At 61.6% G+C, this 51,543-nt stretch carries 39 protein-coding genes and 1 pseudogene (1 of these 40 only partly in view); 19 read left to right on the top strand and 21 right to left on the bottom strand.

Translation table 11 applies throughout. The features are described 5' to 3' along the window. Nucleotides 1–175 precede the first annotated feature (175 nt). On the top strand, nt 176–688 hold the full coding sequence (locus HNO79_RS01950; RefSeq protein WP_010516060.1) for a hypothetical protein: 513 nt from the start codon (nt 176–178) through the stop codon (nt 686–688). Nucleotides 689–693: 5 nt separating this feature from the next. Here HNO79_RS01950 and HNO79_RS01945 read toward each other — a convergent pair whose 3' ends face one another. Then, the gene (locus HNO79_RS01945; RefSeq protein WP_244987392.1) at nt 694–1,401 is read right to left on the bottom strand and encodes a TetR/AcrR family transcriptional regulator; all 708 of its coding nucleotides are present in this window, start codon (nt 1,399–1,401) and stop codon (nt 694–696) included. 193 nt (nt 1,402–1,594) lie between these two features. Between HNO79_RS01945 and HNO79_RS01940 the strand changes: the two genes are divergently transcribed. The 4 genes from HNO79_RS01940 to HNO79_RS01925 all read left to right on the top strand — a co-directional run bounded on the left by HNO79_RS01940 (nt 1,595) and on the right by HNO79_RS01925 (nt 8,523). Beyond that, entirely contained in the window at nt 1,595–2,737 is a 1,143-nt protein-coding gene (locus tag HNO79_RS01940) for an efflux RND transporter periplasmic adaptor subunit (protein WP_048857114.1), read from the top strand. Between the two features lie 6 nt (nt 2,738–2,743). Beyond that, nucleotides 2,744–5,869, top strand: coding sequence for an efflux RND transporter permease subunit (locus HNO79_RS01935; protein ID WP_010516064.1), 3,126 nt, complete (start codon nt 2,744–2,746; stop codon nt 5,867–5,869). Further along, nucleotides 5,869–7,371 (top strand): efflux transporter outer membrane subunit, encoded by a 1,503-nt coding sequence (locus HNO79_RS01930; protein WP_010516065.1) that lies wholly within the window; start codon nt 5,869–5,871, stop codon nt 7,369–7,371. The genes HNO79_RS01935 and HNO79_RS01930 overlap by 1 nt, the downstream gene beginning before the upstream one ends. Nucleotides 7,372–7,857: 486 nt before the next feature. Next, nucleotides 7,858–8,523: an HAD family hydrolase gene (locus HNO79_RS01925; protein WP_010516066.1), complete on the top strand. Its 666-nt coding sequence runs from the start codon at nt 7,858–7,860 to the stop codon at nt 8,521–8,523. Nucleotides 8,524–8,556: 33 nt separating this feature from the next. Here the strand turns inward: HNO79_RS01925 and arfB are convergent, their stop codons facing one another. Continuing rightward, the gene (arfB, locus tag HNO79_RS01920) at nt 8,557–8,964 is read right to left on the bottom strand and encodes an alternative ribosome rescue aminoacyl-tRNA hydrolase ArfB (RefSeq protein ID WP_048857104.1); all 408 of its coding nucleotides are present in this window, start codon (nt 8,962–8,964) and stop codon (nt 8,557–8,559) included. Nucleotides 8,965–9,097: 133 nt separating this feature from the next. Between arfB and HNO79_RS01915 the strand changes: the two genes are divergently transcribed. Genes HNO79_RS01915 through HNO79_RS01905 form a run of 3 tightly spaced genes read left to right on the top strand, consistent with a single transcriptional unit; the run spans nt 9,098 to nt 9,847 of the window. Next, on the top strand, nt 9,098–9,382 hold the full coding sequence (locus tag HNO79_RS01915) for a hypothetical protein (protein WP_010516068.1): 285 nt from the start codon (nt 9,098–9,100) through the stop codon (nt 9,380–9,382). A gap of 20 nt (nt 9,383–9,402) precedes the next feature. Continuing rightward, nucleotides 9,403–9,558, top strand: a complete 156-nt coding sequence (locus HNO79_RS01910; RefSeq protein WP_167335758.1) for a hypothetical protein — start codon at nt 9,403–9,405, stop codon at nt 9,556–9,558. Nucleotides 9,559–9,586: 28 nt separating this feature from the next. Further along, entirely contained in the window at nt 9,587–9,847 is a 261-nt protein-coding gene (locus tag HNO79_RS01905; RefSeq protein ID WP_029329703.1) for a hypothetical protein, read from the top strand. Here the strand turns inward: HNO79_RS01905 and HNO79_RS01900 are convergent. From HNO79_RS01900 to HNO79_RS01885, 4 genes are all read right to left on the bottom strand, one after another. Further along, nucleotides 9,824–10,780 carry a glycosyltransferase family protein gene (locus HNO79_RS01900; RefSeq protein ID WP_214164247.1) on the bottom strand — a complete coding sequence of 319 codons (957 nt, stop codon included), beginning with the start codon at nt 10,778–10,780 and terminating at the stop codon, nt 9,824–9,826. The two genes, HNO79_RS01905 and HNO79_RS01900, sit on opposite strands and share 24 nt — an antisense overlap. A gap of 34 nt (nt 10,781–10,814) precedes the next feature. Continuing rightward, entirely contained in the window at nt 10,815–11,618 is an 804-nt protein-coding gene (locus HNO79_RS01895) for a glycosyltransferase family 2 protein (RefSeq protein ID WP_214164248.1), read from the bottom strand. Further along, nucleotides 11,615–13,183: a hypothetical protein gene (locus HNO79_RS01890; RefSeq protein ID WP_010516074.1), complete on the bottom strand. Its 1,569-nt coding sequence runs from the start codon at nt 13,181–13,183 to the stop codon at nt 11,615–11,617. Before HNO79_RS01890 ends, HNO79_RS01895 begins: the two co-directional genes overlap by 4 nt. Before the next feature lie 280 nt (nt 13,184–13,463). Further along, nucleotides 13,464–14,183 (bottom strand): helix-turn-helix transcriptional regulator, encoded by a 720-nt coding sequence (locus HNO79_RS01885; protein ID WP_214164249.1) that lies wholly within the window; start codon nt 14,181–14,183, stop codon nt 13,464–13,466. A gap of 1,240 nt (nt 14,184–15,423) precedes the next feature. On the opposite strand from HNO79_RS01885, the gene HNO79_RS01880 reads away from it, so the two are divergent. Beyond that, the gene (locus HNO79_RS01880; RefSeq protein WP_214164250.1) at nt 15,424–16,803 is read left to right on the top strand and encodes a site-specific DNA-methyltransferase; all 1,380 of its coding nucleotides are present in this window, start codon (nt 15,424–15,426) and stop codon (nt 16,801–16,803) included. A 123-nt stretch (nt 16,804–16,926) separates the two neighbouring features. Here HNO79_RS01880 and HNO79_RS01875 read toward each other — a convergent pair whose 3' ends face one another. Continuing rightward, nucleotides 16,927–18,204: a histidine-type phosphatase gene (locus HNO79_RS01875; protein WP_214164251.1), complete on the bottom strand. Its 1,278-nt coding sequence runs from the start codon at nt 18,202–18,204 to the stop codon at nt 16,927–16,929. A gap of 169 nt (nt 18,205–18,373) precedes the next feature. On the opposite strand from HNO79_RS01875, the gene HNO79_RS01870 reads away from it, so the two are divergent. The 5 genes and pseudogenes from HNO79_RS01870 (at nt 18,374) to HNO79_RS01850 (ending at nt 25,993) form a co-directional block, all read left to right on the top strand. Next, nucleotides 18,374–19,048, top strand: a complete 675-nt coding sequence (locus HNO79_RS01870; protein ID WP_048857110.1) for a hypothetical protein — start codon at nt 18,374–18,376, stop codon at nt 19,046–19,048. A 50-nt stretch (nt 19,049–19,098) separates the two neighbouring features. Next, nucleotides 19,099–20,556, top strand: a complete 1,458-nt coding sequence (locus HNO79_RS01865; protein WP_214164252.1) for a mannose-1-phosphate guanylyltransferase/mannose-6-phosphate isomerase — start codon at nt 19,099–19,101, stop codon at nt 20,554–20,556. A gap of 259 nt (nt 20,557–20,815) precedes the next feature. Beyond that, nucleotides 20,816–21,808: a phosphate ABC transporter substrate-binding protein PstS gene (gene pstS, locus HNO79_RS01860; protein ID WP_214164253.1), complete on the top strand. Its 993-nt coding sequence runs from the start codon at nt 20,816–20,818 to the stop codon at nt 21,806–21,808. Nucleotides 21,809–21,975: 167 nt separating this feature from the next. Further along, nucleotides 21,976–23,703 (top strand): annotated as a pseudogene (locus HNO79_RS01855) (OprO/OprP family phosphate-selective porin). A gap of 433 nt (nt 23,704–24,136) precedes the next feature. Beyond that, entirely contained in the window at nt 24,137–25,993 is a 1,857-nt protein-coding gene (locus HNO79_RS01850) for a putative bifunctional diguanylate cyclase/phosphodiesterase (RefSeq protein WP_242405481.1), read from the top strand. A gap of 113 nt (nt 25,994–26,106) precedes the next feature. Here HNO79_RS01850 and HNO79_RS01845 read toward each other — a convergent pair whose 3' ends face one another. The 6 genes from HNO79_RS01845 to HNO79_RS01820 all read right to left on the bottom strand — a co-directional run bounded on the left by HNO79_RS01845 (nt 26,107) and on the right by HNO79_RS01820 (nt 35,489). Next, on the bottom strand, nt 26,107–27,435 hold the full coding sequence (locus HNO79_RS01845) for an ATP-grasp domain-containing protein (protein ID WP_214164254.1): 1,329 nt from the start codon (nt 27,433–27,435) through the stop codon (nt 26,107–26,109). A 52-nt stretch (nt 27,436–27,487) separates the two neighbouring features. Beyond that, nucleotides 27,488–28,723, bottom strand: coding sequence for an NAD(P)-binding domain-containing protein (locus tag HNO79_RS01840; RefSeq protein ID WP_010517347.1), 1,236 nt, complete (start codon nt 28,721–28,723; stop codon nt 27,488–27,490). Between the two features lie 1,618 nt (nt 28,724–30,341). After that, the gene (holA, locus tag HNO79_RS01835) at nt 30,342–31,361 is read right to left on the bottom strand and encodes a DNA polymerase III subunit delta (RefSeq protein WP_214164255.1); all 1,020 of its coding nucleotides are present in this window, start codon (nt 31,359–31,361) and stop codon (nt 30,342–30,344) included. Further along, nucleotides 31,358–32,218: an LPS assembly lipoprotein LptE gene (locus HNO79_RS01830; protein WP_010515101.1), complete on the bottom strand. Its 861-nt coding sequence runs from the start codon at nt 32,216–32,218 to the stop codon at nt 31,358–31,360. Before HNO79_RS01830 ends, holA begins: the two co-directional genes overlap by 4 nt. 3 nt (nt 32,219–32,221) lie before the next feature. Then, nucleotides 32,222–34,855, bottom strand: coding sequence for a leucine--tRNA ligase (gene leuS, locus HNO79_RS01825; protein ID WP_110507000.1), 2,634 nt, complete (start codon nt 34,853–34,855; stop codon nt 32,222–32,224). A 100-nt stretch (nt 34,856–34,955) separates the two neighbouring features. Further along, a complete protein-coding gene (locus tag HNO79_RS01820; RefSeq protein ID WP_010515098.1) occupies nt 34,956–35,489 on the bottom strand; it encodes a DUF3576 domain-containing protein in 534 nt (177 codons plus the stop codon). Nucleotides 35,490–35,713: 224 nt separating this feature from the next. Between HNO79_RS01820 and HNO79_RS01815 the strand changes: the two genes are divergently transcribed. Continuing rightward, nucleotides 35,714–37,750: a glycoside hydrolase family 3 protein gene (locus HNO79_RS01815; protein ID WP_244987391.1), complete on the top strand. Its 2,037-nt coding sequence runs from the start codon at nt 35,714–35,716 to the stop codon at nt 37,748–37,750. Nucleotides 37,751–37,859: 109 nt separating this feature from the next. On the opposite strand, the gene HNO79_RS01810 is transcribed toward HNO79_RS01815, so the two are convergent. The 6 genes from HNO79_RS01810 to HNO79_RS01785 all read right to left on the bottom strand — a co-directional run bounded on the left by HNO79_RS01810 (nt 37,860) and on the right by HNO79_RS01785 (nt 44,710). Continuing rightward, a complete protein-coding gene (locus HNO79_RS01810; RefSeq protein WP_029329567.1) occupies nt 37,860–38,921 on the bottom strand; it encodes a lytic transglycosylase domain-containing protein in 1,062 nt (353 codons plus the stop codon). 32 nt (nt 38,922–38,953) lie between these two features. After that, complete coding sequence (locus HNO79_RS01805) at nt 38,954–39,397, bottom strand: DUF1489 family protein (protein WP_214164256.1); 444 nt, start codon at nt 39,395–39,397, stop codon at nt 38,954–38,956. A 17-nt stretch (nt 39,398–39,414) separates the two neighbouring features. After that, complete coding sequence (locus HNO79_RS01800) at nt 39,415–40,473, bottom strand: nucleoside hydrolase (protein ID WP_048855649.1); 1,059 nt, start codon at nt 40,471–40,473, stop codon at nt 39,415–39,417. 118 nt (nt 40,474–40,591) lie between these two features. Then, a complete protein-coding gene (hemW, locus tag HNO79_RS01795; protein ID WP_200410534.1) occupies nt 40,592–41,764 on the bottom strand; it encodes a radical SAM family heme chaperone HemW in 1,173 nt (390 codons plus the stop codon). A 135-nt stretch (nt 41,765–41,899) separates the two neighbouring features. Next, entirely contained in the window at nt 41,900–43,900 is a 2,001-nt protein-coding gene (locus HNO79_RS01790) for a potassium transporter Kup (RefSeq protein ID WP_010515092.1), read from the bottom strand. A 126-nt stretch (nt 43,901–44,026) separates the two neighbouring features. Next, nucleotides 44,027–44,710 (bottom strand): YggS family pyridoxal phosphate-dependent enzyme, encoded by a 684-nt coding sequence (locus HNO79_RS01785; RefSeq protein WP_010515091.1) that lies wholly within the window; start codon nt 44,708–44,710, stop codon nt 44,027–44,029. A gap of 70 nt (nt 44,711–44,780) precedes the next feature. On the opposite strand from HNO79_RS01785, the gene HNO79_RS01780 reads away from it, so the two are divergent. From HNO79_RS01780 to HNO79_RS01765, 4 genes are all read left to right on the top strand, one after another. After that, nucleotides 44,781–46,115, top strand: a complete 1,335-nt coding sequence (locus HNO79_RS01780; protein ID WP_214164257.1) for an RsmB/NOP family class I SAM-dependent RNA methyltransferase — start codon at nt 44,781–44,783, stop codon at nt 46,113–46,115. A 61-nt stretch (nt 46,116–46,176) separates the two neighbouring features. After that, a complete protein-coding gene (rpe, locus tag HNO79_RS01775) occupies nt 46,177–46,854 on the top strand; it encodes a ribulose-phosphate 3-epimerase (RefSeq protein ID WP_048855635.1) in 678 nt (225 codons plus the stop codon). 37 nt (nt 46,855–46,891) lie between these two features. Beyond that, nucleotides 46,892–48,565: a heparinase II/III family protein gene (locus tag HNO79_RS01770; RefSeq protein WP_048855634.1), complete on the top strand. Its 1,674-nt coding sequence runs from the start codon at nt 46,892–46,894 to the stop codon at nt 48,563–48,565. After that, nucleotides 48,562–49,692 (top strand): glycosyltransferase family 4 protein, encoded by a 1,131-nt coding sequence (locus HNO79_RS01765; RefSeq protein ID WP_214164258.1) that lies wholly within the window; start codon nt 48,562–48,564, stop codon nt 49,690–49,692. The genes HNO79_RS01770 and HNO79_RS01765 overlap by 4 nt, the downstream gene beginning before the upstream one ends. A 156-nt stretch (nt 49,693–49,848) precedes the next feature. Here HNO79_RS01765 and HNO79_RS01760 read toward each other — a convergent pair whose 3' ends face one another. Both HNO79_RS01760 and HNO79_RS01755 read right to left on the bottom strand, forming a co-directional pair. After that, nucleotides 49,849–50,394, bottom strand: a complete 546-nt coding sequence (locus HNO79_RS01760; protein ID WP_010515086.1) for a hypothetical protein — start codon at nt 50,392–50,394, stop codon at nt 49,849–49,851. Next, a protein-coding gene (locus HNO79_RS01755; protein WP_200410379.1) for an aminopeptidase crosses the window boundary here: on the bottom strand, nt 50,391–51,543 show its 3' portion. Its footprint extends 95 nt past the window's final position; 1,153 of the gene's 1,248 nt are visible here — the last part of the coding sequence; its start codon lies off the right edge, out of view — the gene reads right to left on this strand; the stop codon is at nt 50,391–50,393. Before HNO79_RS01755 ends, HNO79_RS01760 begins: the two co-directional genes overlap by 4 nt.

The raw sequence follows: 51,543 nt of genomic DNA, 5'->3' as shown, positions 1-51,543 counted from the left end.
TGCATTATCCATCTGATAAAGATCATTAAACCCGCCAAAAAGGCGGGTTTTCTGCGTTCAGGACAAGGTTGCCGCCATAGCCAAATGCAGCCCTGCCTAACGATTTTGCGATCTCCTGCTGTGCTTTTCCTTACAGTATCCTAACGGCAGGTATGTGTGGGAAAGGGGAAGCCACATGACGCAGACATGGGGGGACTTTCAGGCGGTTGTCCAGCTATCGGCAGGGCTGAATGTTGCTATTCTCAGTTTCGTGGACATCAGTCTGCCCGCCATAAAAGAGCGTCGGCGCGTATTCGCCAAGGCCCAGCAGGAACTGGACATGCATCGGTCCGCGCCGGGCAAGGTGACCAGTGCTGCGCAGCTTGAACATGACTGTCAGGTCGATGAAATGAACCAGAAGCTGTATATGCTGTGGAAGGAATCCTCAGCTTTCAGCAATGAAGAAGATTCCCTGATTCATTCAACAGGAATCCTTGGTTTTCTCGGGGCTGTGCTCAGTATGTTCCTGTTGTGGTATTCCGCAGAATATTACGATGCGATCATTGGCGTGACGGGAAAGGTTGTCATTTCCCTGTCGTTCTGCTCACTGGTCGGGGCCTTCATCATCAATTTCATGACGGCATCGCAGGCCAGCGTATTTACCAAGAAATGCAATGCGATCCGGCAGGAAATGCGTCAGAAACTCTGAAATCCTCAGCTTGTACCGGGGCTGGCAGTGTCGACGTGCTCCTGCTGGAAACCAGCCAGGAAGATCCGTGCGGCCTTGTGAAAACGCGGGCGCATGTTCTGTTCAATCCATGCAGTGCCGGATGCGCAGGCCAGACTCTGCAACATCATGTCGCCGATTGTCATGCCAAACAGCATGTTACTGTATATGTAGATATCGCTGACTTCATAATGGTGCTGACGGACATAACGGTCCAGCCAGCCGGTCAGTACGTTTTCCTTTCCCCCCGCACGCAGGCTGGTCAGGATCTGACGGATATCGGCGGATTCCTGTGATTCGGTAATCAGTGCGCGGATCAGGCTGATACGGTCCGGCCTGAGGATGATGCGGCCAAGGTTCATCAGCAGTTCCGTCAGTTCCTCCGCCGGGTTATCGCGGTAATGACATTCATCCGGCGTGACGTTGAACAGGCGGGTGTTGATCAGGGTATGGAACAGGTCCTGCTTGGAATTGAACATCTGGTAAAGCGTACGTTTGGACATGGCGGAATGCTGCGCCACCTTGTCCATCGACGCAGCATGGTAGCCGCATTGCTGCAGCACTTCGCTGGCGGCATCCAGAATGCGCTCCCGGCGTTCGCATTCCTCCATTTCTGGTGGTCTGCCGGGCCCCCGTCGCCGGTTGTCGCAATCGTGCGGCGCGGGCGTGGGGTCGCCATGTCCATTCTTGCTCATTCGTAATATGCTCCGCCCGCTTTTGTGTGGCCGTGCTGCTTGACCGGCTTATGGAGACGATATAGTTTTCTATTCATTGAAAACCAAATGGTTTCGTTATTTGGCTTTCTTATGGCGGCTATGTGCGGCAAACGACACAGCCGTGATTCAGAAACATTTTTATATATAACGGCCTGCAAGCCGGTTGGTGACCATGATGCATTATTCCCGTGTCGTAGCCCCGGCGGCTCTGATACTTGCTCTGGCAGCGTGTCAGCGGCATGCGCCTCCTCCCAAGCTGCCGCCGCAGCCGGTCAAGGTCGTAACACTCCGGGCCGAGCCGGTAGAAATCCATACGATGCTGCCCGGCCGTACCGAAGCCTTTGAAATCGCGCAGGTCCGTCCGCAGGTCAGCGGCGTCATCCAGCAGCGCTTGTTTGTCGAAGGCACCGACGTGCAGGCGGGACAGCAGCTGTACCAGATCGATCCCCGCGTCTATCAGGCGGCAGTGGACAGCGCGCAGGGCCAGCTGCTGCATGCACAGGGTAACGAGGTCACGACCCGGGCCAAGCTGAACCGCTACGGGCCATTGCTCAAGGCCCATGCCGTCAGCCAGCAGGAATATGATGACGCGCTGGCCGCTGAACGCGCGGCACAGGGCGATGTCCTGAGCGCGAAAGGCCAGCTGGAGCGCGCCACGGTCGATCTGGGTTATACCCATATGAATGCGCCGATTACCGGACGTATTGGCCGTTCCATCCTGACCGTTGGTGCGCTGGTGACCGCCAACCAGACCAACAATGTCGCCATCGTCACCCGGCTTGACCCGATTTACGTGGACGTGAACCTGCCGGCAACCGAACTGCTGCGCTTCAGGCGCGAACTGGCGCAGGGACGGCTGACGCGCGCAGGCGATAACGCCGCCGCCATCACCATCACGCTGGAGGACGGCACCACTTACGAACATTCCGGCCGGATGGAGTTTTCGGAAGTCAACGTTGATGAAGCCACCGCCACGGTTGTGGTGCGTGCCGTCATGCCCAATCCGGATCGGCTGCTGCTGCCGGGCATGTATGTCCATGCCCAGCTGGCCGAAGGCACGGACCCAAGGGCCCTGCTGGTGCCGCAGCAGGCGGTGCAGCGGAATTCCCATGGTGACCCGCAGGTCTGGGTGGTCGATGCCGATAACAAGGTGACGCTGCGTCCCATTACCGTTAGCCAGGCCATTGGGACAGACTGGCTGGTGACGGACGGGCTGAAGGGCGGCGACCGCGTGGTGGTTGAGGGCCTGCAGAAGATTCACTCCGGCGATACCGTGACCCCGGCGGATGTGTCCGCCCCGGCCAAGGCAGGATAAGCCCCCATGTCTCTGTCGCGCTTTTTTATCGACCGGCCCGTTTTCGCCTGGGTGATCGGACTGATCATCATGCTGGTGGGCGGGGTGTCGATCTTCCGCCTGCCCATCGCCCAGTATCCCAGCATCGCCCCGCCACAGATCGCGATTTCGGTCACCTATCCCGGCGCTTCGGCCGATACGGTGAACGATACGGTGGTGCGTCCCATCCTGCAGCAGATGTTCGGGCTGGATCATCTGGAATACATTTCCGCGCAGTCCTACGCATCGGGGCAGATGGAAATCGACCTGACCTTCGCGCAGGGAACCAACCCCGACATCGCGCAGGTGCAGGTGCAGAACAAGCTGCAGCTGGCGCAGCCCAAGCTGCCGCAGGAAGTGACGGCGCAGGGGCTGAGCATCACGAAGGCCGTCAAGAACTTCATGATGGTCATCGCCTTCATCTCGACCGACAACAGCATGAGCGGCGCTGACATCGCCGATTACGTGGCGTCCAACATCTCCGATCCGCTCAGCCGCGTGACGGGCGTGGGCGACCATACGCTGTTTGGTGCGGAATATGCCATGCGCATCTGGCTCGATCCGTCCAGGCTGTACAAATACGGCCTGACGGTGGGCGATGTGCAGACCGCAATCCAGACGCAGAACATACAGGTTTCGTCTGGTGAACTTGGCGGTGTACCCGCCGTGAAGGGCGCGCGCCTGGACGCCACCATCATCGGACCGACGCGCCTGCATTCACCCGAGGAATTCGAAAAGATCCTCCTCAAGGTGCAGCAGGATGGCTCGCAGGTGCGCATCCGTGACGTCGCCCATGTGGAGCTGGGGCCGCAGACCTACAACACCCATTCCTTCTACAACAACATGCCCGCATCCGGCATGGCGCTGAAACTCGCTCCCGGTGCCAACCAGCTCCAGACCGAAACGGCAGTGCGCGAGCAGATCAGGGAACTGGAACAGTTCTTCCCGCCAGGGCTGAAGACCGTCTATCCGCTGGATACCGCACCCTTCATCGTCCTGTCGATCAAGGACGTGATCATCACGCTGATCGAAGCGATCGCGCTGGTGTTCCTTGTGATGCTGGTGTTCCTGCAGAACTTCCGCGCCACCCTGATCCCGACGATTGCGGTGCCGGTGGTGCTGCTGGGCACGTTCGGCATCCTTGCCGCGCTTGGGTTCTCCATCAACACGCTGACCATGCTGGCCATGGTGCTGGCGGTTGGCCTGCTGGTGGATGACGCCATCGTGGTGGTGGAAAACGTCGAGCGCGTGATGACGGAAAAAAAGCTTTCCCCCAGGGAGGCCGCCCGTCAGTCCATGGACGAGATTTCGGGCGCGCTGGTCGGCATCGTGCTGGTGCTGACGGCGGTGTTCCTGCCCATGGCCGCCTTCAGCGGGTCAACCGGTGTGATCTACCGGCAGTTTTCCATCACCATTGTCGCGGCCATGTGGCTGTCGGTTCTGGTGGCCATGGTCATGACGCCGGCCCTGTGCGCCACCATGCTCAAGCCAGGCAGCCACGAAAAGACCGCAGGCTTCGCTGGCTGGTTCAACCGTCATTTCAGCCGCCTGACCAATGGGTACCAGAAGGGCGTGACCCGCGTGCTGGGGCATGCCGGCCTGTCCATGCTGGTGTTTGCCGTGATCACGGTGGGCGTGGGCTGGCTGTTCATGCGCCTGCCCGGTGGCTTCCTGCCCGATGAGGATCAGGCCCTGATCTTCGGGCAGGTCACCATGCCCGCGGGCGCCACGCTGGAGGAAACGGCAGCCGTCAACCGCAAGGTTGCCGACTATATCCTCAAGACCGAAGGTAGGAATGTCGAATCCGTCTATTCCATGAACGGATTCAACTTTGCAGGGCAGGGGCAGAGTGCCGGCGCCTTCTTCATCCGCCTGAAGGACTGGGATGAACGGCCTGCCGCGTCGCAGTCCTCGGCTGCGATCGCCATGCGCATCATGATGCATTTCTGGATGGATCCGGTGGCGCAGATCTTCGCCATCAACCCGCCCGCCGTGCTGGAACTGGGCAATGCCACCGGCTTCGACCTTGAACTGGAGGATCGCGGGCATCTTGGCCATGCCAAGCTGCTGGAAGCGCGGAACATGGTGCTGGGCCTGGCGGCAAAGGACCATCGCCTGACCGCCGTGCGCCCCAACGGCATGGAGGATGCGCCGCAGTTTCACCTGAACATCGACCGTGAAAAGGCGAATGCGCTGGGCATCACCATTGCGGACATCAATACCACCATCGAGGGCGCGCTGGGGTCGATCTACGTCAACCAGTTCCTGCGCGATGACCGTGTGAAGCAGGTCTATATCCAGGGCGAGCCGGATGCGCGCATGATCCCTGATGACCTGAACAAGTGGTATATCCGCAATATCACGGGGGGCATGGTGCCGTTCAACGCCTTCGTGTCCGGTGAATGGATCATGGGTCCGCAGAAGGTGGAGGATTATAACGGCCTCAATGCCTTCGAAATCCTTGGCCAGCCCGCAGCGGGTTACAGTTCGGGTGACTCGATCGCCGCGATGAAGGACATCCTGACCAAGTTGCCCAAGGGCATCGGCTATGAATGGACGGGCCTGTCCTTTGAACAGATGGCGTCGGGCGCTTCCACCGGGCCGCTTTATGCGCTGGCCATGATCGTCATCCTGTTCTGCCTTGCCGCCCTGTATGAAAGCTGGGCCATCCCCTTTGCCGTGCTGCTGGTCATTCCTCTGGGCGTGCTGGGCGCGATTGTCGCGACCCTGGGGCGTGGGCTTGCCAATGACGTGTATTTTCAGGTCGGCCTGCTGACCACGGTGGGGCTGGCGGTCAAGAACGCCATCCTGATCGTGGAATTCGCCAAGGCCTTCTTTGAAAATGGTGCAACGCTGGAGGAATCCGTGCTGGAAGCCGGGCGTGAACGCCTGCGGCCCATCCTCATGACATCCATTGCTTTCGTGGTGGGTGTGTTCCCGCTGGCGATCGCAACGGGGGCGGGGTCGGCCGCGCGTATCGCGATTGGCACGGCCGTGGTGGGGGGCATGGTGACGGCGACGTTGCTGGCTGTCTATTTCGTGCCGCTGTTCTTTGTGGTGGTGCTGCGCCTGTTCCGTGTGCAGCGCATGTCCGAACGGACAAAGGGAGAGTAATGCAGATGACCGTTCTCTCCACATTCAGGCGGGTGACAACGGCTGGCCTCGCGGCGACGCTGCTGGCAGGCTGTACCATGATCCCGCATTACAAGCGTCCTGCCCCGCCACTGGCCACGGCGTGGCCCGCCTATGCCACGACCGGGGACGCCGTGGTGGAAAATCCGCTGGCGGCGGATCTGGGGTGGTCGGAATTCTTTACCGATCCCCGGTTGAAGGCGTTGATCGCCATTGCGATTCGTGAAAATCGCGACCTGAGGGAGGCGGCCGCCGACATCCGCCGGGCGCAGGGGCAGTTTGATATCCAGCACGCCAGCCTGTTTCCCGCCATCAATGGCGGTGGCGAGGCAATATTCCAGGGACCATCGGACGCTGCTGGTCTGAGCTTCGCGCCGGGTCTGGATACCGGGCATCCGCCCATGTTCAAATATTACCAGATGGGCATTGGCGTCTCGTCGTACGAGATCGACCTGTTCGGGCGTATCCGCAGCATGTCGCGGGAGGCCGCGGAACATGCGCTCATGCAGCGTGAAAACGCCCGCGCGATGCTGATCAGCATCATCTCGCAGGTTGCCACAGCCTATATCTCGTGGCTGGGCGATCAGGCGCAACTGCATCTGTCGGACGAGACGATGGCGTCGCAGCAGCAGACGCTGGATATGGTCAAGGCCCGTTTTGCCCATGGTGAAACGGATGAGATGACCGTACGCCAGACCGAAACACAGGTCGCGCAGAGCGGCGCCTTCCGTGATGAATCACGCAGGCACGTGGCGCAGGACGAAAACCTGCTGACGATGCTGATTGGTCAGCCAATTCCCGCCAACCTGCCCCCGGCCCGCCCGCTGGGGCAGCAGACCATCATGCAGGATCTGCCGCCGGGCCTGCCGGCGGATGTGCTGGAACATCGGCCCGATATCATGGCGGCGGAACATGACCTGCTGGCGGCCAATGCGGATATCGGTGCAGCCAAGGCGGCGTTCTATCCCCGCATTACCCTGACGGCATCTGACGGGATCAGCAGCCTGCAGCCGCATAAGCTGTTTACTTCGGCTGCGACAACGTGGGGGGTGTCCCCGCAGTTGCAGGTGCCCCTGCTGAACTGGGGACAGAACAGCGGTAACCTGAAGGCATCGCGCGCCATGCGGGCGTACAAGGCGGCGGCATATGAAAAAACGGTGCAGTCCGCCTTCCGCGAGGTGGCGGATGCTCTGGCCGCACGCGATACCTACCGTGATGAAACCCGACAGATGGACAGCTATGTCTCGACAACGGGCGATGCCTACCGTCTGGCCATGCTGCGGTACAATGCGGGGACGGATTCCTATCTGACATCCCTTGTCTCGCAGCGGAATTATCTGCAGGCGCAGCAGTGGCAGATTTCCATTTCGGTGTCGCGGTACCAGAATCTGGTGACGCTGTACCGCGCCCTTGGCGGTGGCTGGACCGAACATACGCCAACGCCCCAGCCCGCGAAGGGGCAGAAGACCGTGCGCAAGGGCTAGGTGCCCAGTGATATGACCGGCGCATGATGGATTGCGGCCCGACATGCAGGAAGCATGATCGGGCCGTAATCGTGTTTAAGGGAATGAAAAATATAAAAGTTTTCGGGTATCGCGGTCTGGAAACAGCCCTGGGATCACGGGCATGTTCCATGCATGGAATCGCGCAGTAATTCATGAGTAAATTTAAAGAATAACAATAGAAAACCCGCCAGATTCAACACCAATATCAAATGTAAATATTAAATAAATTTAAAAATGCATTAAATAATAAATATATTTCATCATTTAATGGGTTACGAAAAAATGTAAATTTTGTTCTTTCAATATCAAAAATCATCCCATATCTATAATGCATGGCTTCTGGCGCAATATGTTTTTGTTTCGGCGTGCAAGAAGTGCATGAAAGGTAGGGTCTGAACTTTGAATTTACATAGCAAATCCGATAATCAACTGCCCGCTGCCGTGCGTCCCGATGGGAAGTTGCGTATGGTTATTTTCGATTGTGATGGCGTTCTGGTCGATGGGGAATATCTGTCCACCAGCATCATGGCGCAGGAAGCCCGGAAATACGGCTGGAACATTACGGACGAGCAGGCGAACAAACTGTTTACCGGCGGTGAACTGGCCAAGATCCGTGACCGGATCGCCAAGGAAAGCGGCAAGGAACTGCCCGCGGACTGGGACATGCAGGTCCAGAACCGTATCGTCACCATGATGAAAACCGACGCCCAGACCGTGGATGGCGCGGAAGACATGCTGAAAGCCACACTCGATCTTGGTCTGCCGGTGCGGATCGGATCCAATTCATCCATGGCTGAAATGGACGCGAAGTTCAGCAGCACGGGCCTGGACCAGATGCTGGATGAAGACCGCATCCATTCCGGGCGCGACCTGAACATGCCCAAGCCCCGGCCCGACCTGTACCTGTATGCGGCCGAGCAGGACAATGTCCCGCCAGGCAACTGTATCGTGCTGGAAGATTCCGATGCCGGTGCCGAAGCCGCCCGCCGTGCGGGCATGGCCTGCGTGCTGCTGCGTGACCTGTCGCGTCCCGCGCCGCAATGGCCGGGCCTGATCCGCATCGGGCACCTGTCTGAATTCGTGCCACTGCTGCAGCGGATCATGACGAAGCAGAAGCAGGCCGCTGCGTAGGCAGCCGCGACACGGGCGGGGTGGCAGTGCGTTTCAGTCGGTATACCGACCGCTGCGGCCCTGCTTGACGCGACTGCGATGCTGTTTGTTGTCCATCCGCTTCCTGCGCTGCGTGCGTGAGGGACGGGTGGGCACGCGATAGGCCTGTACCGCGCTGGCCTGCGCGATCATGTCATGCAGGCGGGCGACCGCGTCCTCGCGGTTGCGGATCTGGCTGCGAAAGCGCCGGGCCGTCAGCACGATCACGCCATCGCCGGTCATCCGGCTGCCCGCCACGTCGATCAGCCTGTGCTTGATCCGGCCCGACAGGGTGGGGGAATTGCGGGCGTCAAAACGAAGCTGGGCCGCAGTGGCGACCTTGTTGACGTTCTGCCCACCGGGGCCGGATGCCAGTATGTAGGTCACATGTAATTCATCATCGGGTATGATGGGCGGTGACATGGCGGTTTACGGTCCTGTCGGGCGGAAGGTATATCGTAGGCTTATGGGCCGCCCTGCATGGGCGGCATTGCTGTGCTGGCCGTTTGCTATCACCATGCCTGTCGCATGATGACAAGAGCGGAGTAGCACAATCATGAATGATGAGGTGGTCACGGAGCAGTTGCGCAAGGCCCTTGCGCAGGCAGCGGGCGATGCGGCGCAGGCCAAGGTGATGCCCGTGGTCAAGATGATTGCGGCCCAGCAGCTTGTGATCATGGACCTTATGCAGATGCTGGTGGATGCAAAGGTCCTGCATGCGGATGAAATCGCGGCGCACATGCGTCACCATATCGAACATACCGATGCAAAGGACATGGCGGCGCGAACCCTGTTTGACCAGGTGCGTGCCCGTTTCGATTCCGGTATCAAACCCTCCTGATATCATAAGGAAGTGTGCAGATGGCTGATCATCCCCCCGCCCTGCGGGCTGAAATCGCGGCGCTGAAGGCGGAACTGGCGCGTATGCGTGACGAACTGGCCGTGGCGCGCAAGACGATACAGGCGCTTAACCTGCAACTGCGGCGCGAGCAGACGCGCCCGCCCACGGCGCGCTAGCCCGGGCGCATGACAAGGTATGTCCATCATGAATGAAGAACGCGATGCAGCCGGTCGGGCTGTGGTCTATCCCACCGTCAGTTGCGGGGCGGAAGCCGTGCAGGATTCCATTGTGGTCATGGACCTGTTCATGGCGACCGCGCCCGAACACATGCCCAAGGGCAACAGGCGCGTGGTGACCGTGCTGCCACCCGAACTCGCCCTCAACCTTGCCGAACAGCTTCGCAGTGCTGCCGAGCGCGTGCAGGCGGCCCGAAAGACCGGGTCAGGGGCCGCTGGCCCTGCGTGACAGGCCGCGCATGCCGGCGTAACGCAGGTTGACCGCCGCCGTGCCGCCCTGAATGGTGGGAATGGCCATGGTATTGTCCAGTGCGCTGCGCATGGCCTTCTGTGATGCCATGTGGACGATGCCAATGGGTGCATGGGGAAAGAACAGATTGGCCAGTTGCCCCGTGCGTTCATCCAGCAACCACGGGCCAAGGTAATTGTGACTGTTGTCAAGGAACGTGACGGGCTGGTCATCCACATACACTGCCAGCGCCATGCAGAGCTGATCCTGGGTGAAAGCCATTCCGCGACGGGGCAGGATCCGGGCCTGCCACCGGCGCAGTACGGGCCAGATCGTAGCATTGCGGTGCAGGCAGAATACCCCGGCATTCAGCAGTGGCTTTGCACCAATGCGCGTGCGGATATGGAACGGCAGGCGGGCACGGCTGGCGTTCTTATATAGAAAGGACCGGATCTGCATCCACCCCGGACAGATCCAGCGCACCCCCAGCAGGTTGGCGATCTTGGCACCGATTTCCGGCACGATGGCCAGCGTGCCGCTTTCCCCCGCGGCGAACATCTGTTCAAGCGCCCGGCCATCCTGCACCCATGTATCGGCATCCAGCCACAGGATCAGGTCGAATTCCGGTAGCATCTGGTCCAGCCACAGCTTGCTTATGTTGATGGCAAGGCTGGGCCGTTTCCTGACAGCCCGTTTCGGGGCGTAGTCGGGAATATGGGGTGTGATGATCCGAATGCCCCGCGCCGTCAGTTGCGCGACCTGGTGTGGCGTCATCCCGCAGTCGATGACCCCGATGGGGGTATCGGCATGATCGCGTACGGACGCGATCAGTTCGGTTACCAGATGGAAATAGGCGTGATCGCATCCGGTTACGATAATCCGGCGGCTGGTCGCGGGTAGGGGAGCACTGGGCGGTGTCATGCCCGACATCATAGGGACAAGCCGGGAAGGCGGAAATATCCCTTTGTTATGCCTTTACGTCGGGGGTGGCCAAAAGGTAGCGCGCAGTCAGTTCAGGATGGCGGAACGCCATGATGCCGCGCAGGCTTTCATGGGCGGCCCATGCATCATTTGTGGTGCGTGAATTACCATGCATGCGGTAGCGGCACAGGATTTCGGGTACGTAGCCTGCTTCAAAGCCATGGTCGATGAATTTCAGCCAGAAATCATAATCTTCCCAGCCTTGGTCAATATGGCTGTAGCCGTCCACGTCAGCCCATGCCTGCCGGCGGATCAGGGCCATGACATCAACGTAGTTTTCCCGCGTCATCTGCGCGGGGTCCCATATGTCGGCCGACCCGATACGCTGCTCCCGGTCGAAATATTCCAGCTGACAGTACGTGGCATCAAACCCGCCATCGCGGGCTGCTTCATGCAGTCGGGCGATGGCGCGGGGGTAGATGGTGTTATCGGCGTCTATCACGAACACGAACGCACCCATGGCATGCCTGAAGGCTGTGTTCCGGGCGGCGGACGGTCCCTGGTTACGGGTATGCACGATCAGGGTGCAGCGCCAGAAACGCTGGTGGTTTTCTTCCATCCACGCAGTAATCAGGGCGACGGAGTCATCCCTGTCCGAATGGTCGTCCACCACGATCAGGTCAAGGGGTGCGTGGGTCTGTGCGGCGATGGCGTCCAGGGCATCGGTAATATAGTCGCCATAATTGAAATTCGTGACGCACACGCTGACCAGATCCAGCGGTTTCTTGCGACGGCTGCGGAAGGTGAACGCGGTCTGGCCCGTGGCCATCCATGGGGCGGTGATGCTCATGTTTCCGGCGTGCTCCATACATGCGAAATGAACCCGCGGATCCGCGCGCAGCGGGCCCGGTTATGGGCGGGGGTATCGATGGCCCGCATGGCGTTCAGGCGTACCTCTTCCGCCTTTGCCCGACCATCGGGCGTATGCAGCAGCCATTCGATCAGGTTGGGGATATGGCGGCCGCTTTCTTCCAGGAAGTGTTCATTGGGGCGAAAGACCGGATGCGGCAGGCAGGGTTCGGAGACGACCACACTGCCATTGGCCATCGCGCCCTTGACGATGCGGTGCCATTCAAAAAAACCGTAGTCGTCGCGGTGGATGTTCAGCGCGATGCGTGAATGTCCCGCCACGTGGGACGCCAGACGCGACAGCGGGTTATCGCGGGGGCTGCTGTCTATCGGCGTAGTGAACTTGCGATAGTAAAAGTAATTGCGGAACTGCGCGAAGAAGGCGGCATTGCGGGCAAAGAAGGCCTCCCGATGGGTCGAGGCGCCGCCAAAGAAACTGATGTCCAGCAGCCGGTCGGCAAACGGCGTGTTCCGGTCCGGGCGCCTGCGGCATGCAGGAGGCAGAATCCGCACCATGGCGTGCTGCATGTCGCTTTGGTGCAGGTACGTGGTTTCAGTGCCGATATTGGGCGTGAAATGGATGGCGGGCAGCCCGGCCTGCCGGAAGCTTTCCGCCATCTGGTGGCAGATGTCGATGACGCCCGCCGCCATGAGCAGGAAGGGAATGCCGCGTTCGAACCATAATGTCTGGGGCTGTTCGGTGTTGAACATGATCGCGTCACGGATAATCGCCCCCGTGGCCCAGTCCTGCCCCCGTCCCAGATGGAAGAATTCATGCGGGGCAACAAAAATGCACAGTTCAGGCCGGGTGTCGGGATCGCTGTTTTCATCCAGCAGGGCGCAGTTCAGTCCTGCATCGCACAGAGTTGCGTGCAGGTCGGATGCGATTTCATGAATGAAGACATTGCCGTTGGAATTGTAATAGATCCCGATACTGTCAGGTACCGCGCCGTCAGGGACGATATAGTCCGCATCATCCAGCCCTTTCGCTACGCACAACGCGCCAAGGGTGCGCGAGACATGCAGTGCGCCGAAAATGCGTCGGCCTTCCGGCACGCCATACAGCAGGGCATGTTCGGCCATGTCGGTTGTCGCGCGTTCAAGGTCGCGGTTGATGTCATGGTACAGGTCAGGTTCAAAAAACGGGAGCTGTTCCAGTGTCCGTGCGCCAACGCTCAGGTCTTCCAGGTGGAAGCGGGGCAGCAGCCCGTGATGGGCGATATGACACCCCCCATGCGTCCTGATGAAATGGATGAAGGGATTGCGGTTGTCCGCACCAGCATCGGGATACTGGCGCAGGTATGACGCGGGACGGAAATTGCGGTTGGGCTGGCGTCCTTCCCGAAAGCCATATTTGATGTAGTGGACTAGGGGATCGATTTTCGACCCGGCGACATCCCGATGGACCGAAAGGTAGAAATCAGCGTCGAACAGACCTGATTCCTTTACTGTTTCAAGGTCCTGTTGTTCGGTCGGGGTCAACGTCAGCAGCGGGTCCGCGGGCACTGTCTTTACCTTGGCTGAGGCGGGAAGGAATAACGGGCGGCAATGCCGCCTGTCGGGCGTGCACACACATTCTGCTAGGGGAGATCAATTAATAATTGATTATCCCGCAGGCTTATTTTCAGTCAGGAGTGCAGGTAAGGCAGGGGATGCAGGACGTATCCTGTACCAGCGTTACATAAATCACGCCGTGTCCTGCACAGGGCATGGGCGCGTTATCCTGCACATGGTGCGGATTGCCCCGTCTCGGCGCTGGCATGATCCGCGAGCAGGGCGAAGGCTGCTAGATGACAATCAGGCCAAGGGAGATGGCCTTGAGTACGGTGGTCACGCGGTTGGTGCAGTCCAGCTTGCGCTGTGCGTTCTTGAGATGGAATTTGACGGTGTTCTCGTTCAGCATCAGCCGGTCCGCGACCTCCACGGTGGTCCTGCCATTGGCTACCCATGACAGACATTCGCACTCGCGTTGTGTCAGTGCGGGTGGCTGGGGTTCGGGTGGCGTCGTCAGGCGGCAGTACTGCTGGTAATACTGCATGGCCAGCATTGTCAGCACGACCTGCATGCGTGGTGATACCATTTTGCGCGCAAGCTGTCCGAAATTGACCAGAAAGACCGAGCCATCCGGCCCATGGATTGGTACGACGAACCCGTCATGTATGCCAAAGTCATGCATGTCGGTCACCAGCGCCTTTTCCTGCTGTTTCACCGGGTCACATGCATGCCATCCAAACCCTGTGGCACTGGTCATGGCACGGCGCAGCACCGGGTCCACCCGCCCGTATTCGCTGCCCATGTAATGGCGGGTCCACGATGTAGGATAACTGGATGTCGTGGGGCGCAGGCCGCCGGGCTGGAACTTCTTTATGATGCCCGCGACACAGTAAAAATCCCCGATCAGGCTGACGGCTTTATGGAACCGGGCGGCCAGTTCATCCAAAGTGCGGGTGTTCAGCATGGCCTCAAGCGTATCCATGGCCATGCTGTCAAAGAGATCGCGATTCAAAAAAACGTATCCTGTATCAATGTCGTTATGAATTGCAGCGGGCGGAAAATATCATATTCACAGATAATGTACCATATATGGCAGAAAATGAACAATAATAATGACCAGTAACATGCCCATTCTGGCGACAGGTTACTTTGATAAATTATTAAAAATCACTATAATATCATTTAGTTAAATAAATGTTATTTATATAATAAATATAAATTAAATGTATATATTTGTGATCCTTCCGGAATGACCTATTTGACGCGGAGAATACCTGTGAAGTTGTCGATCTGGTCAGGATGGATGTCTGGACAAAAGATGGAAATGCTATCATAATTATATGTATTAAGTTTATATTTATTACCATCATTATTCATGATATTTTATAAATATTTATATTTTTATTATGATTTTCATTGTTAAATATTACCATGTCTATTCATGATGTTCACTGCACGACGCAATCCATAAATCCGGAAAACGTTTTTGGTGAAGCTTTTTCCAAAAAGCTTCGAAATAGATTGCTCCCTATGAAAAGCAATATCTGAAAACATTTCTCTTATTTATCGATGGATTGTTTTCAGGTTCTCTCTCATTCCAACGCTGCCCGATCAATGTGATGCTCAATACAGGCACAGGCGACGTTTCATCCGTGACCTGCGGCCTGATGGATAAGGGGAACTGTGTCTTTCGGTTCAGGTGGAACGGCGACAGGTACCTGACAATGCGGTTGCGATGCCACGAATGGCCCGGTTCATCATGAAGTGCCGCGCGTAAGGCGGAGGCAGCGCTTACAGCCGGTCCGTATGACGCACATCTGCTGCGTTTGCGGCGGCGGTTGGTACGGGATGGAATTGCTGCGTTGCAGGTGGCGATCGTGGTTTTCCTCGGTCTTGCTGGAGACTGCCCTGCCTATCATCTGTAGCGATGGGAATCCGTTGGCAGCCCATATGTCAGCAGGACCTTCCAGCAAGATAGTGTGCCTGCGTGAGGTCGTATCGGGCGCTGTGTATCGCAATTGGGGATAGCCGCATGATCCGATGGGGCGTCATGCGCCGCGGCGGGATTTCCGGGCGTATGAGCCGGATTTTCCTGCGTGCAGGTCTGTCCGGCTTCAGTCTGTCAAGGTATTATCAATCATAATGTATATGGAAAATGCCCTGTCCAGCACTGCCCTGACCTGCCGTCTTTCCCTGAAGGGGCGGATTGCGGGATAGTGGGGCGGCATTATGCAGGCAGGGACGGAGGGCACGTGGCCACGCTGGAATGGGAGGGCAAGCACGCCGTCACCGTTTATCTGGAACGGATGCGTCGGGGCGTGCTGCAGGTTGACCCCGCCCTGTCCCGTGGGGCGGCGCAGGGGGGCGACAGGATCATCCTGGGGGACAACCTTGCGGCGCTGGATGCGCTTGTGCCCGATCATGCGGGACGGGTGGACATGGTGCTGACCGATCCGCCCTATAATACGGGCCGGCGCGACTGGCTGTATGATGACAGCGCCAGCACGCCCGCGGGCCTGCACTGGCTGGATGCGGCGCTGGGTCCGGCGGTGGCCCGCGCCCTGTCCCGGCAGGACCGCTGGCTATGTCTCATGTATCCGCGGTTGCTGTACCTGCGGCGGCTTATGGCTGAACATGGCGTCATTGCCTGCTGCATCGATGACCGTGAATACCCTCGCCTGCGTCTGTTGATGGAGGAGGTGTTCGGGGCGGAGAATTTTCTGGCGACCTTTGTCTGGGTCAATACCGGCAATATCGATAACCACAGCCGCATCAAGACCAACCATGAATATGTGGTGGTGTTTGCGCGTGATGCCCGGCGTTTCGTTCCCGGGCGCGTGCTGGCCCCACAGGTCGGCGCCCGCAGCAAGCTGCGGCGGCCGGTCATTCGCAACACCATTGTCAAGAACGGGCCACGCAACCCGGTCCGTGATCTGGTGCTGCCGGCCGGTTTTCCCGCAAGCTTTGACCACGGCGTCATTCCCGTCCCGGTAGATCCCGCCTTCTGGCCACGCTTTACCGCGCCGATGGAAGTCCGCGCGGGACGGCTGGTGCATCCCGTTACCCTGCGCAGCGGATGGAGTTCGCGGCGGCAGTGCGCGGCGTTCATTGCGGCGGGATTTAAGGATATTACCGACCGGCAGGGACTGAAAACCCGGTTTTACCTGACCGCCAGCGGGGCGGTGTTCATGGAAAAGGACCGTCAGGACCAGCCCAGCCATATCCTGACCGTGCTGCAGGGCATGGGGACGGTGCAGCAGGCGTCGGCCGCGCTGGCGCGGTGCGGTGTCCGCTTTGACTATCCCAAGCCGCTTCCGCTGGTGACATACCTGCTGCGGGCGTTGTGTCCCGATCCGGGTGCCGTGGTGCTGGATGCCTTTGGCGGATCGGGCACGACAGCGCAGGCTGTCATGGACCTGAACGCGGCGGATGGGGGAACGCGCCGCTTTGTGGTTATGGAAATGGATGAACGGATTGCCACAACCGTAACCCAGCCCCGTCTGGCGCATGTGCTGGCGCGCCATGCGCGCGCGGGTACGGGGTTCCGGTTCTGCAGGGTGGTCATGCCGCCTTCGGCGCAGGATGCGGAGATGGCCATTCCGGTCGGGCACGAAGCAGCCCGCGAAAACTGAAATAGGGTCCGGGGATGCCTTTTTCCAGCAAGGTAACCTTTCCCAAGGCTTCACCAGAAACGTTCCCGGAACTCGTGGGCTGTTTCGTAAACCGGGTTGTTCAGGCAGTCGCCAGCAACGGTTTCAGTCCCGCCGGTATGCCGAAAGGCGGCTGGTAAAAACCCGTGTGAAATCGGCCAGCGTGCAGCTTCCATCTGTTTTGGACTGACAGGCGGGTAGGGGCAGGATGTCAGGCTGTGCCGTGATGGCGTGCTCCGTGCGGAGTGCATCAAGCCCCTGGTGGAAGATGACTGCGCGTACCCGCTGCTGCCCATCGGGCATGTGCCATGTCTCGAACCCCAGCGTGGTGTCGGGGCCGGTCGGGTCAGGCATGTCGGCAAAGGACCAGTCCAGGCCGAAGATCGCCGCCAGCATATCCAGCGTGCTGTCATGGCCTGCAAACAGGACAACCGGCGTGCCGGCCGCAATCATGTCGCCATCCGGTTCGCGCACGGCATTGCCCGCCACCAGTTCCGTTATCATGGCCGCCAGCACATGCCCGCGTGGAAAGGCCAGCGCCGGCAGGCGGCGCATCAGGCGGCTGGCATGGTCATGGGCGGGCATGAGGGTATCGATCGTATGACGGATGTCCGGCTGTCCCCACCCGATCGCGTCATCGGGCATGCCCTGCGCATATTCCAGCAGCATGTCTTCCGCCACGTCGGCGGATTGTGACAGGCCACCGGACAGCCTGGGTGCGTTTTTGTGCCACGTGGCCCTGTCCGGCCCGGTAAAGCAGGGCGTGCCCATGGCGCATCCGTTAGGCTGGACCACGGCCTGCGCTGTGGCCTGCGCCAACCGTACGTCGGCGGGACGGCCGTCACGGTCATGCGCCAGTGCGGTGGACAGCTCGGTCATGATCGTCTGCTGCAATGCAGGCGTATCGTATGCATGCAGGTCGTTGAAAACCGGATCATGCGAACCCGCGGGCAGGCTGTCCGTAACGACCGGGCAGCCGGGCGTCAGGGCGTGGCCCATGATGTCGCCGGTCTGCAGCGTGCGCTGGTCCGTCGCATCCGACCAGACCGCGACTGCCCCCGCCCTGCATCCCTGCGTGGGTAGCACGCCGGCCTGCCGGTAATACCGACCCAGTGCCCCCCCCATCAGGGCCAGGTCGCGTCTGCCGTGGTCCGTCAGGGCACCGGGGGCGACGGGCCAGGTCTGCCAGTGCCGGTGGGTATGTGCGTCCAGTTCCGCGATGGGGTGGGTGGGGCTGCGTATGCCGTGACGCGCGACCAGCACCACACGTTCAATGACTGGCCCGGCCGTAGGAACCGGTGGCAGGGGTGTCGCCGCCCGCGTGCCCGAGACCGGCAGCATGATGCATGACAGGATGGCAAGATGCAGGGGCAGGCGGGACATGCAGGCGCAACCTGTGCTGGGGGCAGGGAATATCTCCCTGCATGACAGGAACAGGCCTGTTCTGCTAGTATGACGGGCCAGAAAAACGGCCCTGCCCGCAGGGGGCAGGAAACCGCCTGACGCATGGTACATTCCTGTTGGACGGGCATACAGTCAGGGAGACCGGTGGATGATGTATCATCCGGCGCAGACGCTGGAGCATACGGGCGTGCTGGCATTTGCAAGGCGGCACTGGTGGATGTGCATGGCCCTGCCTGTCCTGCTGTGTGTGCTGGGCGGCTTTGCGGTGTACCTGAGCCGCGACAGCCAGAGCGACGCGAACTTCGCTAGGCATAACATCCTGATGAAGCATTCACAGGAAGAGGCGGCCTACGCCAAACAGCTTGCGGAATATGACGCGACAATCATACGCGACCGCCGTGTTTTCCTGGACATTACCCGCGCCGAATTCGCCCGTATCGCGCCACCGGCCCAGATGGCGTGGCTTTTGCAGGAATATCGCAAATTCGATATCAGCCGCGTCAAGGTCTATGACGGGCATGAAATACGTCCCTTTGTGCCCGCGCCCTGTTCGGTGCCGTTATGTTTCGTCCCGATCTTTGTCGAGGAACTGCATGACGATCCCGTGCACCACACCAAATACATACAGGTTGGTGCACTGGAGGACATGTCGCGCACGCTGATTGTCGATGCCGAGCAGTTCTGGCGCCTGCGCAAGCTGGTCATTCATGTGGACGCCATTCTGTTCGCGGACCGGCGCCAGCAGATCGCCGATTTTGAAAAGGCGATGCAGCTGCGCGCCTCGCTGGATGTCCTGCGTATGTCGGGGCAGCAGGTTCATTAAAGGTTTTTACCGGTTTTCTTCTGTACAGCGCCGGTTTTTCAGGAGTGAGAATGGTCGTTTCCGTCACGCATGCAACATCGCAGCATCCTACCACGCCAGTGATACCGGTTATCCTGTCTGGCGGCAGCGGCAGCCGGTTGTGGCCCGTCTCGCGCAGTTCGTATCCCAAGCAGTTCTGGCCGCTGGTCTCCCGGCGGACAATGGTGCAGGAAACCGCCCTGCGCAGCCAGGGGCCGGGATTTGCCAACCCGATTATCGTCTGCAACAACGAACATCGCTTCGCCATGGCCGAGCAGCTGAGGGAAGTCGGCATTACCGCGCCGCGCATCCTGCTGGAACCGGTTGGCCGCAATTCCGCCCCTGCCATTGCCGCGGCGGCCGTGCTGGCGGCGGAAACCGATCCCGATGCCGTGCTGTGGGTCATGGCGGCCGATGCCGCGATCCAGAAACCCGAAAATGTCGCGCCCGCGCTGGATATTGCGGTCAGGGTGGCGCGCGCGGGGCGCATCGTGACATTCGGCATGACGCCAACCCGGGCGGAAACGGGGTATGGCTATATCGAAAAGGGCGCCCCGCTGGCCGGGTATGATGGTGCCTACAGCGTTGCGCGCTTCGTGGAAAAACCCGATGCCGCGAATGCCACGCGCATGCTGCAGTCAGGGCAGTTCCTGTGGAATTCCGGCATGTTCGTGTTCACGGCCCGCACCATGCTGCAGGAAATGGAAAAGTGCGAACCCGCCATCCTGACCGCCGTGCGGCAGGCCGTGCAGGACCGTAAGTCGGATATCGATTTTGAACGGCTGGATGCGGCGGCGTTCGCCAGTTCGCCCGATATCTCCATCGATTACGCGGTGGCCGAGCGCACCGGCCTCATGACCGTCATACCCGGTGATTTCGGCTGGTCCGACGTGGGAAGCTGGGACGCATTGTGGGAACTGGGCCCCAGGGACGGCCACGGCAACGTGACCATTGGCGATGTCGCGGTGTTCAATACATCAAACAGCTATGTGCGTACCGATGGCATCCTGACTGCGGTAACCGGGGTGGAAGATCTGCTGGTGGTGGTCAGTGACGATGCGGTGCTGGTGACACACCGTGATCACGCGCAGGACGTAAAGGCCATTGTGTCGCAACTGAAGAAGGATGGCCGCAAGGAAGCGACTGCCCACAGCCGCTGTTACCGCCCATGGGGGTTCTACGAGACCCTGATTGTCGGCAACCGTTTCCAGGTCAAGCGGATCGTGGTGGAGCCGGGGGAAAAGCTGTCGTTGCAGAAACACTATCACCGTGCCGAACACTGGGTGGTGGTGGAAGGCACGGCGCAGGTCACGCGCAATGAGGAAACGATCCTCGTACGGGAAAACGAAAGTGTCTATCTGCCGCTCGGGGCCGTGCACCGGCTGGAAAATCCCGGTCGCATTCCCCTGACGCTGATCGAGGTCCAGTCCGGCCCCTATCTGGGGGAAGATGACATTGTCCGGCTGGAAGACGCCTACAGCCGTTCCTGATCCGCTTTCGCGTTACGGCACGATCATATGCAGGGCATGGAGTGGCTGCGGCCATTTCATGCCCTTTTTTATTTCATGGCGCAGGAAACACGACAGGACAGGCAGGGTAATTTCATAAATCCTTCATAAAACTGTCATGCACATATCATTGTTATTTGTTTCGGCAGTTTTCTAATGTCCGCCCATGTCTGAGACATAGCCAGACACGTCTGTCTTCTTCATGTCGGAGAACATGAGTATTATGTATTTTCCTGCTCGAATGCTTACATGTGCCCTGTTGACGACCGCGCTGCCGGTTATGGCGCATGCCGCGGATATTACAGGCGCCGGCTCCAGCTTCGCTGCGCCCATTTACGGGGCATGGGGTGCTGACGGGCGCAGTGCTGCTGGCGTCAGCCTGAATTACCAGACCGTAGGCTCCAGCGCCGGGCAGAACCAGATTCTGGCAGGCACGGTTGATTTTGGCGCATCCGACGTGCCCATGGATCGCCAGAAGCTGGAAAACGCCCACCTGTTCCAGTTTCCGACCGTCATGGGCGGCATTGTACCGGTTATCAACCTGCCGGGGGTTGCCGCCAACCAGATCCAGCTTGATGGTCCGACGCTGGCCGCCATTTACCGTGGCGAGATCGAGCAGTGGAATGATCCGAAGATCGCAGCCCTCAACCCCGGCATGAAGCTGCCCGATACCCCCATCGCTACCGTGCACCGTGCGGACGGGTCTGGCACGACGGCGGTTTTCACCGGCTATCTGGCCCGTGTTTCCCCTGAATGGCGCGAAGGGCAGGGTGCTGGTGCATCCATTTCATGGCCCGGCGGGATCGGCGCGCGCGGCAATGATGGCGTGGCCGCGTCCGTGCGGAATACCGAAGGGGCGATCGGTTATGTCGAATATGCCTTTGCCGCCAACGCGCACATGACGACCGTCAAGCTGAAGAACCACAGTGGCGCCTATGTCGCACCGGGCATGGACAGCTTCAGCCGCGCGGCGGAAGCGGCGGACTGGAAGGATGCATCGCATTTCGCTGTTGACCTGCTGGACACAACCGGGGCTGGCGCATGGCCGATTGTCTCCCCCACCTATGTACTGGTGCCGGTACCGACGGGTAAGACGGACCATGGCCCGGCAGTGCGCAAGTTCTTTGGCTATGCACTGAAAAACGGGGATGCCGCGGCCCTGCGCCTTGATTACGTGCCGGTGCCTGCGAATGTAAAAACCGATATCCTGCAGCAGTGGGATAGCGCGAAATAATATAGCCGACATATAATAACATATAAGTAATAACATTATGAAGCCGCCCGGTGTCCGGGCGGCTTCTTTGTATTCCGGACTGTCATAAATCCTTCATAAAACTGTATTCGAAACATAACACACAAGATTGTGCGCGCATTCTAAATGAACTCACCCTTCATTACGGAATGATTAATATGATCCGCCGGTCCGCTGTTTCTCTGTTGCTTGGTTCATCTGCCCTGTGGGGCGCATCCTCCTTCCATCAGGCCCATGCAGCATCCGCGTCGGATGCCCAGCAGATACAGGCCCTGCAGCGTGAGATGCAGGAAATGCGCCGGGAAATGTCCGGTCAGATCAGCGTGCTGCGCCAGCGCCTGGTCCGTGCCGAATCTCGCAACACCCCCGCCGCCAACGCGGCGCAGGCCCGTCGGGTTGCCGCAAGCAAGGGGCAGCCGCTGCCTGAAAGCTACGCACGCGATATCCATATCGGTGGCGATAGCGGCATGGGTGGCGGGATGGGCAGCAGCCTGGGCAGCGCCATGCAGAAGGCTGACCTGGGCACGCCGCCGTCCGACCGTGGTGTTTCCTCTTCCTGGGCGTCGTTCCGTGCGGCGACGGAAAAGGAAGAAGCCGTGCACATGGGCGGCATGATCGTGGGCTTCCCCGGTGGGCGTCCCACCATCTCGTCTGAAGACGGGATGTATGCCATGTCCATCGGCCTGGCCTTCCATGAGGATATCGGCGGATTCATGGGCATGTCCCCCCGTGCGGGTGAGGTGAAGGGTGACTTCGCCGGCCTGACCGAAAATGCCCGCCGCCTGCGTATTCCCATCTCGTTCCGTTACAAGAACTGGATTGCCAACATCACGCCTGATTTCGGCGCCTCCAGTTCCGATAGTGCGGCCACGCTGTATGAAGCGAACCTGAACTACGCCGGGTTCCACAATACGGTCATCACCGCCGGTTATTTCCAGCCGCGCGTGACGGAAGAAGATTCCGAAAGCTCGAACGAATTCGAGATGATGGAACGCCCCGCCATTACCGATATCGTGCGTAACATCGCGGCAGGTGATGCGCGCATGAGCGTCGGTGCCCTGCATTATGGCAAGCGCTGGTGGATTGCCGGTTATCTGACCGGACAGAGCTACGGCGCGCGTGGTGGTTCGAATGCGGCAGCGGTTTCCAGTTCTGGCGTGACGAGCGGTGTGACCGACAGCCAGAGTGGCGGCACCTTCCGTATCGCGGGTCGTCCCTACATGTCCAAGGATATTGACGTGCATGTGGGTGTGTCCGGTATCGCCGCGTTCAAGGTGGCGGAAAAGAATGGCGTGCGTAGCGCGAATTTCGCCGAAGGCCCCGAAGTTGACCTGACGACAACCAAGTTCCTGAACGAGACGGTGGGGAATGTGGGCAGCGTCTGGTCCGCCGGCCCCGAACTTGGCTTCCGCTGGAAGCGGCTGGTGCTGAAAGGTGAATACTACCACATTGGCGTGACGCGCGGCGACAACTATGCCGCAGGTGCAAGCAGCCGGGGTTCGGTTGGCTTCCAGGGTTTCTACGGTGCGGCCAACTATACCATCTTTGGCAAGGCGCGTTCCTACAACATCAAGGAAGGCGCATTTGCCGCCCCCGGCGTGGATCACGCATTCGATCCGGCCCATGGTCACTGGGGCGCGCTGGAAGTTTCGGCCCGTTACAGTGTGGCGGATCTGAACAGCGGGCTTGGCACGGCCAATGCAATCCGTGGTGGGTAGCAGACGGTCTGGTCCGCGGGTCTGAACTGGTATCCCAACCGGCATTTCCGTTTCATGCTGGATTACAACCACATCATCGTCAGCAGGGACAGCTTCCTGTATGACGCGGTCGGTCGTGACGGCAACTCCGTCGCCGGTCGTATCCAGGCGGCTTTCTAAGGCGCGGACTTTTTATCTGATGATGTCATGCCTGCCGGTATCGCAGGAATACCGGCAGGCTTTCCCATCCTGATTTTCATAATTCAATACAGTAACAGGTCATTTAATAAACAGGCACGACAGGCGGTGCGTGCGCTATGTGGAACATTGAATGATGCAAGATAGTCCTGCACAGGCTGGCCAGTCGCCGTTCCTTACCATGGGGGATATTGCCCGGAAGGGACCGCTCCTTCGGCCGTCAGACCCGGGGGAAAGCCTTTTTGATCTGTTTCACCGCAACGCGGAACTGATGCTGGTTGCGGTTGTGGATGCGGATGATGTGCCTGTCGGTCTGGTTGAGCGACAGGCCTTTTTTCTGAAAGTGTCAGGTAAATTCGGCCATTCCCTGTTTAATCGTCGCCCTGTTTCATTATTGATGGATACAGCCCCGGTCATGATCGACGCCCGGGTTCTGGCATCCGACTTTACCGCCCGGACCCTGATGGGGCAGGCAGATGACCTCCTGCGCGGCTATATCGTGACCGAGAATGGGCGCTATTGCGGGACGGGATCCGTTCTGGACCTGATGAACGCGTCCCACTCCCATGCGATTGCATCCGCCACCCGCCTGGAACAGGCGGCGGAAGACCTGCGCCGGGCAAATAAAAGAATATTACGCGACAAGCTGTTCATCGACACGATTGTAGAAAACATCCCGTCCGCGCTGGTTGTCCGGTCCGTGCGGCATGAACACCTCGTGCTGGTCAATCGTGCGGCCGAGGACATGATGGGATGCAGGCGTGACCTGCTGATTGAAAAGGATACCGCGCAGGTCTTTGGCGCGGACGAAATCGGCCACCTGCTGGTCAGCCGTCCGGCCGCCGGGCAGCAGGGCGTGCGCGAACAGGTCCTGTGTAACCAGCATGGGGACCCGCGCGCCATTGCCACCCGTCATGTCATGATTGCGGATGAACGCGGGGGCGCGCGCTGGGAACTGTGCGTGGCCGATGATGTCACGGAACAGCGTAATGCCCAGCATCAGGTGGAACGGCTTGCGCATTATGATCCCCTGACCGGCCTTGCCAATCGTGCGCTGTTCAGTTCGCGTCTGGATACGGTCTGTACTGTCGGGCAGGATGCGACATTACTGTGTATCGACCTGGATTACTTCAAGACGGTCAATGACGTTTATGGCCATGCGGCGGGGGATGCATTGTTGCGGCTGGTGGCGGAGCGGCTGCGGGCATGCAGTCGGCCCGAGGATCTGGTGGCGCGGCTGGGTGGTGACGAATTCGCCATTATCTGGCCCATCGTGCCCGCACAGGCGGAACTGACGGGACGGGCGCGTGAAATTGTCGAAACCGTAAGTCGTCCCTACATTATTGACGGCCACCATATTGTCATTGGTGCCAGTGTGGGTTCGGCGCTGTATCCGCAGGATGCCGATAACGCGGAAACCCTGCTGCAATATGCTGATATTGCGCTGTATCGCGCCAAGTCACAGGGGCGCAATGGATTCCAGTTCTTTGACGCCGCCCTGCGTGATGAAATCCAGACGCGCGCCCGTCTGGGCAATGAACTGCGCACGGCCATTGCCAGCAGCGGACTGACCTTGCATTTCCAGCCTCTGTATTCAATGCCGACCAACCGTATCAGCGCATGTGAGGCCCTGGTGCGCTGGCACCATCCCACGCACGGCATGGTTCCCCCGGACCAGTTTGTGGGGCTGGCGGAAGAAAACGGGCTGATCCATGATCTGGGGGAATGGGTTTTGCGGGCTGCCTGCCAGGAAGCGGCGGACTGGCCCGAACAGGTCAAGATCGCGGTGAACGTGTCCCCCATCCAGTTGCGGAACCCACGCTTCCTCAGCATTGTCGAAGGGGCGCTGTCCTGTTCCGGTCTTGCGCCGCATCGGCTGGAAATCGAGATTACGGAAAACATCTTTGTCCAGAACAGCGCAACCAACCGCCATATCCTGCAGCAGCTGGGGCGTATCGGGTGCAGTATCGTGCTGGATGATTTCGGAACGGGGTATTCCTCGCTGGGGTACCTGCGGTCCTTTCAGTTCCAGAAAATCAAGATCGACCGTTCCTTCGTGCAGGAACTGCCCGAACGCAGCGCGTCAGGCATCATTCAGGCCATTATCAGCCTTGCGCAGAGCATGGACATTCCCATCACGGCGGAGGGCGTTGAAACGCATGACCAGTGGGCGCACCTCAATGACCTTGGATGTAATCAGGTCCAGGGCTTCCTGCTTGGCCGGCCCCAGCCTTCGGACGTGATCCGGCAGTCCATCCTGTCCTACGCCTGATCCCCGGATGTCCCGTTTGCGGGATGCATCAGGCAGCGCCGCCCTTTTCGGGAAAAGGCGGCGCCTGCAGACAACAGCCGGTTTTCATCAGCAGCGGACCCACACTCTATTTCTTACAGGGTGGCCATGGGCATATCCGTGACCATACCTGTCTTCAGCAGGGTGGACAGTTTGCCCAGTGCCTCCCCCCGATCCACGGATTTGCCATAGGGCATGTTGGGTCTCAGCCGTTCTTCCAGCCGTGCGACAGATCCCCGCCGTGGCCACGGACGGCGCAGCAGTTCCTCCACCAGTTCAGGATAGCGCCATGGAATATCGATCCAGGCGGAGGCATTCTTCATCGTATCGGGGTCGGTGCGCAGGATCTGCGGGAACAGGGCGATCAGGGTGTGTTCATGCAGTTCCATCGCGGCGGCGGGCATGGGCACCTGCGCCCTGCCGCGTACATGCTGCAGCAGGCGACGGATCAGGGTATTGCCACCATGGCACAGATGGCCAATCTGGGTCAGGCGGGGATTCATTTCAATAAAATGATAGGTGCCGGTTTTTGCGCATCGTACAAAATCCAGGCCAAAAAAACCCGACAGCTTCAATGCCGCGCAGGTGACCCGTGCCGCGCGTTCCATATCGGCCGACTGCGTGATCTCGATCACCGTCGCCGCCCCCGTGCGTCCCTGATAGGACACGACATTGACCCCCAGCGTGCCGATCACTTCCCCTTCCCAGCATGCCACCATGATATTGGCGGGCATGCCGGTGACATGCGCCTGCGCCATGACGGGCAGGGGACGCCGGGCCGTTGCCTCCATGAAGGAATAGATGTCGCGATCCGCCAGCAGCACGCGCAGCGCACAGATCATGCGCACCGGCTGCGACAGGCGATGGAAACCGCTTTCGGCTTCCTGCTGTGTATCCGCGATCACCACGCCAGAGCCGCCCCAGCTCCGGTCGCGTTTGAGCACCCACGGGCCGGGCGTGGCCGCGCACCAGCGCCTGACATCCTCCAGGGTGGCGAGGTTGGTTGCCGCAGGGGTGGGAATGCCCTGTTCGCGCAGGACATCGATAAGCCGGAGCCGCGTCTGCGCATAGGCAAAGTATTCGTGTCGCCCGAGGGATCTTTCGATGGTGTCGCGGCATAACCGGCCCGTGGCGGTCGAGGGGTCGGCCTCGCTGAAAACCTGGTGCAGGGTCACAACGACCCGGTCATCCGCCGGGATGATCAGGTCGGGGCGGAGCTGTGTAATGGCATCAGCCAGCGCTGCGGTCGGCGCGACATACGGATAGGTCTGTATGCTCCTGATCGCACCCAGGCAGCGCAGGGGATGGCCGGCCGGGCAGATGGCATGGACTTCCACCCCGCTTTCCAGGAATTCCACCGCAGCGCGTGTGATGGCCGACCACCACACGGAGGAGACGATAAGAACCGTAAAATCGTTTTTCATGATCCGCAACTTTCCAGCTCGGGTCGGGATTCAGGATGAGGTGCAGGGGAAGTCAGGACGCAAAGGCGGCCTGCGGGACCGGGAACGATACGGGTTGTCGGCCCAGTCGGGCGCTCAGGCGGCGCGCGGCAAAGCGCGCACCCCAGGCAAAGCGTAAAAGGGGACCAAAGCTGCCCGCCGCCATGGGGCCGATGAAGTACAGGCCTGGCACGCTCGACTCAAAACTGTGTGACAGGGCGGGCATGTTCTCCTCGGTGCGGACGGCGCGCGCCAGCACGGGGTCAAGGAAGGGGATGCGCTGCATATCCACCCGGACGCCGGTGCCCAGGAATACATGGTCAACATCCACCGTGCGCGGGCGCTCGGCCTTTGTATCGCGAAAGACAAGATGGACGGCGTTATCGCGCATCTGCGCGGATTGCAGGTCGAGATTGAGCCAGATCGGTACCCTGTCCCGGACAACCTGACCTGTTACCCATCCCGCCGCCGGCCCCAGATGGCCACGTGTGATACGCAGGCGCAGGCGGGCGGGCAGCATGTGAAAGACATCGGGCAGGTCACAGGCCATGCGCGACCGCCACCCCGTCCCCAGACCGGAAACCGGCTTCTTGATCCGGGTCCACAGCAGTTTCAGGCCCGTCAGGTTTCGTGGGGGATGGTTGATCCATATCTTGGGCCGGCGGGTGCAGATAAAGGTCTGCGCGCCAGCATTATGCAGGAAGCAGGCCGTATCCACCGCTGATGACCCCGCGCCAATCACGGCGACCCGTTTGCCCGCAAAGCGGTCAAACGTGGTTTCGTCAAAGGTATGGCTGATCCGGTCGGCAGGCAGGTTGCGCACGGCAGGAGGGGTGTAGGCGAAGTGTTCGATCCCGATCGCCATGACCACATTGCGCGCCAGGACACTTTCTCCATTGTCCAGATGAAGGACAAACCCGTCCAGCGTGCGTGCCAGATGCGTGACCCGGCATGGCTGGAGGTGGGGTACGTGGGTTTTCTGGAATTCTTCGCCGTATTCCCGGAAAACCTCGGCAGGAATGGGTTCGCCAATGGGGGCGTAGGGATATCCCCGTTCCTTGCAGAACCGCGCAAGGGTTGACCTGCGGGTGGGGTCAAACAGGTTCAGTGCGAACCCTTCTGCCTTAAGCCGCAGGGCGGCGGGGACATGATCGCGCCAGAACCCCATCGGGCGCCCGAAAATACGGAAGTTGACACCCCTGTCGCGCAGATGGGCTGCAAGGGAGAGACCATAGGGGCCGGCCCCTATAATGGCTACGTCGGTATTCATCAGAAATCCACCAGCCAGTAAGTGCAGAAATGGAACAGGACCTGATAATGGCCACAAAACGTTTGGTCGTTATTTGCAGTATGGAGGAAACACGCGCACGTTTCTTGTTTCAGGCCCATCGGGACCAGAAGTGTGTGGAAACGGACCTCATGTTCCGCCATATATTAACCATACATTTACCTTATCTCAGACAACAATCACAAAAAAAGTAGGCGTGGGTGTAAAGTTCCGGTCTGGTACAAATCACACACTTTCGACGGATGCTTATGGCCTGAATCGGATTTTGAAACATTTTTTTGATTAACTGACTGTAGTCAGGGAACTTTTCTTGCCCCCATACTTTATATGCATTGAATATGTTCTATTCGTTATGGGTAGGTTATATCTCCGAATGAATAGAAACACTTTGTTAAGGCGGGTGTGAGTGAAGATAGGATCAATTCATAAATTGATCTTATTGATGCCAATTGTTTATTATTTTATAAGAATGTATTCTGAATGAATATCGCCATTCATTATATTTTCGAATATATACAGTGAAACAATAAATGGCGGAAAATTCTGCATGGAAAGAGAAGCTGTAGTCCGCGGAAGTGGGTCATTTTTTTATTCTTCCTGCAAGGAATTCTACAGAACATATTGAAATATAATTTGCAGAATGCTGATTTATTTCCATGTAATGTAAAAATATACAGTCGTAATATTATATGAATTAAGGAAAATATTTATGTGAAGTTATGAATTTTTAGATGTATCTTACATGGGTAATCAGAAATTAATTCCATTTAGGAAATGAACATGGAACCTGTATATTGATAGTGATGTAATCGTAAATGTCTTGGATATCATCATGACAACGGGCTGAAATATATCGCAGTGTTTCATTGTAACAGGCATGCTGCCGGTATAATGGCAATTCGTGCATGAATGCCAGCCAGACGGCATCCGGGATGTCATGCCCGCACGGCATGCATTCCATGCACGATGTCGCTGCGCATTTCGTGTCAGATATGCCTGAAGAGCGGGTCGGTCATCTGCCATGTCTGTCACGAATGGAACCAAAACGGTGGACGCATTCAACCGGCCTGCATGCGATCTGACAGGGGCCGGCCTTGGCACTCGGATGGTTTCAGTTCCGGTGGCGCGTTCCATGCTGATGTGACCATGCAGGGCGGGCACCATCCTGCCGCGAACGAACAGATCCTGCCGCAGATCTGATGGTCATGGGATTGGCAGGGATTTGTGGTGTCCGCGGCGGGATTCGAACCCACGGCCCCAGGATTCGTACCACTTCGGCTTTCACCGCCGCCATAGGGATATGGCGTTCGTGGTCTGGACTGTCCCTTCACCATAAACCGCATGCGGTTGACAGGTGCTGCCCATCCAGTCTCTACACCTTGCCGGAAAACCGGCCTTGGCTCGGGATTGGCACGGCATTTGCCAGAGCGTTCCCCGAATTTGAGCAGATCCGCCACGTGGTTTCCCGTCGTGACGCCCAATTGCAAACCAGGAATCCTGTGCTCTATCCGGCTGAGCTACGCGGACACACCCGGATTTTCTAACCGAGGCAGCCCACCCCGGCAAGATGTTTCACGAAGGGAAGGGGGAATATTTTCCCTTAATGCCGCCTGCGCATCTGTTGCGCCTGTGCGCATAGCCGGGCGATATGGCGCAGGCACAGCACGACATCGGGGCTGCCGGTCTGTTTGCATGCCAGTTCCAGTGCCTGCGTGTCTTCAGCCGCACGCAGCAGGGCGCTGGCGGACCATATCATCATGGCCTGACCGAAGCTGTCGGTGCGTTTGAAGAAAACGGGGGGGCGCAACTGCCGCATGGCGTCCGCCCGGCTTGCCCCGCCATCCACCGCAATCCGCGCCCGCCGCAGCCGGTGGATGTGTGACAGCAGCACGCGTGTCAGGACGACCGGGCTGCTGCCATCGGTGGTCAGCGCCCGTTCCGCGGCCGCGTCCGCCGTCCTGCGGTCACCCGCCATGGCGGCAAAGGCCGCGTCTTCCAGTGATACGCCCGCCGCGTCACCAATGCACGCGCGCACGTCCTCCATTCCCAGCCTGCCGCCCGCACCGGCGAACAGGGCCAGTTTTTCAACTTCACTGCGTGTCGCCGCGCGGTCGGGGCCTGCGCGCTCCACCATCCACCCCAGCGCATCAGGGTCGATCCCGACGTTCTGCGCCGATAGCATCTGCCGGATGGCGGCTTCCAGCGTCCGTCCCTCTTCGGGGTAACAGCCGATCACGCCGCATTGCCTGTCCTTTTCCGCAAAGGCGCGCAATTTCGAACGCGAGGCAAGGCCCGGCGCTTCCATAATTATCAGTGTATCGGATGACAGTCCCAGGCTGTGCTGCAATGGGGCAAGCAGGCTGTCACCCGCCTCGCGCAGCCAGACCACGCGCCGCCCCCCCGTCAGGGCAAGGGCGGTCGTTTCCTCCTCCAGCCGGTCATGGTCTTCGCGGCCCAGAATGGCGACCCGGAACGGATCCTGCAGGTCCGCGCAGACCGCTTTCGCCGCGGTTGTGGCCCGCTCACGAATCAGCCCCGCGTCATCCCCATGCAGGATAATGGCCCGCAGCGCACCCGGTGCCTGCAGGGTGGCATTGACGGCGCGGGCATCGATCTTCACTCGTTCGCGCCCCCGCCGCCTATGCTGATACCGGAGGAGGGGGATGTATCGACATCCGGGGCCATGGAGGTGCCCGAACCGCTCCGGTTGCCGCTGGTGGATTGCGGCGTGCTGTCCATGGGGGCGCTTTGGGTGGACAGGCTGCTGCCTTCGTTGTTTTCCTCGTTCAGCTGGGAATCGGTCCGGCCTGTCGCCAGTGCGGGCAGGCCATCGGCGCCCGGCTGCTGGGACGGCATCTGGTTATTGGGATTTACGATGCTGTTGGGATCGACATAGCGCGGCTGGTTCTGGTCCGCGACCGACCCGTCCACCGCAGGGCGGGCATGGGTGCGGAACCACGTCGCCACCTGCTGGGTGACCTGTTCGGCCATGTTCTTGGCGACACGGGTGCGCACGGTTTCCAGGTTCAGCGTCAGGGCGAAATACTGTTCATATGTATTGTTCACCCCATCCACGACCGAGGCATCTCCCCCCGCCAGCATGTGCGGGTTGTCCCCCAGCGTATAGAGCTGCCAGTGGGCGAAGGCGGTGGTCCGCGTGCGGCCACTGGTATTGTCCGCGTGGATGTCCACCGCTTCGTTCATGATGTAGGTGCTGATGCGCAGTTCATAACCGGTCGGGTCTTCCGGCCCCGCCCCGCCCAGATCCTGCTGCAGGAACTGGCGAAGCTGCTGGCCGTACCGTTCCTGGATGATCGGTACGTACACCTGTTTCAGTTCCGCCACCACATTGGTCACGGTGGGTTTGCCATCCGCGCCGATATGGGTTCCCGTCGTCTTGTACATGGGCGAAAAGCCGCATCCTGCCACCATCAGCAGGATGCCCAGCACGACAGGATGACGGACGGGATGCGCCATGGGCTATTTCGCAACCACGAAGTTGACGATCCGGCCCGGCACATGGATGCGCTTGACGATCCGCGCGCCATCCAGCAGGCGCGCCACGTTGGGTTCGGCTTCCGCCATGGCGATGACCCTGTCCGCGGGCATGTCCGGCGGCACGGCGATCGTGCCGCGCAGCTTGCCCATGATCTGGACGGCGATGGTCAGTTCGTTCGCCTTCAGCAGGTCCGCGATGGCGACCGGCCACGTGCGGTCCACCACCGGCTGGCCGCCGGGTTCAAGCAGCGCCATCATCGTTTCCGCCTGATGCGGCACCATTGGCGCGCACAGCAGTGCCAGCGTGGTGGCCGCTTCACGCCGGGCGAACGCCATGCCGTCCTCGCCTGCCGTCTTTTCCGCATCAGCCATGGCGGAGGTCAGTTCATGCAGCCGCGCCACGGCCACGTTTACACTGAAGGTTTCCAGCGCGTCGGTTACTGCCGCGATGGTGCGGTGGGTGGTGCGGCGCAGGGCATCCGCGTTGCGTGATACACTGGCGGGACACGCGGCACCCGCCGGGGTCTGTTCCGCCACCGTGCGGACAAGGCGGAACAGGCGCTGCAGGAAGCGCGATGCCGCGGCAACGCCGGATTCCGTCCATTCCATGTCGCGTTCCGGCGGGCTGTCGGACAGTACGAACCACCGTGCCGTATCCGCGCCAAAGCGTTCGATGATGGCGACGGGCGCCACCGTGTTGCGCTTGGACTTGGACATCTTTTCCACGCGACCGATGGTGACGGGCGCACCATTGTCGCGGCGCACGGCCCCATCGGCCCTGCGATCGACCTCCTCGGGATACAGCCAGTTGCCGTCCGCGTCGCGGTAGCTTTCGTGGTTGACCATCCCCTGCGTGAACAGCCCGTTGAAGGGTTCGTCCACATGCAGGTGTCCTGTCTCATGCATCGCGCGGGTGAAAAAGCGTGCATACAGCAGATGCAGGATCGCATGTTCGATCCCGCCGATATACTGGTCCACCGGCAGCCAGCCATCAGCCGCGGCAGGCACGGTGGGCGTGGGCGCGTGCGGCGCGGTGAAGCGGGCGAAATACCACGAACTATCCACAAAGGTGTCGCAGGTATCGGTCTCGCGCACGGCGGCCTTGCCGCATTTGGGGCAGGCCACGTGCTTCCATGTCGGGTGGTGTTCCAGCGGGTTGCCGGGGCGGTCAAAAGTCACGTCCTCGGGCAGCTTTACCGGCAGCTGGTCATCGGGCACGGGCTGCGCGCCGCAATCCGTGCAGTGGATGACGGGAATGGGGCAGCCCCAGTAACGCTGGCGCGAAATGCCCCAGTCACGCAGCCGCCAGTTGACCACACCCTGACCGATTCCCATGCCTTCCAGCCGGGTGATCGCTTCCTTTTTTGCCGTCTCGGTATCCAGACCGTCCAGAAAGCCGGAATTGAACAGCGTGCCGTGGCCATCACATGCCCTGTCGGTCATGGTGAAGGTCGCGGCCTCGGCCCCCGGTGGCAGGATGACGGGGGTGACCGGCAGGTTGTACTTGCGCGCGAAATCAAGGTCGCGCTGATCACCGCACGGGCAGCCGAATACCGCACCCGTCCCGTAATCCATCAGCACGAAATTCGCGATCCAGACCGGGAAGGATTTATCGGGCATGAAGGGGTGGCTGACGCGCAGCCCGGTGTCGAAACCGCGTTTTTCAGCGGTTTCGATTGCCTCTTCCGACGTGCCCAGACGCTGGCATTCGGCAATGAATTCCCCGGCCGCCGCGTTTTTGGCCGCGACCTTGGCCGCCAGCGGATGGTCGGCCGCAATGGCCAGGAAGGACATGCCGAACAGCGTGTCGGGACGGGTGGTGAAGACCTCGATCGAATCAAGGTCGATATCGAAACCCGTGGGCGGTTCATGCAGGGCGAAACGGACCCTTGCCCCTTCGGATCGGCCAATCCAGCGTTCCTGCATGGTGCGCACGCGTTCGGGCCAGCGCGGCAGGGTGGACAGGCCATCAAGCAGCTGCGGGGCGAATTTCGTGATTTTCAGGAACCACTGCGACAGCTTCTTCTGTTCGATCAGCGCGCCCGAACGCCAGCCCCGGCCATCGACCACCTGCTCGTTCGCCAGCACGGTGTTGTCCACGGGATCCCAGTTGACCCAGCTTTCACGCCGTTCAACCAGGCCGCCCTTGAGCATGTCGAGGAACAGCTTCTGCTGCTTGCCATAATATTCCGGCAGGCAGGTCGCGATCTCACGGTCCCAGTTGAATGAAAAGCCCAGCCGTTTCAGCGTTGCGCGCATGGCGGCGATGTTGTCCATCGTCCACTTGCCCGGATGCACCCCGCGTTCGCGCGCGGCATTTTCCGCCGGCAGGCCAAAGGCGTCCCAGCCCATCGGGTGCAGCACGCTGAAGCCACGCGCACGCTTGTACCGCGCCACCACATCGCCCAGCGTGTAATTGCGCACATGGCCCATGTGCAGCTGTCCCGACGGATAGGGGAACATCTCCAGCACATAATATTTCGGCCGGTCGGCAGGGGGGACATCGGGGACATTGAAGATGCCCGACGAAGCCCAGCGTTCCTGCCACTGCGGCTCGGCCGTGTGGAAGTCATAGGCGGGGGTGGCGCTGTCCGGTGGGGTGCTGGTTTCGGTCATCTTCTTCTGGTTCGGTATGCGGGGGCGGGGATGCCCCGCCGGAAAGGTGCGGGCAGCACGGCCTGTGCCACCCGGTGGAAAGGAACGCCGGGGGCGGGGATCAGCGCTGTCCGCTATCGGTCCGCAGCTGGCGTGCGCGGGTCAGGATACGCGCGGTGATGTCGGATACGGTATTGGCCGCGACGGGAGTATCGACCCACTGGTTGTCCTGGAACACCTGACGGAACACCGATACGCGTACCGCGTCCGAACGCAGGCTGCGCGACAGGATGAAACAGGTGATCTTGAATCGCTCATCCTTGGTTGCGGGCGGTGTGTACCAGTCCGTCAGGATCACGCCCGCCACCGCATCGGCAGAGGCGAACGGCATGAAGGACAGCGTATCCAGCGCGCCGCGCCACAGGAAGGCATTGACCCCGTTGCTTTCCAGCGGGGTGGAACCGCCATTGGCGCCCCGGTCTTCCTTCAGCAGGCGGTTCTGGGGAATGGCCAGCCCGCTTTTGTCATGCTGCGGCGCACTGCCGCAGCCTGCCAGCAGGCTTATGGCCAGCAGCGCGGGCACGATCGCACGCGGCGGCAGGTGGCGGCCCGACGGGGCGGCAGAAGGGGCAGAACTGGGCGGACGAAGGGTCATGATGCCTCTATGGACGCCGGGGATGGCCCCCGCATGTGGTAATCCAGCCATGCGCCTGACCTGCCGGCCATGCCGGGCAGGGTGCGTTCTGGCCTGTCGCGTTGTCTGTTCTTCATATCCTGCCCCGCCTGTCCCGCCAAGTCGCACGGCCACTTTACCCTGCGTTGCGTGACAATCCCGGCCGGAGGCGCAAAAATGGCGTCACCTTTCAACAGCAATGGGACATGATGAGACACTCAGCCACATGGTACGTCGCCGCCCTGTGTACGGGCATCGTGTTTTTGCGGCTGTCGGTCCTGCCAGCCTATGCGGCCGGGGCGCCGGGTGGCAGCACGGGCACCGCGCATGCGGCGGACATGGCCGCGCGCATGCAGCCCGATGAACAGCAGACGGTCGTTCAGGCCCGCCCCGCTGCCGGTCTGGGCACGACAGCAGAGGCAGGTGACCTGCTGGCATGGCCGGGCGTTGCCCGTCTGGGCCTGCCGGTGCTGCGCATGCCGGATTTCGCCCATGCGGCCCAGCCTGCCGATGGCGCCCCCCATCCGCTGCTGCCATGGCTGGCGCTGGCGGCGACATGGGATCCCGACCTTGCCCGCCGGGCGGGCAGCGCGCGGGCACGCTCCGAATGGCTGCATGGCCGTGCGGTGCTGCGCGTGGGGGGCGTTGACCTGCTGCCATCAGGCCGCCTGCAGGCGGGGGAGGATCAGGTTCTTGCCGGAAGCATGGCGGGCATGATCGGTGCGGGACTGCTGGCGGGACATATACTGCCGGTCTTCGGGTCGGTCGCGACGGAGGAACAGTCCCGCGCGGATGGTACCCTGCCCGACCGCACGACGCAGGTACCCGCAGCCCAGCTTGCATCCCAGAGCCTGCTGGGTGTCGCCATGGCGCTGGAAACGGCGCATGGGGGGGCCATACTGTGTGGCGGCATGGCGCCGTGCCAGACCGTAACCGGCCTTGGGGCCATAGTGCATGACGCCTGGCATTTTCCCGGCATGGTCATGGCGCGGCCCGGTGGCGCGGGCGAGATCCGGAATGCGGACATTGCACCCACACTGGCAGCCGTCGCGGCAAGCGTGGACATGGAACAGGTGGATACGGACGGCCATGACGTCTTTGGCGCGGCCCTGCGGCAGGCCGTGCGCGAGGGCAGCCTGAAACCCGCGCAGGTGCAGGCAATGGTGACGCATATCCTCGCCTCGTTCTACATGTCAGGCAGTCTTGACCATCCGCCCCCTTTCTCCAGCGCGCATAATGGCGCGCCGCCCGCATCCCCTGACACGCTGGTGGCGGATGTGGAGGCACAGGGCGCGGTCCTGCTGCAGAATGAAAACAGGGTCGTACCCTTTGACCCCGCCCTTGGTCCTGTCCTGATGCTGGTCCATCCCGCGTTGCGTCCTGCGGCGGAAAAGCTGGCTGATGCGCTGCGGCATGCGGGGCTGAACGTGGCGCTGTCCGTTGCGACGGAGGGGGCGGGTGCGCCCGGCACCCTGCCACCTGCCGTATCGCAGGCCGCGCGCACGCTGGTGCTGAGTGCGGGCAATGATGACAACCAGATGATTTCAACCGTGGCGGAAATGGGTGGCCACGTTGTCGTGGTGCTGGCGTCGGACGACCCGGACCGGCAGATGCCCTGGCTGGATACGGTGGACAGCGTGGTGCAGGCATGGGCGTGGCGGGATGAATATGCCCAGCCACTGGCCGCCCTTCTGTCCGGGCAGCAGGATTTTTCCGGCCATCTGCCGGTTACGCTGACGGGGGGCTTCTATCCGCCAGGTCTGGCGGATGCTGATTATCGCGCGTTCGCCCGCGCCCATGTCGTGCCGCTGTTTCCGTTTGGCTATGGCCTGTCAACGCGGGGGCACCTGACCTTCAGCGATCTGCATGTCGTGCGCGATGGCAACCATGCGACGGCCAGTTTCTCCATCACCAATCCCGATGACACCCCGGTACGCGCGGTTCCGCAACTGTATGTGGAAATGCCCGATGATGTGCCGGGGGCTGCCCGTCGTCTGGCCGGATGGCGCAGCATCATGGTCGCGCCGGGACATACCGTGCGGCTGAGTGTGCCGGTCAGCCTGCGGCTGGTGGGACAATGGAACCCGGCGGGCGGCAACTGGAGCGTGGCGGCGGGGGATTATACCCTCTCGCTGGGCTTTTCTTCCGTCATGATGGTGCGGCATGCGACACTGCACCTGCCCGCGCTGCATGTGCCCGGTGCGCTGGACAGCACGGCCGCGCCGGTTATGGCTTCGGAATAGGGACAGTTATATTATAAAGTGAAGAAAACTCCGGACGGGCATCGCCTTCCTGAAGAAAGGCGACATCCCAAAACTTTTATATTCCCCATTACGGCATAATCGAATCCGTTTACTGTCCCGGGCGGATCACGCTGCAGGGCAGGCCCTGATTTTTCAGCGTGGAACAGGCCTGCGTGGCCGTCGCCTGTGACAGCCCGGCAAGGCGGGCGCGATAGATCACGCCCCCGGCGGGCTTGTTGACCGGAATGACCATGCTGCGCGCGCCCTGCAGGGCGGCAAAGTCCCCCTGCCGGGCCATGGTGGTGGCGAAGCGGGCCTGTCCTTCGGCGGTAAAGGCCCCGACCTGCACCATCCATGCCCCGTAACCGGCCCCGGCGCTGGCGGCAGGGGCTGCAGCCGTGCGGGCGTCGGTATGGCAGGTGGTGTTGGTTGGATCATACGCCAGACTGGCGTCCTGTACGCAGGCCGTGCGGTGCTGCACGGGGGCGGGCGGGTTGAGGGTGGCGTACTGGATATAGGTATGGTCGGCCTTGACCCCGGTGTTGCCCGGTCCCAGCGCGGGCGGGTTGGCGGCGACGCGCTGGCCGGAGGAGCCATAGACCGCCAGCGGTCCGCTCAACGCGACCTCGTTGCCAAGATTGGGGGTGATGATACGCAGGTAGCGGACCGTCTGGCTGGGCAGGGGGCGACCATTTTCAAGGTAGTCGTTCAGCCGCTGCGTGCCCGCGTTATAGGCCGCAAGGAAGCCCGGCGCGCCATACAGCCCGTACAGGATGCGGATATAGGCCGTGCCCGCAAGAATGTTGTCATGCGGATTGTACGGGTCGGACCCAAGGTGGTTACGCCGCTGCATGTCGGCATAGGTCGGCGGCATGAGCTGCATGAGCCCGATCGCCCCGCTGGCCGAGCGCGTCAGGTGCCCGTCGATATATTCATGGCCGCCGGATTCCTTCTGGATCACGGCGCGAATCCATTCCTGCGGTACGGCGAACCGGGTGGAGGCATCGGCAATATAGGGCTGCCACGGGTCCGTGACCGGACCCGGCGCGCGGTATGCGGCCTTGCCTTCATAATAGCTGTTGTAATGCGACGTCTTTCCACCGCCGCCGCCCGAACTGGCGCAGGCGGCAAGGCCCAGCCCGGTCAGGACCAGAACACCAAGGCGCGTCATGCCCCGCAGGGAGGAAGGGGTCGGGGACATGTTCAGATCAGGCACAGTTCCGCCAGTTCGTTACGGAGGGCTTCGGGCAGCACGTCGCCCGTATGGCTGTTGGCCAGCAGGTCGGGCGGCGCATCCTCGGGGCGGAGGTAGCGCCAGCCCTGGAACGGCCGCATGGCGCGTGGCTGGACCGGGATGATGTCGGGCGCCATGACCACCAGTGTGCATGGCGTGCCATCTTCACGCGTGTCGGGCTGGATTGCGGTAATGCGCTGGCGGCACAGGATGCGCCCGCCAATGACACGGTAGATCGAACCACCATCCAGTATGTCCGCAGCCCTGCGGGGGTACATGCGGGTACGGAACCACGGCATGCCGGCGGCGCTGGTGCCGTCCAGGTCATCAACCGGCGGCGTCTGGAGAGACTGGCGTGCAGCCAGATCCTCGATGGACTGGATGCCAACCGCCAGTTTGACCATGTGCAGCATGCTGCGTGTGTTCCCCGTCAGTGCTCCCGACCGGGCAGGTCGGTCTGTGCCTGCTGCGCGAAAATGTCGCGAAAGCGGTCGGCATCAATGCTGCGCACGATATGCACGGTGCGCATGGGGCTGTCATGCGGAGCCAGCGAATCGGGCACGACAAAGACATGGCCATAATGCGGGCCACGGCTGGTATCGATATCCATGCGGGCGTCCACGGCCGATGTCACCAGCGTGGGATCAGCGGCGATGGCGGTCGTCATTTCATCCCACATGGGCAGCGGATCATAATATCTGCCGATGTAATCGGTCAGCGGTGTCTTCTTTGCCGTCAGCCGGGCCAGGTACTGCTTCGACAGCATGAGATCATTCGAGACGCTGCCCACCACGGTCACCTTTTTCCACGGTGCGGTCAGCGTGATGTGAGCGGCCTCGGGATCAAAGATCATGTTAAAATCGGAAGCGAAATCCGCATTCCCGGTAATGGACATCATGCTGGTGTCCAGCAGGCCCCCCATGAAAACAAGCTGCTTTGCCGTTTCGGCAAAGGTCGGGTCCTGACGGATCGCCAGCGCCAGGTTGGTCAGCGGTCCCGCCGCGACAATCGTGACCTCATGCGGGTGGGCATGGACCTGTTCGATCAGGAATTGCGCGGCACTCTGCGCCACGGGGGCCAGATGGGGTGCCCCTTCCTTCATGGCCGGAATGGCGGGCTGGGTGTCCGTGGCGCTGTCGATCGAACCCGCCCCGCCCCAGGCGCCTTTCCATGGAATGATGCCGTACTGCTGTTCATGCAGCTTCATTTCGGCTCGCGTGTTGACCAGCGGATAGACCGCGCCATCGGCAACCGGCACGTCGGTGCGTCCCACGATTTCCAGCAGGCGGCGCAGGTGCGCGGATTCCGCGTTTTCCCACCCGTCGCCCGACACCACCGTAAAGCCCAGCACGCGGACATGCGGGTTGAACAGCAGCGGGATGGCCGAAAGCTGGTCCGACCCACCCGGGCCAAGGAAGTCGTTATCCTCGATTACAAGTTCCTGCCCGGCCGTAGCCGGGGCAGGGGCGGCGAGGGCCGATGTGGCCATCAGCGTGACAGCCGTAAGACAGGCCGCAAACCGGGCAGTCAGTGAAAGGGCGGATGAGAACACGCGATGCACTCCTTGGCCTTACGTATGGTGGGCCGCCATCGTATTGCCTAAATTCCTAAAGCACCAGCGCGGCCAGCAGGCTTTCCAGCCGCAGGCGGCCCGCAGCCGTGGCGCGCAGGGTCTGGCGGGCGGGATCAGCGACCAGATAGCCTTCCTCCACCGCGGCGGCCATGATGTCGGCGTCGGTTGCGTCGTGCACCGTCATGCCGGTGCGGCGGGCGAACCGCGTGGTGGAAATCCCTTCTGCCAGCCGCAGCCCCATCAGCAGCATTTCGCGCGCACGGTCGCGATCATCCAGCCGTTCTTCCGCATGTGCGCCGGTGCCGGTGCGTTCCACCCGCTCTGCCCACGGTTCAGGTGCGCGGTGACGCCGGGTGGCGCAGGTCACGCCATTGCGGGTCAGCCGCCCATGCGCGCCCGGGCCAATGCCCAGATAGTCGCCATATCGCCAGTAGGTCAGGTTATGGCGGCTTTCGGCACCGGGGCGGGCATAATTGGAGATTTCATACCCAAGCAGCCCGTGGCGGCCCGCGACCTCGGCGGTCAGTTCATACAGGCGCGCGGCTTCGTCCCCATCAGGCAGGCGGAAACGGCCCTGACGGTACAGGCTTTCGAATTTCGTACCGGGTTCGACGGTCAGCTGGTACAGCGACAGGTGATCCGAGACCAGCGACAGCGCCGTCTCCAGCTCCGTCCGCCATGCCGCGGCGTCCTGTCCGGGGCGGGCATAGATCAGGTCGAATGAAATCCGGTCGAACAGGCTGCGCGCCGTTTCCAGCGCTGCCATGGCCTGTGGCGCGTCATGTTCGCGCCCCAGAAAGCGCAGGGCTTCGGCATCAAGGCTCTGGACACCGACGGAAATGCGGTTGACGCCTGCGTCACGGAAGGCGCGCAGCCGGCCGGTTTCCACGCTGGTGGGATTGGCCTCCAGCGTGATTTCGACATTATCCGTCAGGCCAAACAGCATGCGGGCATCATCAATCAGCCCGGCCACCGTTTCGGGTGCCATGAGCGATGGCGTGCCGCCGCCAAAGAAAATGGAGCTTATGGTCGGTCGCTCGGCCCGGTCATCGCCCATGCGGGCGGCTTCGTGCGCCAGTTCGCGCCGCAGTGCCGCGCCGAAGCGGGCGCGGGGGATCTCATCACGCACATGGCTGTTGAAATCACAGTACGGGCATTTGGACAGGCAGAACGGCCAGTGCACGTACAGCGCCAGCGGTTCCTCCACGCCTGATAAAGGGCTGTCTGAAAAGCCTGCCAACGAACCCCCTTGCAAACCGGAATGAAGTTTTTGGTGAAGCTTTTTTCAAAAAGAATGTCGCCTTTTTGAAAAAAGGCGACACCCGAAAGCTTCTGTTATTTTTCAGATCGCCAGCCGCACGCCCAGCTCCACCACGCGGTCGGGCGGAATGCGGAAGAATTCCGTCGCCGGGGTTGCGTTGCGCGCCATGAACAGGAACAGCGACATCCGCCACCGCGACAGCTTGGGAACGGACGAACGCACAAGCAGTTCACGGCTGGTGAAATACGATGCCTGAAGCGCATCGAAATCAAGGCCGCTGGCCTTCAGGTCCTCCAGCGCGCGGGGCAGGTTGGGCATTTCCATGAAGCCGTACCGCAGGATGATCCGGTAGATGTCGGGCGCCAGTTCCTGCAACGCCACGCGGTGGCCGTGATCGGCTTCGGGCTGGTCCAGCGTCTGCACGGTCACGAACAGCACGTGATCATGCAGTACCTTGTTGTGCTTGAGGTTATGCAGCAGGCAGGCGGGCACGAAATCGGGGTTCCCGGTCATGTACACCGCCGTGCCCGGCACGCGGATGATGCGCGACTGCGGCAGGCGGGCCAGGAACGAGTTCATGGGCATGCTGTCCTGCTTCTGCCGGTTCATGATCAGCTGACGACCCTTTTTCCACGTCGTCATCATAAGCGTCAGCACGATGCCCAGCAGCACCGGCACCCAGCCGCCCTGCGGGATCTTGAGCGCATTGGACGCGAAGAACGTGGCATCAAGCAGGAAGAAGCCGCCGAAGGTTGCGATCGCGGCGGGCCGCGACCAGTGGTACAGCCTGCGGAACACCACCATCGCCAGGACGCAGGTGCACATGAACGTGCCCGTCACCGCAATGCCGTAGGCAGAGGCCAGCGCGTCCGAACTGCGGAAGGCCAGCACCAGCAGCAGCGCGCCCACCATCAGGAAGCGGTTGAATTCCGGCAGGTAGATCTGGCCTTCCTCCTCCGCATTCGTATGGGTCACGCGCATGCGTGGCAGGTAGCCCAGCTGGATGATCTGGCGGCACAGCGAAAAACCGCCCGAAATGCCCGCCTGGCTGGCAATGACGGTGGCGAAGGTGGACAGGATGATCATCGGCACCTGCAGCCAGTGCGGGCCAAGCAGGAAGAACGGATTGGCCAGCGCCGCGGGGTCCGCGATGATCAGCGCACCCTGGCCCAGGTAATTCAGCGCAAGGCAGGGCAGCACGCAGAACAGCCACGCATAGCGGATGGGCTGGCGGCCGAAATGCCCCATGTCGGCATACAGCGCTTCCGCCCCCGTGACCGACAGCACGACCGAGCCCAGCGCAATGAACGACAGCCACCCGTGATAGACGATGAACTGCACCGCATAGGTGGGCGATATGGCCAGCAGCACCGCCGGGTGATGCAGGATCTGCAGTCCGCCCAGTATGCCCAGCAGGCTGAACCACACCAGCATGATCGGCCCGAACACGGTGCCCACCTTGCCCGTGCCGTAGCACTGGACCGAAAACAGCCCGATCAGGACCATGAGGGCAATGGGTATGACCAGGTCACGCGCGGCGGGGAAGCTGACTTCCAGCCCCTCCACTGCCGACAGCACGGAAATGGCGGGGGTGATCATGCCATCGCCAAAGAACAGGCAGGCCCCCCCGATGCCGACCATGCCCAGCGCGATGCGCAGCCGGTTGCTGGGGGCCACGCGCTGGGCCAGCGACATGAGCGAGATGATCCCGCCTTCCCCATTATGGTCGGCGCGCATGATCAGGATGACGTATTTGACCGTCACGATCAGCAGCAGCGACCAGATGATCAGGCTGAGAACGCCCAGTACCTCCCACGGGGCGATCCGGTGGTGCTGCGAGACGACCATGATGGTCGACCGAAGGGCGTAGATCGGGCTTGTGCCGATATCGCCAAACACCACGCCCAGCACACCCAGCAGGGCGGCAAAGCCTACGGGGTTTGCAGCGTGTTCGTGCTGGTCCGCGCCATATTCGGTAATCTTGGGCGCGGTCGTGGCCTTGTCCGCGGCAGTGGCGGGATGACCTGCGCCATCCGGCGGCGTCGGGGATCCGGGGGCAGAAGGCCCCGTGGGTTGCGTCATGTCGTGACGGCTCCGCGGCAATGAAGACAGAAAACCGGCATCACATCGCGACCGGATAGTTTCGCATTACCGCCTCGCCCCATGCGCAGCAAGGCCCGTCTCCGCTCAGGTGCCATTCAGGCGTGGTCAGGCATGGGCGGGGCGGGCACCGAAAATGGCGCTTCCCACCCGTACCAGCGTCGCGCCACAGGCAATCGCGCGTTCAAAATCGGCCGACATGCCCATGGACACGACCGGCAGCCCGTGCCGTGCCGCCATGTCCGACAGCAGCCGGAAATGCGGCGTCGGGTCCTGATCGTGCGGCGGGATGCACATAAGGCCGCGCACCGCGTCGCCAAAGCGCGTGATGCTGGCGGTGATGAAGGTATCGGCGTCTTCCCGCCGCACGCCCGACTTCTGGGTTTCGTCGCCCGTGTTTACCTGCACCAGCAGGTGTGGCAGGCGACCCGCCCTGTCACCCGCGCGCGCGATCGCGTCCGACAGGGACGGTCGGTCGAGGCTTTCGATCATGTCCGCGATCCGGACGGCCTCCAGCGCCTTGTTGGTCTGCAGGCCGCCGATGATGTGCAGCCGCAGGTCGGGCCAGCGTTCGCGCAGGGCAGGGAATTTGGCGGCGGCTTCCTGCACGCGGTTTTCACCGAATATCCGCTGCCCCGCCTCGAGTGCCGCGATGACGCTGGACTGCGGATGGAACTTGGAAACGGCCACCAGGCCGATGGTGGACGGGGCGCGACCTGCCGCCTGCGCGCTGGTGGTGATGCGGGCGCGGATGCCCGTCAGCGCCTGTGCTATGGATGTGGATGTTGACATGGCTCTAGGCTTGGCCTGAATACCTCCCCGGTCAAGCCCCCGCGTATCGCAGTTTTCAGGTCAGGATTCCATGAAGCCTTCCCCGTCCCCGTCGTCCCGCCCCACCGGCCGCCGCCCCAACGCAGGCCGCCCCGACCGGCGCGGTGGCAAGGTCGCCCCGGATCCCACGCGCGACATCGCCTTCGATATCGTCGAAGGCGTGATCGTGCACCGCCGCATGCTTGATACGTCGCTGGACCATTCGGCCGCCGCCCGCGCGGCCGAACCGCGCGACCGTGCCGCGGGCCACCGGCTGGCGGCCACCGTGCTGCGGCACATGGGCATCGCGAATGAGGTTCTGGCCCCGTTCCTGAAGCGTGAACCGCCCGAACCCGTTCGCGTGGTGCTGCTGATCGGGGTGACGCAGCTCCTGTTCCTTGACACGCCGGCCCATGCCGCCGTGGCCACGTCCGTCGCCCTTGCGCGCAGGCGGGGGCTGGTGCCGTTCGCGGGGCTGGTCAACGCCGTGCTGCGTCGCGTTGCGGCTGGCGGGACGCAGGCGCTGGAGGGGCTGGACCAGGCGCGGCTGGATGTGCCGCCGTGGCTGTGGCAGTCGTGGGGGAAGCTGGCACGTCCCATCGCCCGCGCACTGGGTCATGAACCGCCGCTGGACCTGAGCATCCGCCCCGGTGCCGAACCCCCGCCGGGCGGCGAGGTGATGCCCAATGGAAGCGTGCGCTTTGCCGCGGGGACGGTAAAGGTGGTGGACCTGCCCGGCTTTGCCGAAGGGACATTCTGGGTGCAGGACATGGCCGCAAGCCTGCCCGCGCGGCTGCTGGATGTGAAGGCGGGCGAACGCGTGGCCGACCTGTGTGCGGCCCCCGGTGGCAAGACCGCCCAGCTTGCCTTTGCCGGGGCGGAGATATTCGCCATTGAACGCGAAGGCCGCCGGATCGAGCGGCTGCGCGCGAATCTGGCACGCCTGGGGCTGGATGCGGTGAAGGTCATCCATGCGGATGCGGCACAGTGGCGGCCTGATGCTCCGCTGGACGCGATTCTGCTGGATGCGCCATGTTCGGCTACCGGCACCATCCGCCGACACCCCGATGCCATGTGGATCAAGCGCCCGCGTGACATCGCCACCATGACGGAAGGGCAGGACCGGCTGCTGGCCGCAAGCCGCGACATGCTGCGGCCGGGCGGGCGCGTGGTCTATGCCGTGTGTTCGCTGCAGCCCGAGGAAGGCGAGCAGCGTGCCCGCGCGGCCGAGGCGATGGGCCTGATCCCCGATCCCTTCACGCCGGAGGAACTGGCCTTCCTGCCGCAGGCCCGCACGCCGGAGGGATGGCTGCGCACCCATCCTGGCATGCTGGCGGATCACGGTGGCATGGATGGCTTCTTCGCCGCGCGTTTCCGTCGGGCCTGACAGGGGCAGGGGGCATGAGGAAAGATTGGCGTTAGTCTTTGATTGCTGTTAAAAAACAGGCATGGCTGCTCTCAAGACCCCCCTCATCGCGCCCAGCGTCCTGTCGGCTGATTTTTCCCGCATGGCGGATGAAGTCGCCGCTGTCGAAAATGCTGGTGCGGACTGGCTGCATCTGGATGTCATGGATGGGCATTTCGTACCGAACCTGTCGATGGGGCCGCAACTGATCAAGGCGCTTCGCCCGAAGTCGAAGCTCCCGTTTGACGTGCACCTGATGATCGCGCCCGTCGATCCGTATATCGAGGCCTTTGCGAAGGCCGGGGCCGACCATATCCACCTGCATGTGGAAGCCGGTCCCCATACCCACCGTTCGCTGCAGCACGTGCGCGACCATGGGGTGAAGCCCGGCATCGCCATCTGTCCCGCCACCCCGCCCGAAGCGGTGGGCGAAGTGCTGGATCTGGTGGACATGATCCTGGTCATGACGGTCAACCCCGGTTTTGGTGGCCAGAAATTCCTGACCAGCCAGCTGCGCAAGATCGAGACCCTGCGTCGCATGGCGGATGCGACGGGCCGTGACATCCGCATTGGCGTTGATGGCGGCATTACTGCGCAAACCGCGCCGCTGGCGGTTGCCGCGGGTGCTGATGTCCTGATTGCCGGGACATCCGTGTATGGGCAGGATGATTATGCCGCCGCCATCAGGAACCTACGGATCGGGACGCATACCCCGGCGTGAGGGTATGCGTACCGCCATATCGGGGGGATAGGGCCCCATGCCGCTGAAGCGTCTGGCGCGGGGTGCGCGCCTTTCATTCGCGCGGCTGCCGTTGCTGGGTGGGGGCAGGCGGCTGCCTGTCGCGCCTGTCCATAATGTGCGTGACCTGTGGCCGGGTGACCCGGCGGCGGGCGCGCAGCTTGCGCGTGGCAGCCTGACATGGGCGGGCTATACCCACCCCGTCGGGCCGGGGCAGTGGGATTCGCCCGAATTCGAACCCGGTTTCCGTGAGGGGCTGCTCAGCTTCCGCTGGCTGCGTGACCTGCGTGCGGTGGGCACGGATGCCGCGCGGCTGAAGGCGCGCGCGCTGGTTGATGACTGGCTGCACCATCCATCCCAGCACCCCATGGCGCTGGATTGCGGGGTGATTGGCGCCCGTGTCGCGGCGTGGCTGGGGCATTATGATTTCTTTGCCGCATCGGCCAGCGATTCCTTCCGCCAGCGCCTGATGGAGCGGATACTGGTGGAAGGGCGCACCATCGCTGCCCTCATGCCGCCTGAACAGCATGGCTGGCAGTCGCTTACGGCGCTCAAGGGGCTGCTGGCGGTAGCGGTGGCCATGCCCGAGTATACCGGTTTCCTGACCCGGTACCGCCGCTACATCGATAACGAGGTTGAAAGCCAGATCCTGCCTGATGGCTGGCATGTCGAACGCAGCCCGGAGGTGCAGTTGCGTGCGCTGCGCGAGCTGGCGGAAATGCGGGCCATGATGCAGGCGGTGCAGCATGCCCTGCCGCATTCGGTCGCCATCGCGCTGGACAAGATGAGCCCCGTGCTGCGGGCCATGCGACATGGGGACGGGGGGCTTGCGCTGTTCAACGGCAGCCATGAACGCAATGCGACGCTGATCGAGATGGTGCTGTCGCAGGCCACGCGCACCCGCGTTGTGGCCAATGCCATGCCCGATGGCGGTTTCATACGCATGCAGGCCGTGCGGTCGCTGCTGCTGGTGGATGTGGGGATTCCAGCCCCGCCCGAATATGACCGCAACGCGCATGCGGGGACGCTGTCATTCGAATTTTCCTGTGCGCGGCAGCGCCTGATCGTCAATTGCGGTGGCGGGGTCCTGCCTGCGTGGAAAGAGGCCCTGCGTCAGACTGCGGCCCATTCCGTCGTGGTGGTGGAGGACATGTCCTCGTCCGAATTCGGGGCAGATGGCACGGTGCGGCGCAGGCCAACCCATGTCAGTGTCGATCATGCCGTGGCCGAAGGCGCGCACTGGCTGAACCTGTCGCATGACGGCTACCACCCTTCGGCGGGGGTGACGTATTACCGCAGGCTGTACCTGGGCGGGGATGGCGAGATCCTGCGCGGGGAGGAAATGCTGGAAGGCGAGCGGGAACTGGCCTTCGTCCTGCGTCTGCACCTGCATCCGACGGTGACGGCGGTGGATGCGCAGGATGGTTCCATCCTGCTGGAAGCGGGGGAGCAGCACTGGCGGTTCCGGGCTGCGGGCGGCGAGGTCGCGATTGAGGAAAGCGTCTATTCCGGTGGCCAGGTGCCGCAGCCGACCCTGCAGCTGGTCGTGCGGGTCGATCCCGCAGCCCGGCAGAAGCAGGAAGACGGGGACACCCCGGATGCCCCGGCCATGGGTGGGGGTGCCCCGCTGGGCAAGGTTCGGCAGGTGGTGCGCTGGGCGCTGCGACGTGAGAAGCTGCTGCTTCTGGCATGAAGATCCTTGAAGTCACGAATGTCGATTTTTCGTTACGCCAGTTCCTGTTTCCCCTCATGCTGGCGCTTCGGGATGAAGGGCATGATGTGGTGGGAGCATGTGCCGGTGGTCCCCTGCTGAAGGAGGTGCGCGCGCGTGGGCTGCGGGTCGAAACCGTGCCCATGTCGCGCACCCTGTCTCCCCTTGCGCAATGGCGGGCATGGCGGGCACTCGTGCGCCTGATCCGCGCGGAAAAGCCCGATATGGTTCATGCGCACATGCCCATAAGCGGCCTGCTGGCGCGTTTCGCGGCATGGCAGTGCGGGGTGCCCTGCATTGCCTATACCTGCCATGGGTTCCTGTTCAACCAGCCGGGATCACGGCTGCGGCGTGCCGTAGCCCTTGTGCTGGAATGGCTGGCGGGACAGGTGACCGGCATCTACCTGACGGTCTCGCAAAAAGAGGCACATGACGCCCGCAGGCTGCGGATCAATCCCCGCGCCACGGCCATCGGCAACGGACGTGATCCGGCTATTTTCCACCCCATGCCCGAACAGCGTGCGGCGCTGCGTGCGCGGATGGGGGTGGGCGCGGGACAGGTTGTCATCCTTGCCGTCTCCCGCCTGGTGCGGGGCAAGGGCTATCCCGAACTGCTGGCGGCCATGCGCGGCCTGCCTGACAATGCGGTGTTATGGGTGGTGGGTGAACGTCTGCCCAGTGACCGGGGCGTGGATCTTGGCGCGTGTTTTGCCGCGGCACAGGCGGCCCTTGGCACGCGCATGGTCATGTTTGGATATCGTGCGGATGTCGCGCCGATCATGGCGGCTGCGGACATTTTTGCCCTGCCCAGCCATTTCGAGGGCCTGCCGATGAGCGTGATCGAGGCCATGCTGTGCGGCCTGCCCGTGGTGGCAAGTGATATTTCCGGCCCGTGCGAACAGGTGGTGGAGGGGGAGACCGGCCTGCTGGTGCCGCCGGGCGATGTCGCACGGCTGGCTACGGCGCTGGACCGGCTGGTGCGTGATGGTGTGCTGCGCCAGCGCATGGGGGAGGCGGGACGGATGCGCGCGCTGGTCCATTACACGCAGGCCGACATCATGGCGCGGACGGTTGCCCTGCTGACGGCAGGATGTCCTGCTGCCGCATAAGCAGGGGGCAGGAAGGTGGGTTCACAAAGACCGCCTGCGTCTCGCCGCGTCAGTCATGAAGGCATTTCTGGTCAGGCTTTTTCAGGAAGCTTCAGGAGATGCCACCTTTTTGGAAAAAGGCGGCACCCAGAAACTTTTGTTTTTATCAACAGGGGGTTAACGCCCCATTTCCTGCTGCTGGCTGTCGCTACCGTTCATGATCTGGATCAGCGCCTGTGTCTGCGCCGTATGTGACTTGAGCAGGCTGACATTGTCCGGATTCAGCGGCGGCATGGACTTGCTGTCCTGCGGGGGGTGCTGCATGACGGCGGCGGTCATGCCAAAGGTGGTGATGCCCATGACGAATTCACGTGCCGTCATGTGACCCTGCTGCAGGATCGGCGCAAGCTGGGGCATGGCTTCGGTGCGCTTGATCGTGTCTTCCAGCGACAGGTTCGGCGTTTCGGGGGGGGTGATGCGCGAATTGCGGATCTGTTCCATCACCGGCGTCATGCGCGTGAAGAAATCCTTGGGCAGCCTGTACTGCGCCACGGTTTCCATATCGTGCCTGATCGCGGCCTGCTGGGCGGCACTTGGGGCCTGCTGGGTCATCTGCTGTGTGGACTGCTGGGCCATGGCGGATGGCATGACGGCGGGCAGGCGGGTCAGGGCAAGGGCGCAGGTGGTGGCCAAAAGCGCCTTGCGCACGAAGGAAGAAGTCATGGCTGGTTGCTCCATTCGCCCTGTCTCATCAGGGGTTCGCGGGTACCATCATGGTTGATGGCGTCCACGTCGATTTTGCTGGACCCGATCATCCAGTCAATATGGATAAAGCTGGTATTGGCCCCCTGCTGCGCCAGATGGGCTTCGGTCAGGCTGTCGGTATCCAGCATGCATTTGGCATAGGACTGGCCCAGCGCGATGTGGCTGGCGGCGTTTTCGTCAAACAGCGTGTTACGGAACAGGATGCCGCTTTGTGAAATGGGGGAGGACGCGGGCACCAGCGCCACTTCACCCAGCCTGCGTGCGCCATCATCGGTATCGAGTATGCGTTCCAGCACGTCCTGCCCGGTGCGGGCATGGGCTTCGACAATGCGGCCGTCTTCAAAACGCACGGCGATATCGTCAATCAGCGTGCCCTGATGGAACAGCGGCTTGGTCGCGCGTACCGTTCCGCTGACCTTGCGGGCATGCGGGGTGGTGAACACTTCCTCGGTCGGGATGTTGGGGTTGCAGGTGATCCCGTTGCCCGCGGGTTCCGCCCCCCCGGCCCATGCATGGCCATCGGCCAGCCCCACGGTCAGGTCGGTGTCCGGCCCGGTGAAATGCAGGGCCGCGAAACGACGTTCGTTCAGCCATGTCGCACGTTTGTGCAGGTGGGCGTTATGGGCTTTCCATTCGGCCACCGGGTCGTCCACCATCACGCGTGATGCCTGGAAAATGGCATCCCACAACCGGCTGACCGCCGCATCCGCCGACAGGTCGGGAAACACCTGGGCCGCCCATGCTGGGGTGGCGAAGGCCACGATGTTCCAGTTGATGGCGAAGCGGGTGATCAGTTCCATGGCCGGACGCCCCGCGCGCGATGCCGCACGCCCCACGCGGGAGACGCGTTCGGCATTTTCATTGGCCAGCAGCACCGGGTTCCCACCCGTGATCGCCATGCGCGCCGCCCCCTTGCGGTAGGCGTTGGCCATGCCGTCCTGCAGCCAGTCGGCGGCAGTGTCCAGCGTATCATCGGCGGCATGGCGGAAGCGGGCCAGTGTCGCCACGTCATCGGCATAGAACGGCGTCACCAGTGACGCCCCGGCCCGGTAGGCGTGTTCCGTGATGCGGCGGACCAGCGGCACGGCATCCAGTGGTGCCGTGATC

This window comes from Komagataeibacter oboediens, assembly GCF_018491655.1.
GTDB classification, from domain to species: Bacteria; Pseudomonadota; Alphaproteobacteria; order Acetobacterales; family Acetobacteraceae; genus Komagataeibacter; species Komagataeibacter oboediens.
Note: the sequence above shows the minus strand (reverse complement) of the source record. Positions and strands in the feature narration are given on the sequence as shown.

Bases quoted from the DNA above. Each gene is read 5' to 3' on its own strand.
- HNO79_RS01950 (WP_010516060.1), top strand. From the start codon at position 176: ATGACGCAGACATGGGGGGACTTTCAGGCGGTTGTCCAGCTATCGGCA.
- HNO79_RS01945 (WP_244987392.1), bottom strand. From the start codon at position 1,401: ATGAGCAAGAATGGACATGGCGACCCCACGCCCGCGCCGCACGATTGC.
- HNO79_RS01940 (WP_048857114.1), top strand. From the start codon at position 1,595: ATGATGCATTATTCCCGTGTCGTAGCCCCGGCGGCTCTGATACTTGCT.
- HNO79_RS01935 (WP_010516064.1), top strand. From the start codon at position 2,744: ATGTCTCTGTCGCGCTTTTTTATCGACCGGCCCGTTTTCGCCTGGGTG.
- HNO79_RS01930 (WP_010516065.1), top strand. From the start codon at position 5,869: ATGCAGATGACCGTTCTCTCCACATTCAGGCGGGTGACAACGGCTGGC.
- HNO79_RS01925 (WP_010516066.1), top strand. From the start codon at position 7,858: ATGGTTATTTTCGATTGTGATGGCGTTCTGGTCGATGGGGAATATCTG.
- arfB (WP_048857104.1), bottom strand. From the start codon at position 8,964: ATGTCACCGCCCATCATACCCGATGATGAATTACATGTGACCTACATA.
- HNO79_RS01915 (WP_010516068.1), top strand. From the start codon at position 9,098: ATGAATGATGAGGTGGTCACGGAGCAGTTGCGCAAGGCCCTTGCGCAG.
- HNO79_RS01910 (WP_167335758.1), top strand. From the start codon at position 9,403: ATGGCTGATCATCCCCCCGCCCTGCGGGCTGAAATCGCGGCGCTGAAG.
- HNO79_RS01905 (WP_029329703.1), top strand. From the start codon at position 9,587: ATGAATGAAGAACGCGATGCAGCCGGTCGGGCTGTGGTCTATCCCACC.
- HNO79_RS01900 (WP_214164247.1), bottom strand. From the start codon at position 10,780: ATGATGTCGGGCATGACACCGCCCAGTGCTCCCCTACCCGCGACCAGC.
- HNO79_RS01895 (WP_214164248.1), bottom strand. From the start codon at position 11,618: ATGAGCATCACCGCCCCATGGATGGCCACGGGCCAGACCGCGTTCACC.
- HNO79_RS01875 (WP_214164251.1), bottom strand. From the start codon at position 18,204: ATGTCCCGCCTGCCCCTGCATCTTGCCATCCTGTCATGCATCATGCTG.
- HNO79_RS01870 (WP_048857110.1), top strand. From the start codon at position 18,374: ATGATGTATCATCCGGCGCAGACGCTGGAGCATACGGGCGTGCTGGCA.
- HNO79_RS01865 (WP_214164252.1), top strand. From the start codon at position 19,099: ATGGTCGTTTCCGTCACGCATGCAACATCGCAGCATCCTACCACGCCA.
- pstS (WP_214164253.1), top strand. From the start codon at position 20,816: ATGCTTACATGTGCCCTGTTGACGACCGCGCTGCCGGTTATGGCGCAT.
- HNO79_RS01850 (WP_242405481.1), top strand. From the start codon at position 24,137: ATGATCGACGCCCGGGTTCTGGCATCCGACTTTACCGCCCGGACCCTG.
- HNO79_RS01845 (WP_214164254.1), bottom strand. From the start codon at position 27,435: ATGAAAAACGATTTTACGGTTCTTATCGTCTCCTCCGTGTGGTGGTCG.
- HNO79_RS01840 (WP_010517347.1), bottom strand. From the start codon at position 28,723: ATGAATACCGACGTAGCCATTATAGGGGCCGGCCCCTATGGTCTCTCC.
- HNO79_RS01830 (WP_010515101.1), bottom strand. From the start codon at position 32,218: ATGGCGCATCCCGTCCGTCATCCTGTCGTGCTGGGCATCCTGCTGATG.
- leuS (WP_110507000.1), bottom strand. From the start codon at position 34,855: ATGACCGAAACCAGCACCCCACCGGACAGCGCCACCCCCGCCTATGAC.
- HNO79_RS01820 (WP_010515098.1), bottom strand. From the start codon at position 35,489: ATGACCCTTCGTCCGCCCAGTTCTGCCCCTTCTGCCGCCCCGTCGGGC.
- HNO79_RS01815 (WP_244987391.1), top strand. From the start codon at position 35,714: ATGATGAGACACTCAGCCACATGGTACGTCGCCGCCCTGTGTACGGGC.
- HNO79_RS01810 (WP_029329567.1), bottom strand. From the start codon at position 38,921: ATGACGCGCCTTGGTGTTCTGGTCCTGACCGGGCTGGGCCTTGCCGCC.
- HNO79_RS01805 (WP_214164256.1), bottom strand. From the start codon at position 39,397: ATGCTGCACATGGTCAAACTGGCGGTTGGCATCCAGTCCATCGAGGAT.
- HNO79_RS01800 (WP_048855649.1), bottom strand. From the start codon at position 40,473: ATGGCCACATCGGCCCTCGCCGCCCCTGCCCCGGCTACGGCCGGGCAG.
- HNO79_RS01790 (WP_010515092.1), bottom strand. From the start codon at position 43,900: ATGACGCAACCCACGGGGCCTTCTGCCCCCGGATCCCCGACGCCGCCG.
- HNO79_RS01785 (WP_010515091.1), bottom strand. From the start codon at position 44,710: ATGTCAACATCCACATCCATAGCACAGGCGCTGACGGGCATCCGCGCC.
- HNO79_RS01780 (WP_214164257.1), top strand. From the start codon at position 44,781: ATGAAGCCTTCCCCGTCCCCGTCGTCCCGCCCCACCGGCCGCCGCCCC.
- rpe (WP_048855635.1), top strand. From the start codon at position 46,177: ATGGCTGCTCTCAAGACCCCCCTCATCGCGCCCAGCGTCCTGTCGGCT.
- HNO79_RS01770 (WP_048855634.1), top strand. From the start codon at position 46,892: ATGCCGCTGAAGCGTCTGGCGCGGGGTGCGCGCCTTTCATTCGCGCGG.
- HNO79_RS01765 (WP_214164258.1), top strand. From the start codon at position 48,562: ATGAAGATCCTTGAAGTCACGAATGTCGATTTTTCGTTACGCCAGTTC.
- HNO79_RS01760 (WP_010515086.1), bottom strand. From the start codon at position 50,394: ATGACTTCTTCCTTCGTGCGCAAGGCGCTTTTGGCCACCACCTGCGCC.